This is a genomic window from Massilia sp. DD77, assembly GCF_036961685.1.
GTDB lineage: Bacteria > Pseudomonadota > Gammaproteobacteria > Burkholderiales > Burkholderiaceae_D > Telluria.
Window position 1 is genome coordinate 1 of record NZ_JBAMDH010000035.1, and the last position, 55,851, is coordinate 55,851.

At 66.7% G+C, this 55,851-nt stretch carries 53 protein-coding genes, 1 tRNA gene, 1 pseudogene and 1 riboswitch (1 of these 56 only partly in view); of the genes and pseudogenes, 22 read left to right on the top strand and 33 right to left on the bottom strand.

All coding sequences use genetic code 11. The features are described 5' to 3' along the window. Positions 1-290, bottom strand: a pseudogene (locus V7778_RS19640) (sensor histidine kinase); the annotation flags it as partial. A 312-nt stretch (positions 291-602) separates the two neighbouring features. On the opposite strand from V7778_RS19640, the gene V7778_RS19645 reads away from it, so the two are divergent. Next, entirely contained in the window at positions 603-1,541 is a 939-nt protein-coding gene (locus V7778_RS19645; protein WP_335558353.1) for an exopolyphosphatase, read from the top strand. A 129-nt stretch (positions 1,542-1,670) separates the two neighbouring features. Here V7778_RS19645 and V7778_RS19650 read toward each other — a convergent pair whose 3' ends face one another. The 4 genes from V7778_RS19650 to V7778_RS19665 form a co-directional block, all read right to left on the bottom strand. Further along, on the bottom strand, positions 1,671-4,049 hold the full coding sequence (locus tag V7778_RS19650) for a sensor domain-containing protein (RefSeq protein WP_335558355.1): 2,379 nt from the start codon (positions 4,047-4,049) through the stop codon (positions 1,671-1,673). 129 nt (positions 4,050-4,178) lie between these two features. Beyond that, entirely contained in the window at positions 4,179-4,478 is a 300-nt protein-coding gene (locus V7778_RS19655; RefSeq protein ID WP_335558357.1) for a hypothetical protein, read from the bottom strand. A gap of 255 nt (positions 4,479-4,733) precedes the next feature. Next, positions 4,734-6,002 (bottom strand): nitronate monooxygenase, encoded by a 1,269-nt coding sequence (locus V7778_RS19660; protein ID WP_335558359.1) that lies wholly within the window; start codon positions 6,000-6,002, stop codon positions 4,734-4,736. A gap of 156 nt (positions 6,003-6,158) precedes the next feature. Continuing rightward, positions 6,159-6,644, bottom strand: coding sequence for a YajQ family cyclic di-GMP-binding protein (locus V7778_RS19665; RefSeq protein WP_211522231.1), 486 nt, complete (start codon positions 6,642-6,644; stop codon positions 6,159-6,161). Between the two features lie 143 nt (positions 6,645-6,787). Between V7778_RS19665 and murB the strand changes: the two genes are divergently transcribed. Both murB and V7778_RS19675 read left to right on the top strand, forming a co-directional pair. Further along, complete coding sequence (murB, locus tag V7778_RS19670; protein ID WP_335558362.1) at positions 6,788-7,816, top strand: UDP-N-acetylmuramate dehydrogenase; 1,029 nt, start codon at positions 6,788-6,790, stop codon at positions 7,814-7,816. A gap of 10 nt (positions 7,817-7,826) precedes the next feature. Continuing rightward, entirely contained in the window at positions 7,827-8,537 is a 711-nt protein-coding gene (locus V7778_RS19675) for an SDR family oxidoreductase (RefSeq protein ID WP_335558364.1), read from the top strand. Positions 8,538-8,543: 6 nt separating this feature from the next. Here the strand turns inward: V7778_RS19675 and V7778_RS19680 are convergent, their stop codons facing one another. From V7778_RS19680 to V7778_RS19715, 8 genes are all read right to left on the bottom strand, one after another. Continuing rightward, the gene (locus V7778_RS19680) at positions 8,544-8,834 is read right to left on the bottom strand and encodes a GIY-YIG nuclease family protein (RefSeq protein ID WP_335558366.1); all 291 of its coding nucleotides are present in this window, start codon (positions 8,832-8,834) and stop codon (positions 8,544-8,546) included. A gap of 157 nt (positions 8,835-8,991) precedes the next feature. Continuing rightward, the gene (locus tag V7778_RS19685) at positions 8,992-9,330 is read right to left on the bottom strand and encodes a YkgJ family cysteine cluster protein (RefSeq protein ID WP_335558368.1); all 339 of its coding nucleotides are present in this window, start codon (positions 9,328-9,330) and stop codon (positions 8,992-8,994) included. Positions 9,331-9,406: 76 nt separating this feature from the next. Further along, positions 9,407-10,639: an argininosuccinate synthase gene (locus V7778_RS19690; protein WP_335558369.1), complete on the bottom strand. Its 1,233-nt coding sequence runs from the start codon at positions 10,637-10,639 to the stop codon at positions 9,407-9,409. 143 nt (positions 10,640-10,782) lie between these two features. Then, positions 10,783-11,181 carry a VOC family protein gene (locus V7778_RS19695; RefSeq protein WP_335558371.1) on the bottom strand — a complete coding sequence of 133 codons (399 nt, stop codon included), beginning with the start codon at positions 11,179-11,181 and terminating at the stop codon, positions 10,783-10,785. After that, the gene (gene argF, locus V7778_RS19700) at positions 11,178-12,107 is read right to left on the bottom strand and encodes an ornithine carbamoyltransferase (RefSeq protein WP_335558373.1); all 930 of its coding nucleotides are present in this window, start codon (positions 12,105-12,107) and stop codon (positions 11,178-11,180) included. Before argF ends, V7778_RS19695 begins: the two co-directional genes overlap by 4 nt. 130 nt (positions 12,108-12,237) lie before the next feature. Then, complete coding sequence (gene rsgA / locus V7778_RS19705; RefSeq protein ID WP_335558375.1) at positions 12,238-13,137, bottom strand: ribosome small subunit-dependent GTPase A; 900 nt, start codon at positions 13,135-13,137, stop codon at positions 12,238-12,240. After that, on the bottom strand, positions 13,134-13,466 hold the full coding sequence (locus V7778_RS19710) for a 4a-hydroxytetrahydrobiopterin dehydratase (protein WP_335558376.1): 333 nt from the start codon (positions 13,464-13,466) through the stop codon (positions 13,134-13,136). Before V7778_RS19710 ends, rsgA begins: the two co-directional genes overlap by 4 nt. Continuing rightward, on the bottom strand, positions 13,463-14,725 hold the full coding sequence (locus tag V7778_RS19715; RefSeq protein WP_335558378.1) for a M48 family metallopeptidase: 1,263 nt from the start codon (positions 14,723-14,725) through the stop codon (positions 13,463-13,465). The genes V7778_RS19710 and V7778_RS19715 overlap by 4 nt, the downstream gene beginning before the upstream one ends. A 62-nt stretch (positions 14,726-14,787) precedes the next feature. Between V7778_RS19715 and orn the strand changes: the two genes are divergently transcribed. Both orn and V7778_RS19725 read left to right on the top strand, forming a co-directional pair. Beyond that, a complete protein-coding gene (gene orn / locus V7778_RS19720; protein ID WP_211522220.1) occupies positions 14,788-15,375 on the top strand; it encodes an oligoribonuclease in 588 nt (195 codons plus the stop codon). A 286-nt stretch (positions 15,376-15,661) separates the two neighbouring features. Beyond that, positions 15,662-18,136, top strand: coding sequence for a hybrid sensor histidine kinase/response regulator (locus V7778_RS19725; protein WP_335558381.1), 2,475 nt, complete (start codon positions 15,662-15,664; stop codon positions 18,134-18,136). Here V7778_RS19725 and V7778_RS19730 read toward each other — a convergent pair. Then, positions 18,120-19,082: an MBL fold metallo-hydrolase gene (locus V7778_RS19730; protein WP_335558382.1), complete on the bottom strand. Its 963-nt coding sequence runs from the start codon at positions 19,080-19,082 to the stop codon at positions 18,120-18,122. The two genes, V7778_RS19725 and V7778_RS19730, sit on opposite strands and share 17 nt — an antisense overlap. 200 nt (positions 19,083-19,282) lie before the next feature. Between V7778_RS19730 and V7778_RS19735 the strand changes: the two genes are divergently transcribed. After that, positions 19,283-20,410, top strand: coding sequence for an HPP family protein (locus V7778_RS19735; RefSeq protein WP_335558384.1), 1,128 nt, complete (start codon positions 19,283-19,285; stop codon positions 20,408-20,410). A gap of 93 nt (positions 20,411-20,503) precedes the next feature. Here the strand turns inward: V7778_RS19735 and V7778_RS19740 are convergent, their stop codons facing one another. Beyond that, positions 20,504-21,196: a UPF0149 family protein gene (locus V7778_RS19740; protein ID WP_335558386.1), complete on the bottom strand. Its 693-nt coding sequence runs from the start codon at positions 21,194-21,196 to the stop codon at positions 20,504-20,506. 132 nt (positions 21,197-21,328) lie between these two features. On the opposite strand from V7778_RS19740, the gene V7778_RS19745 reads away from it, so the two are divergent. Both V7778_RS19745 and V7778_RS19750 read left to right on the top strand, forming a co-directional pair. Further along, a complete protein-coding gene (locus V7778_RS19745; protein WP_442920740.1) occupies positions 21,329-22,318 on the top strand; it encodes a serine/threonine protein kinase in 990 nt (329 codons plus the stop codon). Positions 22,319-22,539: 221 nt separating this feature from the next. Next, positions 22,540-24,906, top strand: coding sequence for a hypothetical protein (locus tag V7778_RS19750; protein WP_335558390.1), 2,367 nt, complete (start codon positions 22,540-22,542; stop codon positions 24,904-24,906). A 211-nt stretch (positions 24,907-25,117) separates the two neighbouring features. On the opposite strand, the gene V7778_RS19755 is transcribed toward V7778_RS19750, so the two are convergent. Beyond that, positions 25,118-25,534, bottom strand: coding sequence for a hypothetical protein (locus V7778_RS19755; protein WP_335558391.1), 417 nt, complete (start codon positions 25,532-25,534; stop codon positions 25,118-25,120). Between the two features lie 104 nt (positions 25,535-25,638). Next, positions 25,639-26,700: a DUF475 domain-containing protein gene (locus tag V7778_RS19760; protein WP_335558393.1), complete on the bottom strand. Its 1,062-nt coding sequence runs from the start codon at positions 26,698-26,700 to the stop codon at positions 25,639-25,641. Positions 26,701-26,833: 133 nt separating this feature from the next. Between V7778_RS19760 and V7778_RS19765 the strand changes: the two genes are divergently transcribed. The 4 genes from V7778_RS19765 to V7778_RS19780 all read left to right on the top strand — a co-directional run bounded on the left by V7778_RS19765 (position 26,834) and on the right by V7778_RS19780 (position 32,365). Next, positions 26,834-27,271, top strand: a complete 438-nt coding sequence (locus tag V7778_RS19765) for a divergent PAP2 family protein (protein ID WP_335558395.1) — start codon at positions 26,834-26,836, stop codon at positions 27,269-27,271. Between the two features lie 260 nt (positions 27,272-27,531). Beyond that, on the top strand, positions 27,532-28,665 hold the full coding sequence (locus V7778_RS19770) for an efflux RND transporter periplasmic adaptor subunit (RefSeq protein WP_335558397.1): 1,134 nt from the start codon (positions 27,532-27,534) through the stop codon (positions 28,663-28,665). Between the two features lie 4 nt (positions 28,666-28,669). After that, positions 28,670-31,879 carry an efflux RND transporter permease subunit gene (locus V7778_RS19775; protein WP_335558399.1) on the top strand — a complete coding sequence of 1,070 codons (3,210 nt, stop codon included), beginning with the start codon at positions 28,670-28,672 and terminating at the stop codon, positions 31,877-31,879. A 177-nt stretch (positions 31,880-32,056) separates the two neighbouring features. Beyond that, positions 32,057-32,365 carry a DUF1272 domain-containing protein gene (locus tag V7778_RS19780; protein WP_335558400.1) on the top strand — a complete coding sequence of 103 codons (309 nt, stop codon included), beginning with the start codon at positions 32,057-32,059 and terminating at the stop codon, positions 32,363-32,365. Between the two features lie 435 nt (positions 32,366-32,800). Here the strand turns inward: V7778_RS19780 and V7778_RS19785 are convergent, their stop codons facing one another. From V7778_RS19785 to V7778_RS19800, 4 genes are all read right to left on the bottom strand, one after another. After that, the gene (locus V7778_RS19785; RefSeq protein ID WP_335558402.1) at positions 32,801-33,196 is read right to left on the bottom strand and encodes a hypothetical protein; all 396 of its coding nucleotides are present in this window, start codon (positions 33,194-33,196) and stop codon (positions 32,801-32,803) included. Positions 33,197-33,441: 245 nt separating this feature from the next. Next, positions 33,442-34,383, bottom strand: coding sequence for an NAD(P)H-hydrate dehydratase (locus V7778_RS19790; protein ID WP_335558404.1), 942 nt, complete (start codon positions 34,381-34,383; stop codon positions 33,442-33,444). Positions 34,384-34,393: 10 nt separating this feature from the next. Continuing rightward, positions 34,394-35,158: a histidine phosphatase family protein gene (locus V7778_RS19795; RefSeq protein ID WP_335558406.1), complete on the bottom strand. Its 765-nt coding sequence runs from the start codon at positions 35,156-35,158 to the stop codon at positions 34,394-34,396. A 133-nt stretch (positions 35,159-35,291) separates the two neighbouring features. Beyond that, positions 35,292-36,692, bottom strand: coding sequence for an L-cystine transporter (locus V7778_RS19800; protein ID WP_335558407.1), 1,401 nt, complete (start codon positions 36,690-36,692; stop codon positions 35,292-35,294). A gap of 262 nt (positions 36,693-36,954) precedes the next feature. On the opposite strand from V7778_RS19800, the gene V7778_RS19805 reads away from it, so the two are divergent. Beyond that, positions 36,955-38,697 (top strand): methyl-accepting chemotaxis protein, encoded by a 1,743-nt coding sequence (locus tag V7778_RS19805; RefSeq protein WP_335558409.1) that lies wholly within the window; start codon positions 36,955-36,957, stop codon positions 38,695-38,697. A 136-nt stretch (positions 38,698-38,833) separates the two neighbouring features. Here V7778_RS19805 and V7778_RS19810 read toward each other — a convergent pair whose 3' ends face one another. The 11 genes from V7778_RS19810 to V7778_RS19860 all read right to left on the bottom strand — a co-directional run bounded on the left by V7778_RS19810 (position 38,834) and on the right by V7778_RS19860 (position 46,549). Further along, positions 38,834-39,025: a hypothetical protein gene (locus V7778_RS19810; protein ID WP_335558411.1), complete on the bottom strand. Its 192-nt coding sequence runs from the start codon at positions 39,023-39,025 to the stop codon at positions 38,834-38,836. Positions 39,026-39,736: 711 nt separating this feature from the next. Beyond that, positions 39,737-39,976 carry a hypothetical protein gene (locus V7778_RS19815; RefSeq protein ID WP_335558413.1) on the bottom strand — a complete coding sequence of 80 codons (240 nt, stop codon included), beginning with the start codon at positions 39,974-39,976 and terminating at the stop codon, positions 39,737-39,739. Positions 39,977-40,091: 115 nt separating this feature from the next. Continuing rightward, positions 40,092-40,167 (bottom strand) — tRNA-Lys (locus V7778_RS19820). Positions 40,168-40,229: 62 nt separating this feature from the next. Further along, positions 40,230-40,985 carry a tol-pal system protein YbgF gene (gene ybgF / locus V7778_RS19825; RefSeq protein ID WP_335558415.1) on the bottom strand — a complete coding sequence of 252 codons (756 nt, stop codon included), beginning with the start codon at positions 40,983-40,985 and terminating at the stop codon, positions 40,230-40,232. A gap of 108 nt (positions 40,986-41,093) precedes the next feature. Beyond that, positions 41,094-41,618, bottom strand: coding sequence for a peptidoglycan-associated lipoprotein Pal (gene pal, locus V7778_RS19830; RefSeq protein WP_335558417.1), 525 nt, complete (start codon positions 41,616-41,618; stop codon positions 41,094-41,096). A gap of 49 nt (positions 41,619-41,667) precedes the next feature. Continuing rightward, positions 41,668-42,891: a Tol-Pal system beta propeller repeat protein TolB gene (gene tolB / locus V7778_RS19835; protein WP_335558453.1), complete on the bottom strand. Its 1,224-nt coding sequence runs from the start codon at positions 42,889-42,891 to the stop codon at positions 41,668-41,670. 69 nt (positions 42,892-42,960) lie between these two features. Then, positions 42,961-43,872, bottom strand: a complete 912-nt coding sequence (gene tolA, locus V7778_RS19840) for a cell envelope integrity protein TolA (RefSeq protein WP_335558418.1) — start codon at positions 43,870-43,872, stop codon at positions 42,961-42,963. 19 nt (positions 43,873-43,891) lie between these two features. Then, positions 43,892-44,323, bottom strand: a complete 432-nt coding sequence (locus V7778_RS19845; protein ID WP_335558421.1) for a biopolymer transporter ExbD — start codon at positions 44,321-44,323, stop codon at positions 43,892-43,894. A gap of 14 nt (positions 44,324-44,337) precedes the next feature. Next, positions 44,338-45,021, bottom strand: a complete 684-nt coding sequence (gene tolQ / locus V7778_RS19850) for a protein TolQ (RefSeq protein WP_335558422.1) — start codon at positions 45,019-45,021, stop codon at positions 44,338-44,340. Positions 45,022-45,057: 36 nt separating this feature from the next. Next, positions 45,058-45,462, bottom strand: a complete 405-nt coding sequence (ybgC, locus tag V7778_RS19855; protein ID WP_335558424.1) for a tol-pal system-associated acyl-CoA thioesterase — start codon at positions 45,460-45,462, stop codon at positions 45,058-45,060. A 337-nt stretch (positions 45,463-45,799) separates the two neighbouring features. Continuing rightward, complete coding sequence (locus tag V7778_RS19860) at positions 45,800-46,549, bottom strand: SDR family oxidoreductase (RefSeq protein WP_335558426.1); 750 nt, start codon at positions 46,547-46,549, stop codon at positions 45,800-45,802. 165 nt (positions 46,550-46,714) lie between these two features. Further along, positions 46,715-46,832: riboswitch (ZMP/ZTP riboswitch) on the top strand. 103 nt (positions 46,833-46,935) lie between these two features. Here V7778_RS19860 and glyA point away from each other — a divergent pair. The 9 genes from glyA (at position 46,936) to V7778_RS19905 (ending at position 53,908) form a co-directional block, all read left to right on the top strand. Next, complete coding sequence (glyA, locus tag V7778_RS19865; RefSeq protein WP_211520888.1) at positions 46,936-48,183, top strand: serine hydroxymethyltransferase; 1,248 nt, start codon at positions 46,936-46,938, stop codon at positions 48,181-48,183. Positions 48,184-48,249: 66 nt separating this feature from the next. Further along, positions 48,250-48,708: a transcriptional regulator NrdR gene (gene nrdR, locus V7778_RS19870; protein ID WP_335558429.1), complete on the top strand. Its 459-nt coding sequence runs from the start codon at positions 48,250-48,252 to the stop codon at positions 48,706-48,708. A 147-nt stretch (positions 48,709-48,855) separates the two neighbouring features. Beyond that, the gene (gene pilV, locus V7778_RS19875; protein WP_335558431.1) at positions 48,856-49,386 is read left to right on the top strand and encodes a type IV pilus modification protein PilV; all 531 of its coding nucleotides are present in this window, start codon (positions 48,856-48,858) and stop codon (positions 49,384-49,386) included. After that, complete coding sequence (locus V7778_RS19880; protein WP_335558432.1) at positions 49,383-50,309, top strand: PilW family protein; 927 nt, start codon at positions 49,383-49,385, stop codon at positions 50,307-50,309. The genes pilV and V7778_RS19880 overlap by 4 nt, the downstream gene beginning before the upstream one ends. Before the next feature lie 19 nt (positions 50,310-50,328). Continuing rightward, positions 50,329-50,970, top strand: coding sequence for a pilus assembly PilX family protein (locus tag V7778_RS19885; RefSeq protein WP_335558434.1), 642 nt, complete (start codon positions 50,329-50,331; stop codon positions 50,968-50,970). A gap of 23 nt (positions 50,971-50,993) precedes the next feature. Beyond that, positions 50,994-51,434: a type IV pilin protein gene (locus V7778_RS19890; protein ID WP_335558436.1), complete on the top strand. Its 441-nt coding sequence runs from the start codon at positions 50,994-50,996 to the stop codon at positions 51,432-51,434. After that, complete coding sequence (locus tag V7778_RS19895) at positions 51,431-52,093, top strand: GspH/FimT family pseudopilin (RefSeq protein WP_335558438.1); 663 nt, start codon at positions 51,431-51,433, stop codon at positions 52,091-52,093. The genes V7778_RS19890 and V7778_RS19895 overlap by 4 nt, the downstream gene beginning before the upstream one ends. Positions 52,094-52,133: 40 nt before the next feature. Further along, positions 52,134-53,249, top strand: coding sequence for a bifunctional diaminohydroxyphosphoribosylaminopyrimidine deaminase/5-amino-6-(5-phosphoribosylamino)uracil reductase RibD (gene ribD, locus V7778_RS19900; RefSeq protein ID WP_335558455.1), 1,116 nt, complete (start codon positions 52,134-52,136; stop codon positions 53,247-53,249). A 32-nt stretch (positions 53,250-53,281) separates the two neighbouring features. Next, entirely contained in the window at positions 53,282-53,908 is a 627-nt protein-coding gene (locus tag V7778_RS19905) for a riboflavin synthase (RefSeq protein WP_335558457.1), read from the top strand. A gap of 108 nt (positions 53,909-54,016) precedes the next feature. Here the strand turns inward: V7778_RS19905 and V7778_RS19910 are convergent, their stop codons facing one another. Then, positions 54,017-55,851: the 3' portion of a M16 family metallopeptidase gene (locus V7778_RS19910; protein ID WP_335558439.1), read on the bottom strand. Its footprint extends 1,039 nt past the window's final position; the window shows 1,835 of its 2,874 coding nt (coding positions 1,040-2,874); the start codon falls outside the window, past its right edge; it ends in the stop codon at positions 54,017-54,019.

Consider the following 55,851-nt stretch of genomic DNA (forward strand, 5'->3'; position numbering starts at 1 on the left):
GCGCCGGGGCGGTTCTTGCGCGGGTTGAAGTGGATGCCGCTTTCGTCGATCAGGATGCTGGCGTCGCTGCGGCGCGCGGCGTCGCGCTCGGCGCGGGCGATTTCTTCCTCGGCCGGGCCGTTGAACAATTCTTCCTGCAGGATGGCGCCGGCGGTCAGGGTCAGGATCGCGAACAGGAAGAATTTCCACCACGACAGCTGCGTCACCCAGGTCGCCACGGCGTCGAAGCAGCGGTACAGCCACGACAGGATGCTCGAAAAATAATGCTGGGTTGTGCTGCGTGCTTGCATGTCGATATCGTTTTCTGTCAGTAGACCACGAGCCAAAGCGGCGAGTGTAACGCCTGCCGTGCTCCCGGCGCCGGGAAACATCCTTTCCCGTGCAATCCGACTGTTGGGATGATGCAACTTTAACCCTTGGCCGCCGCGCTTGCCAGCCCCCTGCGACAGCCTGCAGGAATCGGGGAACAGGCTGCGCCTACCCGGTCCGAATGAGCTAGCGCAAGAGCTGTCAATTGGAAACATAGCAAGGTATGATAATTCTCCGCCTGGCCGGCAGCCACGCCGGCCGAGTCCTCAATCCGAAGATGAAAGGGTGTGCCGATGTCTGCAGTTCCCGGAAAATTCCGCCTTGTTACCCGCAGCGATTTCGACGGCCTGGTGTGCGCGGTGCTGCTCAAGCACCTCGACCTGATCGACGACATCCTGTTTGTCCATCCGAAGGACATGCAGGACGGCAAGATCGCCATCACCGCCCACGACATCACGACCAACCTGCCCTATGTGCCGGCGGCCCACCTGGCCTTCGACCACCACCTGTCGGAAACCCTGCGCAACACGGGGCGGCGCGAGAACCACATCATCCATCCGGAAGCGCCCTCGGCGGCGCGGGTGGTCTACGACCACTACGGCGGCGCGGCGACCTTCCCGGCGGCGTGGCAGGACATGATGGCCGCGGTCGACAAGGGCGACTCGGCGCGTTTCTCGCGCGAAGAGGTGCTCGACCCGCAGGGCTGGAACCTGCTCAACTTCCTGATGGATGCGCGCACCGGACTGGGGCGCTTCCATGCCTTCCGCATTTCCAACTACCAGCTGATGATGGCGCTGATCGACCACTGCGCCACCCACAGCATCGACGAGATCATGGCGCTGCCGGACGTGCGCGAGCGCACCGCCCTGTATGTCGAGCATAGCGAGCTGTGCAAGGAACAGATCCGCCGCTGCGCGCGCGTGCACCGCAACCTGGTGGTGCTCGACCTGCGCGAGGAGGAAGTGATCTATGCCGGCAACCGCTTCATCATCTATGCGCTCTTCCCGGAGACGAACATCTCGATCCATGTGCTGTGGGGCGTGAAGCAGCAGAACACCGTGTTCGCGACGGGCAAGTCGATCCTGAACCGCAGTTCGAAGACCAATATCGGGGCGCTGATGCTGGAGTACGGCGGCGGCGGGCATGAGAATGCGGGGACCTGCCAGGTGTCGAACGAGATGGCGGAGGAGGTGCTGGGGGCGCTGGTGAAGAGGATTACGGATGAAGGATGATGTGGTTTTCGTTCGCCTACCCGGGTCGTAACTCCTGTCATCGCCCCTCAAAACCGTCATCCCCGCCCGCGCGGGGATGACGGTCTCCAGGCTGGAGGGATAAGAGCGACGAGGATGCGCTCACTACGCTCACTGCGCCTGCTGCCCCTGCTGTCCCTGCGCCAGCATCCTGTGCGCCGCCTCGGCCGCCAGCGGCTCGCTGAACCACTGCCCCTGCAGCTGGTCGCAGCCATGCTGCCGCAGGAAGTCTACCTGCGCCTCGGTTTCCACCGCCTCGCCCACCACCGACATCTCGAGGTTGTGCCCGATATCGATCAGGGTCTTGGCGAGGGACGACCCCGCCCCCTGGCCGGCGATGCCGTGCACCGCCGCCTTGGACAGCTTCACCTGGCGTATCGACAGCTGCTGCAGGAAGGACAAGTCCGAAATGCCGCGCCCGAATTCGTCCACCGACAGCACCGCGCCGACTTCGCGCAGCTGGGTCGCCAGGTCGCGCCCGATGCCGGGGCTGCGGATCAGGTCGGCCTCGGGGATCTCGATTTCCAGGCTGCCCGGCGGCAGGCCGTATTCCTCCAGGCGCGCCGCGATGCCGGGGATGAAGCCGGGACGGCTGTACTCGCGGTGCGAGACGTTCACCGCCACCGGCAGCCCGGTGTAGCCGGCGTCGCGCAGCTGGCGCAGGAAGTTGCAGGCCTGGTCCAGCACCCAGTTGCCGATCTCGACGATCCGGCCGCTTTCCTCGGCCTCGGCCAGGAAGGCGGCCGGCAGCATCACCCCGTGCTCGGGATGGCGCCAGCGCAGCAGGGCCTCGAAGCCGCGCACCTTGCCGCTCTTGGCGTCCATGCGCGGCTGGAACAGCAGGAACAGCTCGTCGCGCGTCAGCACGTCGCGCATGCTGTCGGCCAGGGCGGCGCGCGCCTGGCTGGCCGAACGCATCTCGGCCGAGAAGAAGTGGACGCCGCCGCCGTTGTTCTTGGCGCGGTACATCGCCATGTCGGCCGCCCGTACCAGTTCGGCCGGGGTGAGGCCGTCGCCGGGGAAGGCCGCCACGCCCAGGCTGGCGCCGACCGGGATCTCGTTGCCGGCGAAGGCCACCGGCATCACCATGGCGCGGCGCAGGCGTTCGACCATGCGCAGGGTGAAGCGCAGCGAGGGCTGGTCGACCAGCACCAGCACGAATTCGTCGCCTGACAGGCGCGCCACCGTGTCGCTGTCGCGTACCGCCGACTGCAGGCGCCGCGCCACTACCTTGAGCACCACGTCGCCGGCCGCGTGGCCGAAGGTGTCGTTGATGGTCTTGAAGTTGTCCAGGTCCACCAGCACCGTCGCCACCATGGTCTGGTGGCGCTGCGCCAGGTGCACGGCATGGCCGAGGCGGTCCCACATCAGGTTGCGGTTGGCCAGGCCGGTCAGGCCATCGTGGTTGACCTCGTGCTCGAGGTTGGCGGTGCGCTGCTTGAGGGCGGTGACGTCGGTGATGATGCCGACGAAATGGGTGACCTGGCCGTGCTCGTCGTGCACCGGGGTGATGCTCAGGTCGTTCCAGAACAGCTCGCCGTTCTTGCGCTGGTTGCGCAGCACCACCTTGATGGGCCGCAGTTCGCGCAGGGCGACCCGCACCTGGGCGCGCTCGTCCAGGTCCATGCCGGGCGCGGCCATGAAGCGCGAATCGCGCCCGATCACTTCGTCGCTGCAGTAGCCGGTGATGCGCTCGAAGGCGGGATTCACGTACTCGATCGGGTGTTCGTCGCCGACGCAGCCGGTGATCACGATGCCGTTGCTGGCCGCGTGCAGCGCCCGTTCGTACAGGCGCATCCGGCGCTCCCGGTCGCGGCGCGCCGAGATGTCCAGGCCCATGCCGAACAGGTAGGTGTCGCCGTTGCAGGCGATCGGCGCCCCGCCCAGCAGCATCGGCGTCTCGCGTCCGCTGCGCGACACGTAGTCGGCCTCCATCGATACCTCGGCGCCGTCCTTGAACACGCGCCGGATGTTCGCCAGGGCCGCTGGACGGTCGCGGAAGTCGAACAGGTCGAGGGCATGCGTGGCGGCGACCTCGTCCGGCATCATCTCGCTCAGGCGCTCGAGGTTATGGTTCCACAGTACGAAGCGGCCGGCGCGGTTGATGACGTAGAAGGTGCCTGGCAGTAACTCGACAATCTTGGACAGGGGCGTGCGGCCGACGCGTTCGCTTTCGGATGCGTCGGCGGGAGGAGTGGCGAGGGTGACGATCCAGGCGCGCGGCGCGCCTTCCTGCCCATGCAGCGCGGCGAGCGCCAGCGTCGCCTCGTGCTGCTCGCCGTCCGCGGCATGGACCTGGACATGGGCGGACCCCGCCGCGCTGAGTTCGGGCCAGGCGGGACCCTCCGCCAGCAGGGTATCGAGCGTCTGTCCAACGGCCTGGGCCGTGCCGATGCCGAACAAGGCTTCGCATGCGGGATTCCAGGCGGTGATCCGGCCCGTATCGTCCGTCAGAAAGCTGACCTGCTCCGGTTCGTCGGTCGTCGGCATTGCTTGCCTCGCACAGAGGGTTCGCTGCAAACCAGCTTACACCCGTTTCGGTGCGCGTGGCGCGAACGACCCCCGATGGGCGCGGGCTGACGAAAAAAGCGGTTGGCGCCGGGGCGCCTGAGGAAAGCCTTAGTGGAAGATGCCGACGGCGAGCTCGGCCCAGGTCACGAGCAGCGCGCCCAGCAACACCAGGCCCAGCAGCGTGCGCTCGCGCGGCGCGCGCACCAGGCGCGACAGCAGCACCCAGGCGCTGCCGGTGCCGACCAGCAAGATGCCGGCGGCCACGAAATCGGAGCCGGTCCAGTCGACTTCGCGGGTGAACTGCATGGCGACCAGGGGCACCAGCAGCAGGCAGGCGGTCGCGAGGACGACGCGCAGCAGGCCGGTCGTGACGGGGCGCGGCGAGGGGTGGCCGATGGTGGGGGACATGGTCATCTCCGTTGGAGTGAAGGCGATGTTGAAATAGTATCGCAGGTTGGGGCGTTGCGGTAGGGTTGGCGGCCTTGCCCCCATCCGGTGATGGGCGACAGAAAGATCATCCGGCGCGAGAGCGGAGCCGGTAGCCATCAGGCCACTGGCCTGAACCGCCCCGCCCACCCTGCAGCGGGCGCCGCGTCAACCTCGTTTGTGAACGGCAATAAAAAAGCCACGGACGACCGTGGCTTCTCGCGGAACGAGGCACGCTTACGCCGCCACGATCTCCTGCTTCTCCGGCAGCGCGATCTCGTTGTTCACGCTGAACTGGTAATCCTTGAACACATGCTCGGCCGACAGGATCTGGTAGTTGCCATCCGCCAGCAGGTGGGTGGTGTCCTTCAGGCGGTAGGTATAGTGTCCGCAGGTCCAGCAATTAAAGTTGCGCATGTGGGTGCACAGGCAGGTCTTGTCCATGACCACGATGTTCTTCGGGTCCGGGCTGGCCTGCACCTCGCGGTTGTACGAATTGATGTAGGCGCAGTTGCCGGTGGCGTCCAGCAGGTAGCCATAGGATTCGCAGCCCGGGCGGATGCCGGAGCCGATCGCCGGGGTGTTCTTCAGCATGCGCATCGGATAGCCGGTCGGCGACAGGCCGTTGACTTCGATGTCGTCCTCGCCGGCGCGGAAGTATTCCTGCTTGACGCTGTCCGGCAGGCCGCATTCGTGGGTGACGGTGAAGCGGGTCGCCACCTGCACGCCGCCGGCGCCTTTTTCCAGGAAGCCGGCCGCATCGCTGCCGGTGAACACGCCGCCGGCGGCGATCAGCGGGATGTCCAGCTGCTCGGCGCGCATGTAGGCGTGGATCTCGTCCATGATGGTGTGCAGGTCGTACTGCTTCCAGTCATCGATGCCGAAACCCAGGTGGCCGCCGGCCAGCGGGCCTTCGACGATGATGTAGTCGGGCAGGCGGTCCAGGCGCGAGACCTTGCGCAGGAACAGCTGCAAGGCGCGCACGGAGGACACGATGATGCCCAGCTTGGCGTCGCGGAAGCGCGGATGGTCCTTGATCAGCTCGAAGGAGCCCAGGTGCAGGCCGGCCGACATGGTGATGCCGTCGATGCCGGCGTCCAGGGCCGACGCCAGGCGCGTGCGCAGGGTTTCCTTGGGCGCGTTCATGGTCAGCTTTTCCATGCAGTTCACGAAGACCAGGCCATTGCCTCGCTTCGCTTCCATGGTGGCGCCGACGTGCAGGCGGGTCGCTTCGGCCAGGCGGTCCAGGTCGAACTGGACCACCGCCTTGTTCATGTTGTTGATGTTGAATTTGTAGAGTTTCGTCTTGTCCTTGACGAAGGTAGTGTCGAACTTGCGGTCCGAGACGTCTTGCACCATGGCATCGGAAATATGGCCGATACCGCCCAGGCGCGCGGCTTCCAGCGCCAGCTCGGATGTCGAGATGTCCACACCCATTCCGCCGATCATGATGGGCACGTATTCCTTGTTGCCCAGCTTTAAGCGGAAATCATCAACACGTTTCATTGCTATCCTTAGACTACTGGTCTCTTCGGGTACAGCCGCGCACGACAAAAAAGACATGTACGCACGGCCTCATTCTACCCCAAGCGGGTTCCGGTCCCCGGGACGCTTGGTCCCGGGCAGGCTGTGGCGGGCCGGTGCGCCGGCCCTGGTATGCGCTTAGTCGCGGAAGTTATTGAACGCCAGCGGCAGTTCCTGGACATCCTTGCGCAGCAGGGCCATGGCGGCCTGCAGGTCGTCGCGCTTGGCGCCGGTGATGCGCACCGATTCGCCCTGGATGCTGGCCTGGACCTTCATCTTGCTTTCCTTGATCACCTTGGTGATCTTCTTGGCGTCCTCGGTCTCGATGCCGTTGCGCACCTTGATGACCTGCTTGACCTTGTCGCCGCCGATTTTCTCCACCTTGCCTTCGTCCAGGAAGCGCACGTCGACCTTGCGCTTCGACATCTTGTTGATGAGGACATCCTTGACCTGGCCCAGCTGGAAGTCGGCGTCGGCGAACAGGGTGAGTTCGCGTTCCTTCTGTTCGACCTTGGCCGAGCTGCCCTTGAAGTCGAAGCGGGTGGTGATTTCCTTGTTCGACTGTTCGACGGCGTTCTTCACTTCGACCATGTCTGCTTCGCAGACGACATCAAACGATGGCATGGTTCTTCCTTTTCTTATGTTGCATTTAGATGAATCCCTCTATTTTAACGGACAACCGTGCAGACCGGCGACCTGTTTTGCCAGACCGGCAAGGCGCGAGGGGGCCTTCCCACTATAATGGAACGAAAAACCCAGACCACGCCATGCATCCAGACCTGTCCCTCGTCCACGACCAGCCGCTCGCTTCCTTCAACACCTTCCGCATTCCGGCCCGCGCCCGCCATTACCTGCGGGTCACCGGCGCCGGACAGCTGTCGGCGCTGCGCGCGGACCCGGAGCTGGCCGCGCTGCCGCGCCTGGTGCTGGGCGGCGGCAGCAACCTCCTGTTCACGCGCGACTTCGACGGCATCGTGCTGCACATGAGCGGCCAGGGCCGCGAGATCCTCGGCGAGCAGGACGGCCGGGTGCTGGTGCGGGCCCAGGCCGGCGAAAACTGGCATGCCTTCGTGCGCTACACGCTGGAGCAGGGCCTGGGCGGCCTGGAAAACCTGTCGCTCATTCCCGGCACGGTGGGCGCCGCGCCGATCCAGAATGTGGGGGCATATGGCACGGAAACCAAGGATGTGTTTCATAGCCTGACCGTGTTCGATATGGCCACCGGCGAGGTGCGGACCCTAAACGCGCAAGACTGCCGTTTCGGCTACCGCGACAGCATCTTCAAGCATGCCGAGGGGCGCGAGCTGGTGGTGCTGGACGTGAGCTTCGCGCTGCCGAAGGACTGGACGCCGAACCTGCGCTATGCCGAGCTGGCCCAGGCGGCGCAGGACGCCGGCCTGGCATCGCCCACGCCGGCCCAGGTGGGCGCCCTGGTCGAGACGATCCGGCGCCGCAAGCTGCCCGACCCGGCCGAGATCGGCAACGCGGGCAGTTTCTTCAAGAACCCGGTGGTGTCCGGCGAACACTGTGCGCGCCTCCTGGCGCAGTTCCCGAACCTGGTGCACCACCCGCAGCCGGACGGGACCGAGAAGCTGGCCGCCGGCTGGCTGATCGACCAGTGCGGCTGGAAGGGCCGCAGCATGGGTGCGGCGGGCGTGTATCCGAAGCAGGCGCTGGTGCTGGTGAACCTGGGCGGCGCGAGCGGCGAGGAGGTGGTGCGCCTGGCGCGCGCCATCCAGGCCGACGTCGAGGCGCGCTACGGGGTGGCGCTGGAACCGGAGCCGGTATTCATCTAGGGGAGACGACATGATCAAGGCAATCGTGACCGGCCACACCCGTGGCCTGGGCGCCGCGGTGGCGGCGGAGCTGGTGGCGCGCGGCATCCCGGTACTGGGCGTGGCGCGCGGCCATGCCGAGATCGGCGAGGGCATGGAGCAGGCCGTGGTCGACCTGTCGGACGGCGCGGCTCTGGCGGCCTGGATCGCCGGCCATGCGCTGCGCAGTTTCCTGGCCGGCTGCGACCAGGCGCTGCTGGTGAACAATGCCGGCATGGTGACGCCGGTGGGGCCGCTGACGGACCAGGACCCCCTGGCCGCCCTGCGCGCCGTGACCCTGAACGTGGCCGCGCCGCTGGCGCTGTCCGGCGCCTTCGTGCAGGCGGCGCCCCAGGCCGAGCGCCGCATCCTGCATATCTCGAGCGGGGCGGGACGCAGCGCCTATCCCGGCTGGAGCGTGTACTGCGCCACCAAGGCGGCGCTCGACCAGCACGCGCGCGCGGTGGCCCTCGACGGCGATCCGCGCGTACGGGCCTGCAGCCTGGCGCCGGGGGTGATCGATACCGACATGCAGGCCGAGATCCGCGCCACGCCCGACGAGAAATTCCCGCTGCGGCAGCGCTTCGTGGACATGAAGGACAGCGGCGTGCTCTTGGCGCCGGCGGCGTGCGCGGTGCATGTGGTGGATTACCTGCTGGCGGGGGAATTCGGGGGCAGGGCGGTGGATGATTTGCGGGGCTAGCGTGAGCTAGCTTAGGGTAGGGTAGAGGTCGAGCCAGGTGGGGTTGGTGGATTGGATCAGGTTGATTTTCCAGTCGCGGTTCCAGTGCTTGAGTTGTTTTTCGCGGGTGATGGCGGCCATGATGTCGGTGTGGGGCTCGAACCAGACCAGGCGTTTGATCGTGTATTCCTTGGTAAAATCCTCTACCACACCGTTTTGATGTTCCCAGATGCGCCGCACGAGATCGGACGTCATGCCGACGTAGAGCGTGCCGTATGGCCGGCTGGCGAGGATGTAGACGTACGAGGATTTGTCCATGGCGGACAGTGTTGCGTTGTCCGCTACGGTTTGCGTTGTGGGCTCTCAAAGGAACTTGGGTCCCCGCCTTCGCGGGAATGACGGAATTGAAGCTGGCAACTTCGGCAGCTCTTTTGGCACGCACCCCTCAAACCGTCATTCCCGCGAAGGCGGGAACCTAAGTTTGCTCGCACGTCCCAACACCCGCAATCGCCGCCAACCCGTGCTTCTCCCGCGCCCGACAACACTTCTCATCCCCCACCTGCACCTCCCGGCACACCCCCGGCCTGTGCGCATACACCCCGCACGCCATCGCCCCCGCATCTCCCTTGCCCAGCGCCGCACAATACGGCGCCGACGCATTGGTCCCCTTCATGCACGACAAATGCGGCGTCACCTGCTCGGTCCACCCCTCGGGCAGCCCGCGCTCGAGCGCCTCGGCCCAGTAGAAGGACACACGAAACGACTTGCAGCAGGCGCCGCAATCGAGGCAGATGTTGTCATCGCGATCACTCATGGTCGCCGATTCTACCGCGGCCGCGGGACGAAAAAAAGCCGCCTACAAGGCGGCTTCTTCAATCCCGAAAAAGGGATTACTGCCCGCGCTTGGCGCGCGCCTTGGCGGCGATGCGCATGCGCAGGGCGTTCAGCTTGATGAAGCCGCCCGCGTCCGCCTGGTTGTAGGCGCCGCCGTCCTCGTCGAAGGTGGCGATGTTCATGTCGAACAGCGAATCGGTCTTCGAATCGCGCGACACCACGATCACGTTGCCCTTGTACAGCTTCAGGCGCACCCAGCCGTTGACGCTCTTCTGGGTGTGGTCGATCAGGGTCTGCAGCGCGACGCGCTCCGGGGCCCACCAGTAGCCGTTATAGATCAGGGAAGCGTAGCGCGGCATCAGGTCGTCCTTCAGGTGCGCCACTTCGCGGTCCAGGGTGATCGATTCGATCGCACGGTGGGCGCGCAGCATGATGGTGCCGCCCGGGGTTTCGTAGCAGCCGCGCGACTTCATGCCGACGTAGCGGTTTTCCACCAGGTCCAGGCGGCCGATGCCGTGCTTGCCGCCCAGGCGGTTCAGCTCGGTCAGGACGGCGGCCGGCGACAGGCGCTTGCCATTCAGGCCGACGATGTCGCCCTGTTCGTATTCGATGTCCAGGTACTCGGCTTCGTTCGGCGCCTGTTCCGGCGACACGGTCCAGCGCCACATCGATTCCTCGGCTTCCGCGCTCGGGTTTTCCAGGTGGCGGCCTTCGAAGGAGATGTGCAGCAGGTTGGCGTCCATCGAGTAGGGCGCGCCGCCGTTCTTGTGCTTCATGTCGATCTCGATGCCGGCGTCTTCCGCGTACTTCAGCAGCTTCTCGCGCGACAGCAGGTCCCACTCGCGCCACGGGGCGATGATCTTGACGTCCGGCTTGAGCGCGTAGGCGCCCAGCTCGAAGCGCACCTGGTCGTTGCCCTTGCCGGTCGCGCCGTGCGAGACGGCGTCGGCGCCGGTCTCGTTGGCGATCTCGATCAGGCGCTTGGCGATCAGGGGGCGGGCGATCGAGGTGCCCAGCAGGTATTCGCCTTCATACACGGTGTTGGCGCGGAACATCGGGAACACGAAGTCCCGCACGAATTCCTCGCGCACATCGTCGATGTAGATGTTTTCCGGCTTGATGCCGAACTTGATCGCCTTGGCGCGCGCCGGCTCCAGCTCTTCGCCCTGGCCGAGGTCGGCCGTGAAGGTGACGATTTCGCAGTTGTAATGGTCTTGCAGCCACTTCAGGATGACCGAAGTGTCGAGGCCGCCGGAGTAGGCGAGTACTACTTTTTTGATGTCGCTCATGGAATGTCCAGTGATGGAAGGATGGAGGGGACTAAATGGTCAGCCGGCCCATGGGAGTGCCGCCGGGCGGTGAGCAAGGCGACGGGCCAACGATCAAACATAGGCTTGTGGTGGGTAAAAAGGGTTAATCGTACAACGAAACACTAAACAGCTTCGTGGCAGCAGGCCTCGATGTTGTGGCCGTCCGGATCCAGCACGAAGGCGCCGTAATAGCTGGCATGATAATGCGGACGCGGGCCGGGCGCACCATTGTCGCGGCCACCTGCGGCCAAAGCCGCCTGGTGGAACGCGTCGACCAGCGCGCGGCGCTTCACGCGGAAGGCCACGTGGATGGGCGGATGGTTGACCGGCTTGTCGGCCGTGGCGCCGGTGATCCAGAAGTCGGGCTTGGGCGGCTCGCCGAAACCGGCGACGCCGACGCCGCCCGTGACCGCGGCCGGAATCTCGGCCAGCAGGGCATAGCCGATCGGCGCCAGCGCCTGCGTGTAGAAGGCGCGGCTGCGCGCGTAGTCGGCCACGATGACGCCGGTGTGGTCGATCATGCCCCGTCCTCGATGCGGCCCAGCAGCAGGTATTCGATCAGGGCCTTCTGCACGTGCAGGCGGTTCTCGGCCTCGTCCCAGACCACCGACTGCGGGCCGTCGATCACTTCGGCCGCGACTTCCTCGCCGCGGTGGGCCGGCAGGCAGTGCATGAACAGGGCATCGGGTGCGGCACGCGCCATCTTGGCGCCGTCCACGATGAAGCCGTCGAAGGCCTTCAGGCGCTCGGCGTTTTCCTTCTCGTAGCCCATGCTGGTCCAGACGTCGGTGTTCACCAGGTGGGCGCCTTCGCAGGCGTCCGAGGGGTTGTCGAACAGGGTGTAGCGCCTGGTCGAGACCAGCGCCGGGTCCAGCTCGTAGCCCTTGGGCGTGGCCACGTTCAGGTGGAAGCCGAAGACTTCGGCCGCCTGCAGCCAGGAGTACAGCATGTTGTTGGCGTCGCCGATCCAGGCCACGGTCTTGCCGGCGATCGAACCGCGGTGTTCGTAATACGTGAACACGTCGGCCAGCACCTGGCAGGGGTGGTGTTCGTTGGTCAGGCCGTTGATCACCGGTACGCGCGAGTGGGCGGCGAAACGCTCGATGATGTCCTGGCCGAAGGTACGCACCATGATGATGTCGCACATGCGGGACATGACCTGGCCGGCGTCTTCCACCGGCTCGCCGCGGCCCAGCTGGCTGTCGCGGGTGTTCAGGTAGATCGCCGCGCCGCCCAGCTGGTGCATGCCGGCTTCGAACGAGAGGCGGGTGCGGGTCGAGCTCTTCTCGAACACCATCACCAGGGTGCGGTCGACCAGCGGGTGGTAGACCTCGTAGGCCTTGAACTTGCGCTTGATGACGGCCGCGCGCTGGATCACGTATTCGAATTCGTCGCGCGTGAAGTCGGAGAACTGCAGGAAGTGCTTGATCGGAGTGGTGCCTGGCATAGTGGGATCTGCTGTCTAGTGTCCTTTCGATTATAAGGGGTTTTGCTTGCCGCTAGGGAAAGCACCCGAAAACCGGAAAGGCAGGTCATTATTTCCCGCGCAAATCATCATTGCGCGGGCATTCAACTCATCAATAAAGGGTTTGCGCGGACTCGTGCAGCAGCTGGGCGTAGAGCTCGTGGCGCATCTTGGCGATCTTGCCCTCCGCCACCGCGCCGAGCACGGCGCACTGGGGCTCGGCCAGGTGGCGGCAGTTGTAGTACTTGCAGCCGCCCAGGTAGGGTGTGAACTCGACGAAGGCGCGCTCCAGCATGCCCTCGGTCAGGTGATAAAGACCGAACTCCTGGAAGCCGGGCGAATCGATGATCGAAGATCCCGCGCTCGCCCCCTCCAGCCAGTACAGGCGGGTGAAGGTCGTGGTGTGCTTGCCGGTGTCCAGCGCTTCCGAGATCTCGCGCACGGCGATGTCGGCGTCCGGCACCAGCAGGTTGATCAGCGAGGACTTGCCCATGCCGGACTGGCCGATGAAGATCGAGGAGTGGCCCTCGAGCAGGGGCATCAAGGTGGCCACGGCTTCCTCGGGACGGGCCCTGGCGGACAGCTCGTGCACCGGATAGCCGAGGGCCGCGTAGACGGCGACCCGTTCGCGCGCGCGCGGCAGATTGTCTTCGACGTCGATCTTGTTGAGGATCAGGTGGGCCTCGATGCCGGCCGCCTCGCAGGCCACCAGGGCGCGCGAAACCAGGTCGTCGGCGAAACCCGGTTCGGTGGCGACGACGATGAAGAGGCGCGAGATGTTCGCCGCCAGCAGTTTCGATTTGTACTGGTCCGAGCGGTAGAGCAGGGTCTTGCGGTCGGCGATGCGCTCGATCACGGCCTGGTCTTCGGAGGTCTTCTTCAGGTGGACGACGTCGCCCACCGCCACATTGGTCTTCTTGCCGCGCGTGACGCACTGCAGCTTCACGCCGCCGGCATCGGCCAGGTAGTGGCGGCCATGGGCCGCGATGATGGTGCCTTTCAGTTCGCTCATGCCGCCGCCCCTTGCGCGAACAGCGCGTCGGTCTTGGCCGCGCACAGCACATCGTTCATGCTCAGCGCGTTGCCGGCCGAATGCGTGGTCCAGCCGACGGTGCAGCGGCCCCAGCGCACCAGCAGCTCGGGGTGGTGGTTTTCCTGTTCGGCCATGACGGCGACCGCGTTGACGAAAGCAATCGTGGCGGGGTAATCGGCGAACCTGAATTCGCGGCGCAGCATGCCGCCGTCGATCTGCCAGTCCGGCACCTTGCTGCGCAGGGCGGCGATGGAGGCCTCGTCGAGCGCCGGGGCGCCGTGGGTGCAGTGGCGGTGCAGGAGGCTCATGCGGCCGCCATGGTCAGCTGCTTCACCCGGATCGAGGCCGGCGGATGCGAATCGTAGAAGGCCGAATGCAGCGGGTCCGGGGTCAGGGTCGAGGCATTGTCCTCGTACATCTTGACCAGGGCCGAGACCAGGTGGCGGTAGTCGGTGTGCCTGGCGGCGAAGGCGTCGGCCTCGAATTCGTGCTTGCGCGAGGTGAGGGAGCTCAGCGGCGCCAGCACGAAGGTGAAGATCGGCAGCACCAGCGCGAACAGGATCAGGGCCATGCCGTCGTTCGAGGCGTTCATGAAGGGCAGCACGCCCAGGCCCGTGTAGAACCAGGCCTGGTTCTTGAGGTAGCCGAGCAGGGCCAGGAAGCCCAGCGACAGCGCGAACATCACCACGATGCGCTTGACGATGTGGCGCAGCTTGAAGTGGCCCAGTTCGTGCGCCAGCACGGCCTCGATCTCGTGCGGGTCGAGGCGCGCCAGCAGGGTGTCGAAGAAGACGATGCGCTTGTTGGCGCCGAAGCCCGAGAAGTAGGCATTGCCGTGGGCGCTGCGCTTGCTGCCGTCCATCACGAACAGGCCCTTCGAGGCGAAGCCGGTGCGCGCCATCAGGCCTTCGATGCGTTCCTTCAGGCTGGCGTCGGTGAGGGGGGTGAACTTGTTGAACAGGGGCGCGATGACGGTCGGGTAGAGCACCATCATGAGCAGCTGGAAGCCGCTCCACACCAGCCAGGTATAGAACCACCACAGCTCGCCGCTCTTGTCCATCAGGGTCAGCACCACCCACAGCAGAGGCAGGCCGATCGCGGCGCCTACCAGCACGCTCTTGAGCATGTCGGACCACCACAGGGCCTTGCTCATCTTGTTGAAGCCGAAGCGTTCTTCCAGCACGAACTGGCGGTACCAGTCGAAAGGCAGGTCGAGCAGGCCGGACAGCACCGCGAAGGCGGCCACCAGGGCCATCTGGTGCGCTAGTCCGGGGCCGGTCAGCGGCAGCAGGGAGAGCGACAGCCACTGCAGGCCGCCCAGCAGGGTGAAGCCCACCAGGGTGAGGGCGCCGAAGAGCAGGCCCACGATGCCGAAACCCGTCTTGGCGACGGTGTAGTCGGCCGCCTTCTGGTGCGCATGCAGGGGCACTTTGGCGGCAAACTCGGCCGGTACGCTGGCGCGGTGGCGCAGCACGTGGCGGAGTTGCCGGCTGGCTAGCCAAAAGCGCAGACCAAGCGTGAGCAGCAGAAAAACGACGAACAAGACCGAAAACCCGAGTGAAGACATGTGTGCCTGTGAGAAAATGCAGGATTGATTGATCAGACAATCTTTAGGAATAAGCGAGAATTATGTCACAAGCCACTGAAACGCAATTGCCGGGTATTGCCCAGGAACGTCCGAACGAATTCAACCTCGTCTGGGTGGACATGGAGATGACCGGCCTGGATCCGGACACCGACCGCATCATCGAAATCGCCGTGATCGTCACCGACGCCCAGCTGAACGTGGTCGCCGAAGGCCCGGTGTTCGCCATCCACCAGAGCGACGAGACCCTGGACAAGATGGACGCCTGGAACAAGGGCACCCACGGCAAGTCGGGCCTGATCGACCGCGTCAAGGCCTCGACCGTGGACGAGGCGCAGGCGGAAGAAGCCCTGATCGCCTTCCTCAAGCAGTACGTCCCGGCCAACAAGTCGCCGATGTGCGGCAACTCGATCTGCCAGGACCGCCGTTTCATGGCGCGCGGCATGCCGAAGCTGGAAGCCTTCTTCCACTACCGTAACCTGGACGTCTCCACCCTCAAGGAACTGTGCCGCCGCTGGAAGCCGGAGCTGGCGACCGGGTTCAAGAAGCACCAGAAGCATACGGCGCTTGCGGATATCACGGAGTCGATCGAGGAGCTCAAGTATTACCGCGAGCATTTCATCAAGCTCTGATTGTTCGGTTTTTCACGCAAACTTGGGTCCCCGCCTGCGCGGGGATGACGTGCATATGTGCGTAACCGAAGCGGCTGTCGCTGCTTGCTCGCATCGGCTGTCAAGGTCATCCCCGCGAAGGCCGGAACAATGCCAATGGCATTGTTCCGCCCAAGTTCCGCCGCCCACCCGCGCCTCCTTCCCCCGCGAACCACCCCAACAAAATGCCGCAGCCTTAACGAAAAGGTATGCGACAATCCCCTGCATGGTCCCGTTCACGCACACCGGTCCCGGGGGGGACAGCCAGATGCCGGCCCTGCTGCGCCGCCACGACTGGCCCGCCACCGCCCTCGGTCCCACCGCCACCTGGCCGCCGGCCCTGAAGACCGCGGTCGACATGATGCTGCACTCGTCCTTCCCCATGTTCGTGGCCTGGGGACCCGAGCTCGTCTTCCTGTACAACGACGCCAACATTCCGCTGCTGGGCGAGCGCCACCCGGCCGTGCTGGGCGCGCGCCTCTCCGACGTGTGGCCGGAAGTCTGGCCCTACCTGGTGCCGATGGTCGACCGCGCCCTGTCCGGCAAGCCGGTCTACCACGAGGACATGGAACTGACCCTGCGCCGCCACGGCTACGCCGAGCGCGCCACCTTTACCTTTTCCTTCGCGCCCCTGCACGGCGCCGGCGGCGAGATCGCGGGCCTGTTCTGCACCTGCATGGAAACCACCAGCCGCGTGATGGCCGAACGCCGCGCCGCCTTCGAGCTGCGCGTGTCGGACGCGCTGCGCCCGCTGCTCCACCCCGAGGAAGTGATCGAGACGGCCAGCGGCCTGCTGGGACGCGAGCTGCGCGCCGCGCGCGTGCTGTACGCCGAGATGGACGACGCGCTGGGGCATTTCAGCGTGCCCCACCTGTGGAGCCAGGACGGCCGCACCCTCTCCGCGCGCCCGCGCTTCCAGCTGGCCGACTTCGGCCCCGCGATGGCCGCCGAGCTGCGCGCCGGCAGCGTGGTGCGCATCGACGACAGCGCGCGCGACGTGCGCACGGCGGGCTTTCGCAGCACCTATGTGAACGAACGCATCGGCGCGCTGCTGGCGGTCCCGCTGGTCAAGCGCGGCCGCCTGACCGCCTGCCTCGCCATCCACACCCCGCACCCGCGCCACTGGAGCGACCACGACGCCCGCCTGGCGCGCGACGTGGCCGAACGCACCTGGTCGGCCGCCGAGGCGGTGCGCGCCCAGGCCGAGCTGCGCCAGGAGCGCGACCGCAGCCGCTACATCTTCGATGCCATCGCCGAGGGGTTCGCCCTGTTCGACCGCCACTGGACCATCCTGCAGATGAACGCCGAAGGCCTGCGCATCTGCGGCATGGAGGCGGACCAGGTCATCGGCCGCAATCACTGGGAAATCTTCCCCGAGTCGCTCGACACCGAGGGCGGGCGCATGTACCGCGACGTGATGCGCAGCCGCAGCGCCGGCAGCGCCGAGTACTGCCGCGTGTTCCCGGGCGGGCGCCGGGTGTGGTCCGAGATCCGCGCCTATCCGACCCAGGACGGCGGCATCGCCTCCTTCTTCCGCGACATCACCGACCGCAAGCTGGCCGAGGACAAGCTGATGGAGGCCGACCGCCGCAAGGACGAATTCCTGGCCATGCTGGCGCACGAGCTGCGCAACCCGCTGGCGCCGATCAGCGCCGCCGCCGAGCTGCTCAAGCTGGGCGGCATGGACGAGGCCCGGGTGCAGCAGAGCAGCACCATCATCGGGCGCCAGGTGCGCCACATGACGCGCCTGGTGGACGACCTGCTCGACGTCTCGCGCGTGACGCGCGGCCTGATCACGCTGGCGCGGGTGGCGGTCGACGCGCGCGTGGTGGTCGACGAAGCGGTGGAGCAGGTGCGGCCCATGATCGATGCGCGCCGCCAGCAGCTGGCGGTGCGCCTGCCGCCGCACGGCGCCGTGGTCCTGGGCGACAAGGCGCGCCTGGTGCAGGTGGTGGCCAATGTGCTGGGCAACGCCAGCAAGTACACGCCGGAAGGGCGCCAGATCGACCTGCGTGCGGAATGCCTCGGCCCGCGCCTGGTGCTGTCGGTGCGCGACGAAGGCATCGGCATGGACCGCGAGCTCACCGGACGCGTATTCGACCTGTTCACCCAGGCCGAGCGTTCCTCCGACCGCTCGCAGGGCGGCCTGGGACTGGGCCTGGCCCTGGTCAAGCACCTGGTGGAGCTGCACGGCGGCACCGTGGGCTGCACCAGTCCGGGACTGGGCAAGGGCAGCACCTTCGTGATCACCCTGCCGCTCGAGCACGAGGCCCTGCTGCCCGAGGACTTGCCGGCGCTGGAGGCGCCGGAGGCGGCGGCGGCGGCGCGGCTGAAGGTGCTGGTGGTGGACGACAATGCCGACGCGGCCGAGATGCTCGGCATGCTGCTGGCCTCGCACGGCCACGAGGTGGTGATCGAGCATGACCCGCTGCGGGCGCTGGAGCGGGCGCGCGGCGTGCGCCCGGATGTCTGCCTGCTCGACATCGGCCTGCCCGGGATGGACGGCAAGGAACTGGCGCGGCGCCTGCGCGCCCAGCCTGAAACACGGGAAGCGCTGCTGGTGGCCGTGACCGGCTACGGCCAGCAGCAGGACCGCGAGGAGGCCCTCGCGGCGGGTTTCCAGCACCACCTGGTCAAGCCGGTCAACTTCGACCACCTGCTGGCGGTGCTGGACGATGCGCGCGCCGCGCCGCCTGTAGCGACGGCGACGGCGACGGCGGCCGATTTCAGCGCATCTGCGTGAAGTTCACCGGAATGAAGCGGTAGCCCTTGCCCTCGGTGGCCAGGTGGCCCAGGCCGGGGAACTGCAAATGGGCGCCGCCGATCAGGTAGCCGCCCTTGGCCGCGGCGTCGAAGGCTTTTTTACGCGCGGCCGCGGCGGCCTTCTGGTCGCTGTCGAAGGAAATCGTCACCTTCGGCTCGGCCATCTGCACCGCGGCCACGTGGATCAGGTCGCCGATCACCATCAGCTTCTGGCCCTTGCTCTCGACCATGTAGGTGGTGTGGCCCGGCGTGTGGGCGCCGGTGCCGAGCGCGTGGATGCCCGGCACCAGCTCGGTGTCGCCCTCGAAGGGCTTGAACTTGCCGGCCTTGGCATAGGGCTGGACCGCGGCCATCGCGGCCTGGAAACCGCCCTTGTCCTTGGCCTTGTCCATGTTCTCCTGGCTCAGCCAGTGGTCGGCCTCGTGCTTGTGGGCGCGCAGCACGGCGTTCGGGAACACGATCTGCGCGTTGTTCACCAGGCCGCCGATGTGGTCGCCGTGGAAGTGGGTGATGTAGATCTCGTCGACCTGTTCCGGGCTGTAGCCGGCGGCCTTCATGTTGGCGACCAGCCTGCCCAGGGTCGGGCCGAAGAAGCTGCCGGCGCCGGTGTCGATGAGGACCAGCTTGCTGCCGGTATTGACCAGGTAGGCATTGTCCGAAGTCTCGAGCGGGGTGGCCAGGTGCTGCTTGGCCAGGGTGGCCTTGGTCTTTTCCGGCTTGTCGGCCAGCAGTTGCTCGACCGGCAGGTCGACGGTGCCGTCGGACAGCGGGGTGATTTCGAAGTCGCCCAGCATGACCCGGTAATAGCCGGGGGCCGGGGTCTTGGCCATCGGCGCGGCGGCCAGGGCAGGGGTGGCGAAGCAGGCCGCAGTAACAGCGGCGGCGGCAGCGAGGGCGGTCACGGCGTGGCGTTGGAAGCGCATCATTTTCAGGGTCCTTGTGATGGTGGTGCATTCGGCGGAGCGTTGCATATCTTACATCATTGCATTGTCGGATGCATGCCTCGGCCTGCCTTTGCTTCAACCCAGGCGCACCACGGCGGAGCAGGGTGCACCGGCCTGGACAATCGTGCACTGTGATCGTGCGTGTGGTCTAATAGGAGTATTTTCCGTCCACCTTTTGCGCAATGCTGATCCACGTCGCTTCCCGCCTACGCCGTCGCCTGCCGCAACCGGTTTCCCTTCCGCCCACCGCGCAAGCCCGCGCCGCCTTTGGCGCCGTGGTCGGCCTGATGCTGTCGGGCCTGCTCAGCCAGATCGCGCTGGGCTGGGCCGCGCCGGGCGCCCACATCGCCTGGCTGGTGGCGCCTATGGCGGCCTCGGCCGTCCTCCTGTTCTGCGTGCCGGCCAGCCCGCTGGCCCAGCCCTGGTCTGTCATCGGCGGCAACGTGGTGTCGGCCCTGACCGGCGTCGCCTGCGCCCAGCTGGTGCCGGAGCCGATGGTGGCCGCGCCGCTGGCCGGCGGCCTGGCGATCGCGATGATGTTCCTGCTGCGCTGCCTGCATCCGCCCGGCGGCGCGGCGGCGATGACGGCCGTGCTGGGCGGGGACGCCGTGCGCGAGGCCGGCTTCGCTTTCGCGCTGGCGCCGGTGGGCTTGAACGCGGTGCTGCTGGTGGCGGCGGCCCTGGTCTACAACCGCCTGACCGGCGCCCACCATGCGCATGCGGCGGTCAAGCCGTCGGTGGTGGACGACGAAGACATCGACGCGGCGCTGGAACACTTCGGCGAGCCGCTCGACGTCAGCCGCGAAGACCTGGCGACCATCGTCCACGATGCCGAGCAGCACGCGGCCGAGCGCCGCGCGCGCGGCCTGCGCGCCGGCGACGTGAGCGTGGCGCCGGTGGCGCGCCTGGCCCCGGACCAGCCGCTGGCCAGCGCGCGCGAACAGCTGCTGCGGCACGGCGTGGCTGCGCTGCCGGTGGTGGATGGGGAAGGGCGGCTGCTCGGACTGCTGACCCAGGCCCAGCTGCTGCGCGCCGCGTCGGAAGCGGAAATGCGTTCGCTCGGTTCGCGCGCCAGGCTGGCGCTGGTGAGCCTGGCGGGCAGGCGCGAGGCGCAGCGGGTGGGCGACCTGATGACGGCGGGCGTGGCGATCGATGCCGCGCAGCCGGCCACCGAGGCGGCCGCGCTGGCGACCCGCCACGGGCTGGCGCGGGTGCCGGTGGTGGATGCGATGGGCAGGCTGGCGGGGATGACCGGGCCGGCGGAAGTGCTGGCGGCCCTGCATGGGGCGGTGATGGCAAGGGCCGCGTAGGCCGGGTCGTCGTTTACGACGACTCGAGCGGTAACGATCACCGGAGCGCCGGCCGCCGCGTCGGCGCGTGAATCAACACGCCGCCTTCGGACATCACGCGCTCTCGGCCCCGCAGCACTTCTTGTACTTCTTCCCGCTGCCGCAAGGGCAATCGTCGTTGCGTCCGACTTTCGGCTCCTCGCGGCGCACGGTTTCCACGCCCGGCTTGCGGCGCGGCGCCCACCAGCGGTGGATGGCCGGCAGGTTGGCCTCGATCTCCAGCGCCAGCTGGTGCGCCTTGGCGGGATCCTCGACTTCCGCCAGTTCCTCTTCCTCGATCTCGTCCGCGCCCAGCAGGTAGATTGGACGCATCAGCTCGCCCACCTCGGAATCCCAGATCTCGTTCCAGGAGCCGGGACGCAGTTCCATCCCTTCCCAGAAGCCCCAGCACCAGGCCTCGGCGTCGATCAGGGTCTTGCCCAGGTGTTCGTGTTCGCAGAACAGCGGCTCGAATTCCTTGGGCGCCACTTCGAAAGTGACCAGCACTTCGTTCATGAAGCGCATGATCAGGTTGACGATGCGTTCTTCCTCGCGGCCGTTCTTCCATTTCGGCGTGCTGGCGCCGTCCTCGCCCCAGACGCGCGGCAGCCACTCGGCCGGCATGATGGACTCGGGCCCGATCGCGATGGCGGTCAGGTAGCCGTGCAGGGTGTCCATCGTCATCGCGTCGTCGGAGCAACGGTCGGACAGGAGGAACTGGTCGAGTTCGTCGAATTCTTTTTCGGAGAGGGGCTGGTCGAGGTGCATGGAAAGACTCTTGTTGCGTTGAAGGCGCCAGTGTAACGCCTATGCCGCGCGCCGGCAGAAAAATCGTCGCGTGGACGCACGCCGGATTGTTGCACGCGATCCAGGGCGCCGCCTTACAATGCGGGCATGACCATGCCTCCTCCTGCAACCCATCCGTTCTCCCGTCTCGATCCCCAGCTTGTGCTGGAGGCGCTCGAGAGCGTCGGCCTGTACGGCGACGGCCGCCTGCTGGCGCTCAACAGCTACGAAAACCGCGTCTACCAGGTCGGGATGGAAGAGGGGCCGCCGGTGGTGGTGAAGTTCTACCGTCCGGAGCGCTGGAGCGACGCCGCGATCCTGGAAGAGCATGCTTTCGTGAGCGAGCTGGAAGCGCAGGAGGTGCCGGTGGTGCCGGCGCAGGCGATCGACGGGCGCAGCCTGCACGCATTCGCGGGCTTCCGCTTCGCCGTCTTCCCGCGCCGCGGCGGCCGCGCGCCCGAGCTGGACGACCCCGCGACCCTCGAATGGATCGGGCGCTTCATCGGCCGCATCCATGCGGTCGGCGCCGCCAGGCCCTTCGTGGAGCGGCCGGCGCTGGACCCGCAGACCTTCGGCCGTGCCCCCTACGATTATCTGCGCAGCCACGATTTCCTGCCGCCCGAGCTGCTGAAAACCTGGTCGAGCGTGGTCGAGCAGGCGCTCGAGGGCGTGGCGCGCTGCTACGAGCGGGCCGGGGAGCTGCCCCTGCTGCGTCTGCACGGGGACTGCCACGGCGGCAACGTGCTGTGGACCCCGGACGGCCCGCATTTCGTCGACTTCGACGACAGCCGCATGGGGCCGGCGGTGCAGGACCTGTGGATGCTCCTGTCGGGCGACCGCCAGGAAATGGTGCGCCAGATGAGCGACGTGCTGGCCGGCTACGAGGACTTCTGCGAATTCCACCCGCGCCAGCTCTACCTGGTGGAGGCGCTGCGCACCCTGCGCCTGATCCATTATTCGGCCTGGCTGGCCTCGCGCTGGGACGACCCGGCCTTCCCGGCGGCTTTCCCCTGGTTTAACACCCAGCGCTACTGGCAGGACCGCATCCTGGAGCTGCGCGAGCAGGTGGCGTTGATGGATGAGCCGCCGCTGTGGCCGGTGTAGCGCGCCTGACAAACCTCCATGGCTGCGTTGCACCGTCTTGGCGTACAGACGTACTGTCTTCGACGATGCGCCTTGCCCTGAAGCTTTGTCAGACGCGCTTGGTGTGATCTGAACAACGAGCTGAGCAGTAAACACCGTTCAGTTCCGCGTGGCACGCCGGCGCGATTTCCCGGATAATCGGCTGGAACCGTCCCGCTCCCGGGACCGCATCGAGAACGGCCATGGAACCCAAGCAACCCACCCCGTCGAAACCAGACGACACCGATTTCATGATCGACCTGTCGCACGCCGGCAGCGTGCTGCCGCCGGGCGACGAGCCTGCGGGCCAGCCGGCAGCGAAGCAGGGCGGACGCGCTCCACTGGAAATGCGCGAGATCCAGGAAGCCATCGCCCGCGTGGAGGCCGAGGCCAAGGCCAACGTCGCCGCCGAGAGCCGCGCCCACGCCGAGAACCGCGCCCGCTCGCTGGCCGAGGAGCGCGCCGCGATGGATGCGGCCGCCGCGTCCGCGGCCCTGGCCAATGCCCAGGCTTCCGAGGACGCGATCGCCGCCAACCGCGACCGCCTGGAGTCCTTGCGCGCCGCCGCCCAGGCGTCCGCCGAACGGCTGGAAGCCATCCGCAACGAGACCGCCGAGCTGCGCGCGCGGGTCAAGACCGAAACCGACATCCGCATCGCGGCCGAGGCGCGCGCCCGTTCCGAAGAGGAAGTGCGGCGCCGCGCCACCGCGCAAATCGAAGCCCAGACCGAAATGGCGGCCAAGGCGGCGCGCGCCGCCGACGAGTTGCTGGTCCAGACCGAACAGGCGCGTCTGCAGGCGGCCGAGCGCATGGCGGCGGTCGAGGCGGCCAAGGAAGAAGTCCTGCACAACGCCAGCGCCGACGCGCGCGTGGCGATCCTGGCGCGCGAGCGCGAGCGGGCCGAGAAGGCGGCGCGCGCTACTTCCGAGAAGCTGGCCGAAGCCGAGGCCGAGGCCCTGGAGCTGGCCCTGCAGCGCGAGCGCGCCGACCAGGTGGCGCTGGCCTCCGCCTTCCAGCGCGCCGCGGCCGAAGCGCGCGCCCTGGAAGAGGCGCGCGCACTCGCCCACATCGAACAGGAACGCGAGGCGATCGCGCTGGCCCAGGCCGAGTCCGAGCGCGTGGCGGCGCAGTCGCTGCGCATGCGCCTGGAGACCGAGAAGGAATTGCGCGACGCCGCTACCCACCGCGAGCGGCTGGAGCAGCGCGCCGCGGCCGGCGCCGAAGCGCGGCGCGAGGCCGAGACCCGCATCCTGGCGGCGACCGAGGCGCGCATCGAGGCCGACCGCAAGCTGCGCGAGGTGGCGGCGGAACGCGCCCGCGCCGAGGAGGAAGCGAGCCAGCAGGTGCAGGCGCGCCTGGAGGCCGAGGCGGTGGCGGCCCAGCACGCGCGCGAACGTGCGGCTGCCGACGAAGCGGCGGCGCAGGCGGCGCAGCGCCAGGTGGAGGAAGAACAGCGCCAGCGTGTGCTGGCCGAGCAACGCGCCGCCCAGGCGAATGCCGAGGCCGAGGCGAAGGCGGCGGAGAACGCGGCCGAGCAGGCGGTGCTGAATGCCGCGGCCGCCCAGGTCGAGGCCCAGCGCCAGGTGGCCCAGGCCGCCGTGCGCCGCGCCGAGGAAGCGGAGCGCCTGGCCGAGGCCGAGCGCGAGCGCGCCCTGGCCGAGGAAGCGGCCCTGGCCCGCACACAAGAGAAACTGGCCGCAGAACGCGAACTGGCCGCGGCCGCCCAGGCCCGCATGCAGGCCGAGGAAAGCGCCGCGGCCCAGCTGCGCGCCCAGCTCGAGGCCGAGCAGCGCTTGGCGGCCACCCAGCGCGCATCGTGGGACGCTCAGCAGGAACAGGCGCGCGCGGCGATCGAGGAAGCGGAACAGGCCGAGGCCGCTGCCGCCGCCCAGCAAGCCCATGCGCGCCGCGCCGTGGAGCTGGCCCAGGTGCAGGCCGAGCGCGCCGAGGTGGAACGCCGCCAGCTGGCGGTCACCGAAGAGGCGATCGCGGCCGAACGCGCCGCCACCCAGGCCGCGCGCGAGTCGCTGGCCCTGGTCGAGCGCAAGCTGGCCGCCCAGCGCCAGCAGGCGGCCGCCGACACCCGCGCCAACGAGGCGGCGGCAGCGCGGCTGGCCTCCGAACATGCCGCGGCCCAGGCCGCGCAAGCGCGCGCGGCGGCCGAGGAAGAGCAGGCCCGCCTGGCGCGCGAGCGCGAGCTGGCCGAACAGGCGGCTGTCCAGGCGGCGGTCGAGAAGCGCGAAGCCCAGCGCGCCCTGCTGGAGCACGCCCAGGCGCACGCCGAGATGCAGCGCAAGGCGGCCCAGGCGACCCGTCAGATGGCTGACGCGCGCAAGCATTTGCTGAATCTGGAAAGCAGGCACCAGGAAGAACAGGCGGCCGAACTGGCCGCGACCCAGCGCACGATCGGCGAGCACAAGCAGGAGGCGTCCTACCGCTCGGTGTCGGCCGACCTGACGCGCGAGGTACTGGGCAGGCTGAAGCAGCCGTCGGCGGGTTCGTCGGCGGCGGAAGCGGCGACGCGGCTGGCGGAGGCGATTCTGCAGCAGCGGAGCAAGGATGATCGGTAGGCCAAGGCGCTAGCCGAAAGACTGTCGAGCGCCTGTTTCAGCCGATAGCTCAAAGACCGTCATTCCGGCGTAGGCCGGAACCCAGGTTTGCTTGAGCAGCGGCTACGCTTGAAGTCAGTGGTGGGCGTACAACTTGAATTCCGACCTTCGCCGGAATGGCGGTTTTAAGGTTAGCAGCAATGTGTCATGCAGGCTGTCTGCATGCAGGTATTCACATCCCCGCCGGCGCATCGCTCGGCGCCACCGGATTCACCGGCCCCGTCGCCACCTTCTCCACGTAGTACTCGGTCTCGCCAAAGCAGCTGGTCGGCACGCCCTTGTGCTGCTCGTAGGTGATCTGCACACGCTGTCCCATGCTCGATTGCAGTTGCTTGACCAGGCTCTCGTCGCGCACCGTGAAGGCGAAGCGTTCCGGAATCGCGCCCGGCATGCTCGACAGCAGGATCTCGCCTTCCCAGGTCTTGCACAGCCAGCCCTTCTTCGAGAATTTCTGCAGGTAGCCCGCCCGTTCGCCCTCCGAATACGACCAGCTCAGGGTGAACCAGGTATACACCGCGAACAGCACCAGCACGGTGGCGATGGCGGACAGCAGGAGGGCGAGGGCGCGCTTGGGCATGGTTGTGGGCATTGAGTATCGAACGTTGTCAGGATGGCAGCGCCATTCTGCCACGGCTCGGCCGCCAAGCCAAATCGGCTATGTATCAGCCGCTGTATTAGCCTCGCTGTATTAGTCTATGTATCGGCAAGTTCGGGCTGCTTGTGTTGCTTCGCCTCCAACCGCCGCCGGTAGCGCACCGACGACCAGACCGACACCAGGATGAAGGCCAGCCCGGACAGGCCCGTGAACCACTCGGGGATGTGATAGTGGACGCTGGCGAACATGATCAGGGCCAGGATGCCGATCGCATAGTGCGCGCCATGCTCCAGGAACACGAATTCCTGCAGGGTGCCCTTGTAGACCAGGAACACCGTCATCGAGCGCACGAACATGGCGCCGATCGCCAGGCCCAGCATGATGATGACCACGTCGTTGGTGATGGCGAAGGCGCCGATCACGCCGTCGAAGCTGAACGAGGCGTCCAGCACTTCCAGGTAAAGGAAACCGCCGATGCTGCCCTGGGAAATCATGGCGCCGACGGTCGGGTCTTCTTCCTCGTGCTCGAGCAGGCCGCTGAGCCACTGGACGCCGATGTAGATCAGGACCCCGACCACCCCCGCGATCAGCACCGACAGCTTGCGTGCGGGCGGCATCAGGCTCATGGCGAAGAACACCCCCAGCAGGGTGATCATCACCGCCAGTCCCTCGGTGCCGTATTTACCGACCTTTTCCTCGATCCAGCCGAGCCAATGCAGCTCCTTTTCCTCGTCGAACAGGAAGTTCAGGAAGACCAGGGCCAGGAAGGCGCCGCCGAAGGCCGCCACTTCGGCGTGGCGCTCGGTCAGGTGGCGCGAATACTCGAGCGGGGTGTTGATCGCCATGTGCCAGACGTCCACCAGCCCCAGGCCGGTCGCCACCGCCACGATCACCAGGGGGAAGAGCAGGCGCATGCCGAACACGGCCACCAGGATGCCGACAGTCAGGAACAGCTTGCGCCAGAACTCGTTCCAGTGGCGCAGGACGGAGGCGTTGACCACGGCGTTGTCGAAAGAAAGCGACACTTCCAGCACGCCCAGCACCGCGGTGATCCACAAGGCCTGGAACATGCCCGCCACGCCCCTGTGCTCATAGCCCCACCAGCCCGCCAGGGCCATCAGGACCACGGTAACCGCGATGGACAACCGGAAATGCCGCATACCGCCCCCTTGCTTGTCTTGGTCGAGTGGAGGAATATTACCGCTCTGGACACAGCGGGGGCGCATCGGAAGGTCCCCGGAGAGGCATGCTTCTGAGATAATTCCGCCCGGCATTTCTCTTATTAGGCACTCTATGGAATTTATCTACCTCGTGACCCCGGTCCTGACCTGGATGATGGTCGGCCCGATCAAGTTTCTCATTACCAGCGTGCGCCAGCGCCGCTGGGCATTCAATCTGGTCGGCAACGGGGGCTTTCCAAGCAACCACAGTGCCGTCGTGACCAGCATGGCCACCCTGATCGCCCTGCGCGAGGGGATGGGCCATCCTGCGTTCGGGGTCGCCGTGACCCTGGCCTTCATCGTGATGATCGATGCGAACAGCCTGCGCCAGCACGTCGGGCGCCATGCGGTCACCCTGAACCGCCTGCATGACGGCAAGGACGACTACGTCATCCTGCGCGAGCGCATGGGCCATACCCTGGTCGAGATCGCCGGCGGCATCGTGACCGGCATCGGCATGGGCTTCCTGATCAATGCGGTCCTGGGTGGACCGGCCGCCGGGGCCTTCTAAGGACCCTTCCTGAGGAGACAGGGGCGGGGAGGGTGGCCGGCGGACGTCCGGCCGTCCGCAATCCGTCCGCAAAAGGGGACGCTTCAGCCGGGTTGGAATGCAGCTCATCGCCAAAAAACGCATTTCATCCCACGAATTCCGCAAGTCGCAGATTCGTCTATTGAGTTCGGGCGGCCCCTACTGAATACTGCGCACTGGCCGTATCTATTCGTATTTTTAAAAAAACAAGCTTACCGAGTCCATTTCCGGAGAACACCAACATGCTGCGCAAACCACTACTCGTTCTAGCCATCGCCTCGGCCCTCGTCGCCTGCGGCAAGGAACCCGCCAAGGGCCCCGGCGCCGAGGCGAAGGACAACAAGCCCACGCAGCTGACCGTGGCCCCGGAAGACGTGCTGACCGTGCAGACCGACTCGATTTCCTCGGGACCGGTCGTCACCGGTTCGATCCAGCCGGAACGCCGCGCCGACCTGCGCGCCGAAGTCTCGGCCATCGTGCTGCAGGTCCTGAAAGAGAACGGCGAGCCGGTCAAGCGCGGCGACGTGCTGGTGCGCCTGGACGAGACCTCGATCCGCGACACCCTGATGTCGGCCGAGGAAGCCCAGCGCGCCGCCAACCTGTCGCTGGAACAGGCCAACCGCCAGCTCGAGCGCCTCAAGACCCTGCGCGCCTCGGGCATGACCTCGGTGAAGGCCCTGGACGACGCCGAGATGGCGCGCAACAACGCCCTGAGCGAGCTGTCGGCCGCCAAGAGCCGCGTCGCCACCGCGCGCCAGCAGCTGGGCCGCACCGTGGTGCGCGCCCCGTTCGACGGTATCGTGTCCGACCGCAAGGTATCGAACGGCGACACCGCGAACATCGGCAAGGAACTGGTCAAGGTCATCGACCCGAACAGCATGCGTTTCGAGGCCCGTGTCTCGGCCGATTCGATCGCCACCGTCAAGGTCGGCCAGAAGGTCAACTTCCGCGTCAACGGCTATGGCGACCAGCAGTTCGCCGGCATCGTCAAGCGCATCGATCCGGCCGCCAACGCAGTGACCCGCCAGGTCGAGGTGCTGGTCGAGTTCGCCGACAAGGTCCAGCCGAAAGTGGCCGGCCTGTACGCCGAAGGCCGTGTCGATGCCGTCTCGAGCAACGCCCTGATGCTGCCGGAAGCCGCGCTGGTGAAAGCGGGCGACAAGGCCTACACCTGGCGCGTCAAAGGCAAGACCTTGAACAAGATCGACGTCGTGCTCGGCGCGCGCGACCAGCGTAGCGGCAACATCGAAGTCAAGCAGGGCCTGGCCGCCGGCGACGTCGTGCTGCGCGCACCGACCTCGAACCTGAAGGACGGCCAGAAAGTCGACATGCCAGCCGCGCGCGTCGCCAGCGCCGCCCCGGTACAAGGAAAATAACAACATGTTCCTCTCCAACTTCAGCGTCAAGAACCCCGTTGCCACGGTCGTCCTGATCGTGACAATGATGGCCTTCGGCCTGCTCGCCATGTCGAAGCTCAAGGTCAACCAGAACCCGGACGTCGAAATCCCGGTCATCGTGGTCGATATCCCGTATCCGGGCGCGTCGCCGGAAACCTCCGAGCGCGAGATCACCAACCGCCTGGAAAAGCAGATGCTGGCGATCCAGGGCGTGACCGAAGTCAATTCCAACTCGTATGAGGGTGGCGCCACCATCTGGATGGAATTCGACTTCGACCGCAACCTGATCGAAGCCTCGGACGACGTGCGCAATGCCATCGCGGCGGTGCGCTACAAGCTGCCGGTCGAAATGCGCGAGCCGATCCTGCGCCGCGTCGATCCGGCGTCCGAGCCGGTGATGTCGCTGGCCCTGTCTTCCAGCATCCAGAGCCACGCCGAGATCTCGCGCTATGCCGAGGACGTCCTGGCCGACAAGTTCCGCGCCATCGATGGCGTCTCGACCGTCAACGTGAACGGCGCCTTGCGCCGCGAGCTGTCGGTCCTGCTGCGCGCCGAAAAGCTGCGCGAGTTCAACGTCTCGGTCTCGGACGTGACCAATGCCTTGCGCACCCAGAATACCAATGCGCCGGTGGGCAAGCTGCGCAGCGAGCTGGACGAGAAGGGCATCCGCCTGGTCGGCCGCATCGAGCGTCCGGAAGACTTCTCGCAAGTCGTGGTCAAGCGCAACGGCGACCAGATCGTGCGCCTGAACCAGGTGGCCGAGATCCGCGACGGCTTTGCCGACATCAACAGCCTGTCCATGCGCAGCGGCAAGCCGAACGTCGGCCTGCAGGTCTCGCGTTCGCGTGACGCCTCGACCGTGTCGCTGGCCAAGAAAGTGCACGAAGTCGTCAAGGAAGCTAACAAGGAACTGCCTGAAGGCACCAAGCTGGAAGTGGTGCGCGATGGCGGCGACGATGCCCAGAGCAGCCTGAACAACGTCATCGAAGCCCTCGTGCTGGGAGCGATGCTGACCATCTTCGTGGTCTACGCTTTCCTGAACTCCTGGCGTTCGACCCTGATCACCGCGCTGTCGCTGCCGACCTCGGTGCTGGCGGCCTTCATCGCCGTGTGGCTGTGCGGCTTCACCCTGAACTTCATGACCCTGCTCGGCCTGTCGCTGGCGATCGGCGTGCTGATCGACGATGCGATCGTGGTGCGGGAAAACATCGTACGCCACATGGAGCTCGGCTCCGACCGCCGTACCGCGGCCCTCGAAGGCACCGCCGAGATCGGCATGGCCGTGGCCGCGACCACCTTCTCGATCATGGCCGTGTTCATCCCGGTGGCCTTCATGCCGGGCATCTCGGGCGAATGGTTCGCTCCCTTCGCGCTGACCGTGACCTGCTCGGTGATCGTGTCGCTGTTCATCTCCTTCACCCTCGACCCCATGCTGTCGGCCTACTGGGGCGACCCGGTCGGCCACCACGCCGCGCCCAAGAAGGGCATCGGCAAGGCGCTGGACCGCTTCAACCACTGGTTCGACCACCAGGCCGACCGCTACGGCAACGTGATTGCCTGGGCCCTGCACCACCGCAAGTGGATGGCCGCCATTGCCGTCGCCAGCTTCGTCGGCGCGATCGGCCTGCACATGGCATTCGGCGGCTCGAGCTTCCTGCCGAAGTCGGACCACGGCACCATCATGGTCGAGATCCGTACCCCGGCCTCGTCGAGTGTGGAGTACTCGCGCCGCAAGGTCGAAGCGGCGGCCGAGCTGGCCCGTTCGATCCCGGAAACCAAGGACACCAACAGCAACGTCAACCTGAACGGCGGCCGCATCTACGTCGACATCGGCAAGCGCAGCACCCGCAAGCGTGGCGCCTCCGAGATCGCCGCCGAACTGCGCCAGAAAGTCAGCCGCCTGGTGGGCGCCGAATACGTCGTCATCGACGACCTGAACGGCGGCGGCAAGCCGGTCCAGATCGAGTTCACCGGCCCGGATTCGCGCAAGCTGATGGAGCTGACCAACGCCTACATGGACCGCCTGCGCGCCGAGGTGCCGGGCGCGGTCGACGTGACCCTGTCGGAGCAGGATCCGAAGAACGAGCTGCAGATCGTGCTCGACCGCGGCCTGGCCAACGCCATGGGCATCTCGATCAACGACGCCGCCCAGTCGCTGCGCGTGGCCTTTGCCGGTATCGAAGTCGGCGACTGGGTCGACCCGAGCAGCGAGACCCGCGACGTGGCCGTGCGCCTGCATCCGGAAGACCGTGTCAACACCGAGAACATCGAGCGCCTGCCGATCGCCGTCAACGGCACCGGCATGATGGTCCCGCTGGAGCAGATCGCCACCATCACCATGGGCAAGGGCCCGTCGGGCATCCGCCACAAGGACGGCGAGCGCATGATTACCGTGTCCGCCAACGCCCAGGGCCGTTCGGCCGGCGAAGTGACCTCGGACGCCATGAAACTGGCGAAGAGCTTCGACTTCCCGCCGGGCTATGGCCTGTCGCTGGGCGGCGCCGGTGAAGACCAGCAGGAAGTGTTCACCGAAATGGGCATCGCCCTGATCTCGGGTATTGGCCTGATGTACCTGATCCTGGTGATGCAGTTCGGCTCCTTCACCGCACCGATGGGCGTGATGCTGTCCCTGCCGCTGTCCCTGATCGGCGTGGTGCTGGCGCTGCTGCTGACCAAGAACACCCTCAACCTGATGAGCCTGATCGGCGTCATCATGCTGATGGGCCTGGTCGCCAAGAACGCGATCCTGCTGCTGGACGCCGCCCGTGCCCTGGAACGCGAAGGCATGGACCGCGAGGATGCGCTGATGGCCGCCGGCCGCAAGCGCCTGCGTCCGATCCTGATGACGACCTTCGCGCTGATCGCAGGCATGCTGCCGGTGGCGCTGGCCCTGGGCGACGCCGGCCAGTTCTACCAGCCGCTGGCCATCGCGATCATCGGCGGCACCATCACTTCGACCTTCCTGACCCTGCTGGTCGTGCCGACCTTCTATGACAGCATCGAGATCGCCCGCGACCGCATGCTGGCCAAGTTCGGTCGCCGCGCCGAGAAGATGAACCCGGCGCTGGCGTTCCTGATGACCTTTGTCGAAGCGATCCTGGCGCTGACCATGGTGCGTTTCGTATTCCGCCTGATCATGCGCGGCGTCGGCCTGCTGACGGGCCGCGGCCGCGGCACGCCGCAGCCGGTATAAGGACGGGGTGGGCGCCGCATGCGCCCGCCGCCAGGAAGCACGACGGCCGGCATGTCGCCGGCCGTTTTTTTTTGCCTGTCGACCACGACAGATCAACGAAGCCTAGGGCAGGCGGCGCGGCCGCCCGCTCCACGGACATGGCCGCTTGTCGCGCGCCGCCTTGAAAGGACGGATCACATGCTCGAGCTGCGACCCAATTGCGAACACTGCAACCAATCCCTCCCTCCCGATGCGCTCGATGCCCGCATCTGCTCCTTCGAATGCACGTTCTGCGCTGGCTGTGCCGAAGGACTGCTGGGCGGCGTCTGTCCGAACTGCGGCGGCGGCTTCGTGCCGCGCCCGGTACGCCCCAGCCGCGACTGGAAGAACGGAAATTACCTCGGTAAATATCCGGCCCGGACCGAACCAAAGCTGCGTCCGGTCGACCTGGCGGCGCATGCCGCGCTGGTCGAAGCGGTTCGCGGCATTCCGCCGGAAGAGCGCTGACCCTGTCCCGGCAGGGTCTTGACGCGGCCAGGCGCCACGAGGCCCGCGTGGCGGCAGAAAGCGAGGTGCGCGGATGAGTGGGAAGTCGGTGATGTGCCGTGAGGGGAGCTTGCTGAAACGGGATATGCCGAGGCGGGATGTACCGGGGCGGGATGTACCGAGGCGGGATGTACTGAGGCGGGATGTACTAAGGCGGAATCTACCGAGGCGGAATGGATTAGGGCAGGGAGCCAGGCGCAGGACGCAGCGGGATAGCGCTGCCCGTGCGACGGGTTGCGACCGAACGCGAGCACGGAATACCGCGCAAGACGGCTCAAGGCCAGCCCTGCCGGGCTGGCGATCACCCTCTCGCGAGGCTCAGACTACAAGCAACTGAACGCGACGCTGCACAGGGCCCGCGATTGCGGGCCCTGCTCCTTGTCGGCGTCCAGCGGCTTAGCCGCCGGTGGTCGGCGGCGGGGTGGTGCCGGTGCCGGTGGTGCCGGTGGTGCCCGAGGTGCCCGACGTGCCGGTACCGGTGCCGGTGGCCGGTGGTGTCGTCATGTCGGCTGGCGGGTTGGTGGTGGTGCCGGTTGCCGGATCGGTCGTGGTCGGCGGCGTGGTGGTGGTGCCGGTGCCCATGTCGCCGGTGGTGCCGGTGGTGCCGGTGCCGGTTGCGCCCGTGCCGGTGTCACCCGTGGTGCCGGCGGTGCCCGAGGTCGAGCTCGGAGCGGTGGCCGAGGTATCGCCAGTGGTGGTGGTGGCCGGTTCATCCTTCTTGCAAGCACCCAGCATGGTTGCCAGGATGGCCGCAGTCAGAAGGATTTTTGGTGCCTTGGTCATTGCTTTCATTGTTTATACTCCTCGTTCACGTCTATCGTGTGCCGAAGCCTCCAGGTGAGGCGCTGGAGGGTCAACGGCGCCAGTTCAGTTCCTCCATGGGTCCAGGACCCCGTGGAACCATCAGGGAACCGACGCAATACGCGGCCCCGACAAGTGCCCGAATCCGACGGTGAGAATTAGACTGGCAGCCTGGCCGCCAGTTCGTCGGATCGCGCACCTGTGTTCTTTCCGCGGTGAGGCATGCGGAAATCCTGTCAAGCCGGCGCCTGTGCGCCAAGCTGTTCCAATAAGCCGGGAATTTCCTGAGAAATTTCCCGCGCTAAATAACCTAAGGTGCCCAGCCGCTCGGCCAGGCGGTCGCCGGCGCGGGCATGCAGCGCCACAGCCCAGCAGGTGGCCTGGGCCAGCGGCGCGCCGCGCGCCGCCAGGCCGGCGACAATGCCGGCCAGCACGTCGCCGGAACCCGATATGGCCAGCCCGATATTGCCCGCTCCCTCGTGCTGCCACAGCACGCCGTCGGGCGCGGCGATGACGGTGCGCGCGCCCTTGAGCGCCACCACGGCATTCCATTCGCGCGCGCAGGCCAGCGCCAGCGGATCGGGCTGGGCCACGATGTCGGCCTTGCCGACGCCGGTCAGGTGCGCCATCTCGCCCGCATGCGGCGTCAGCGCGACCGGCCGCTCGAAGCGGAAGGGCATGCCGGCCGGCCAGTTGCGCGGCGGATGGCGCAGCGCCCCCATGGCGCAGGCGTCGAGCACCACGCTGGTTCCCGTCGCGTCCAGGCGCGGCAGCAGCGCATGCACCAGCGCGGCCGTGGCCGCTTCGTCGCGCATGCCGGGGCCGATCAGGACGGCGTCGACGCGCTCGGCCAGCGGATCGAGGCTGTCCAGAGCGTCCAGACTGAAGCCGTCGCTCGCGTGCTCGAGCAGGCCGATCACGCGCGCCTCGGGCATGGCCAGGGCCACCAGCTGGGCCACGCTGGCGCCGGTGGCGACGGTGAGCTTGCCGGCGCCGGCGCGCAGGGCGGCGGTGGCCGCCAGGATGATGGCGCCCGGCATTTCGCTCGAGCCGCCGACGATCAGCACATGGCCGCGCAATTCCTTGTCGCCGTCGGCGGACGGCCAGGGCAGGGGCCAGCCCGCCAGCAAGGCAGCGTCGACGTCGTGCACGGCAGTGGCGCGGATGCTCGATTCCATGGCGGTGGCCTTATGCCTTCGGTGCGGCCGGCAGGTCCTTGCCCGCGGTGACCGGCGTCCCGGTGGCCTCCAGCGGGGCGATGAAGTTGAGCAGGTTCAGCGCGAGGTCGCCGCGCTTGCCCAGCGTAGGATCGAAGCGGTAGGAAGTGACCGAGCAGTTCGGCACGTCGCCGGCACGGTCGAATTCCAGGATGGTGGCTTCGTCGAGGTGTTCGAACAGGTAACGGAAGCAATTGACCGTGACCTGGTGAGCGACGATCAGGACGCGTTCGCGGCAGAACTCTCGCTCGAGCGTGTCCATCACGCTGCGCAGCCGCAGGATGACGTCGCACCAGCTCTCGCCGCCCGGCGGGCGGAAGTAGAACTTGCCGACGTGGCGGCGCTGTTCGTAGAGCTCGGGATGGTGGTGGGCGATGCCGTGCGTGGTCAGGCGGTCGAGGATGCCGAATTCCTTTTCACGCAGGCGCTCGTCGGCCTGCACCGCGAGCAGTTCGCTGCGGTCGAGGCGCTGCATGAGGATATCGGCGGTTTCGCGCGCGCGCCGATAGGGCGAATGCAGCACCGCGTTGGGCCGCTCGCCTTCGGGCAGCGCGGCGAACCACGAGGCCAGCGCTTCGGATTGGCGCATGCCGAGCTCGGACAGGGGCACGTCGACGTCGCGGTCGGCGATGTCGATATGATGACCGGCAGCCGCTTCCGCGATATCACGCGCGACGTTGCCGGCGCTCTGCCCATGCCTGACAAGCCAGATTTCCTGCGGCCACTTCTGCTCCATTACCCGCCCGTCGTTGATATTGACATGGCGTCATCATAGACGGATTCTGCGGCGGTTTAGCGCACGATTGCACCCCTTCCGGACTGGCTCTTCGCCCTGTCGGCAGGCTCTTACAAGGCCTTTCCGCGGAGCTTCAGACCGCTTGTTCTTCGCTGTCCAGATTGATTTCCGCGTCGCTATGAAACACCCGCATGTCGGTCTCGCCGAGCACGCGGCTGGTGACCGTGCCGGCCGCGATCGAGCCGCTCACGTTGAGCGCGGTGCGGCCCATGTCGATCAGCGGTTCGACCGAGATCAGGAGGCCCGCGAGGGCCACCGGCAGGTCCATCGCCGACAGCACGATCAGGGCCGCGAAGGTGGCGCCGCCGCCCACGCCGGCCACGCCGATCGAGCCGAAGGCCACGATGGCCAGCAGCGGCAGCAGGAAGCTGGCGCTCATCGGGTCGATGCCGACCGTGGGCGCGATCATCACCGCCAGCATGGCCGGGTAGATGCCGGCGCAGCCGTTCTGGCCGATGGTGGCGCCGAAGGAAGCCGCGAAGTTGGCGATGCCTTCCGGGGTGCCCAGGCGCGCGGTCTGGGTCGCCACGCTCATCGGGATCGAGCCGGCGCTGGTGCGCGAGGTGAAGGCAAAGGCCAGCACCGGAAAGATCTTGCCGGCGTAGCGCACCGGATTCAGCCCGGCCGCGCCCACCATCAGCAGATGCACGCAGAACATCAGCGCCAGCGCGCAGTAGGAGGCGGCGACAAAGCCCAGCAGGTTGAGGATGTCCTGCAGGCTGGAGCCGGCCACCACCTTGGCCATCAGGGCGAACACGCCGAACGGGGTCAGGCGCAGCACCAGGGTCACCATGCGCATCACGATCACATGGGCCACGTGCACGAAGTGGCTGAAGGATTCGAATACCTCCGGCTTCTTGCCGGCGATGCCGGTGGCCGAGATGCCGATGAAGATCGAGAACACGACCACGGCGATAGTCGAGGTCTTGCGCGCGCCTGTCATGTCAAGGAAGGGATTGGCGGGAATGAACGACAGGATCATGCTCGGCAGCGAGATGTCCTTGGCGGCCGCCAGGTTGCCCTGCAGGTATTCGCCGCGCGCCACTTCGGCCGCGGAAGTGGTCAAGCCCACCGCGCTCAGGCCGAACAGCTTGGCCATCAGGATGCCGATCACGGCCGCGATGACGGTCGTCGCGAGCAGGATGCCGATGGTGAGCGTACTGATGCTGCCGAGCGAGGCCGTGGTGCGCAGTTTCATGATGGCTTGCACGATCGAGACCATGATCAGGGGGATCACGATCATCTGCAGCAGCTTGACGTAGCCGCTGCCCAGCACGTCCAGCCAGGCGTTGGTGGCCGCCACCTCGGGCGAGCCCGCACCATAGACCGCCTGAAGGCCCGCGCCCAGCACCACGCCCAGGCCGAGGCCCGCCAGTACCCGTTTGGTAAAGGACACGTGGCCGCTCTGCATGCGCCACAGCAGGACGCAGACGGCGAGGGCGATGGCCAGGTTCAGGATCAGCGGAAGGTTCATGGGGCCTCAGGAGAAAGTTACTGCATTGCTACAAATCGATCGCAGCATTCTATAGGCAAACTGGCATCGACGCTCCTCACCCGGCCGATATTTGCACCGCCCTGGTGCAAGACTGCTTGAAGCCTAAAGCCTGTGTTGCAGTGCAGCGACGGCGGCGCATGGTATGGCGCAAACGATATCGCCAGGCAGAGCAAACATGCGCAGATGTTTCTATAATCCAAGAAGTCTTTCCTCAAAAACGCCCAAGCTTGTCAGCGCTCCCATGTTCAAACACCTCAGCATCAAGTCTCGCCTCATCTTCGTCATCGCCTTCCTGGCGGTGGAATTGATTGCCGGCGCCGTCATCGGCCTGGTCAACCTCGGCGTCGCGAATGCCGAACTCAAGCAAATGTACGACCAGCGCCTGCTGGCGCTCGGCCGGGTCGGCCAGGTCGTGCAGCTGGTCACGACGAACCAGCTGAATGTCGCCAAGGCGATCAGCATCGAAGACGCCGCCGTGCGCGGCGCCCTGATGACCGAGGTCGACGCCAACGCGGCCCAGATCACGGCCTTGTGGGACGAGTACAAGGGTAGCGAGCTGGGTGAGCAGGAACGCGCCCTGGCCGAGGCCTTCGCCGAAGCGCGCAAGTCCTTCCTGGCGCAAGGCCTGCGTCCGGCCCAGGCCGCGATCCGCGGCGGCGACAATGCGCAAGCGGTGCAGCTGCTGAACGGCCCGATGCAGGCGCTGTTCAAGCCGATGCAGGACCAGGGCTTCAAGCTGATCGGCATGATGCAGGCCGAGGCGAAGGCCGACTACGACCGTTCGCAGTCGACCTTCGAACTGGTGCGCCTGGTGTGCCTGGCCGGCCTGCTGTTCGGCCTGGCGATGGCGGCGGTGATCGGCTGGATGCTGGTGCGCGCCATCGTGCGTCCCCTGGAACAGGCGGTGGCCATCGCCGGCGCCGTGGCGGCGGGCGACCTGACCCAGCACATCGAAGCCGACGCGCAGAACGAGACCGGCCGCCTGCTGCAGGCGCTCAAGGAGATGAACGATTCGCTGGTCAGGATCGTCAGCCGGGTACGCGCGGGCACCGACACGATCGCCATCGCATCGGGCGAGATCGCCTCCGGCAACCTGGATCTGTCGGCGCGCACCGAGCAGCAGGCCGGTTCGCTGGAAGAAACCGCATCCTCGATGGAAGAGCTGACCTCGACCGTCAAGCAGAACGCCGACAACGCGCGCCAGGCCAACGCCCTGGCCGCCTCGGCCTCGGAAGTGGCGGGCAAGGGCGGGGCGGTGGTCGAGCAGGTGGTGCAGACCATGGGGGCGATCAACGCCTCGGCGACCCGCATCGTCGATATCATCGGCGTCATCGACGGCATCGCTTTCCAGACCAACATCCTGGCGCTGAACGCGGCGGTGGAAGCGGCGCGCGCCGGCGAGCAGGGCCGCGGCTTCGCGGTGGTGGCGGGCGAAGTGCGCAGCCTGGCCCAGCGCAGCGCGGCGGCGGCCAAGGAAATCAAGGCCCTGATCGACGACTCGGTCGAGAAGGTGCACCACGGCGCCGAACTGGTCGACCAGGCCGGCGCGACAATGGCGGACATCGTGCAGAGCGTCAACCGCGTAACCGACATCATGGCCGAGATCACGGCCGCCAGCCAGGAGCAGACCGCCGGCATCGAGCAGATCAACAGCGCGGTCAGCCAGATGGACCAGGTGACGCAGCAGAACGCGGCCCTGGTCGAGCAGGCCACCGCGGCCGCCCAATCCCTGCAGGAAGAAGCCTCGGTGCTGGCGCAGACCGTGGGCGCCTTCAAGCTGAACGGTTCGGCAATGACGGCGCCGGTGGCGAGCCCGGAGCGCACCGCGGTCGCGCTACCGGCTGCGCGTCCGGGCAGGGCGCCGGCGGCGCCGGCGCGTCCGAAGCCCGTCAAGGGGGCGGACCGGCAGCCGGCCGCGCAGGCGGCGCGTCCGGCACGACAGGCCGAGGCGGCCCAGGCGGCGGACGGCTGGGAAGAGTTCTGAATCCAGGCGCCGCAAGCTGCCTTCCGGAACGAAAAAGCCAACCCCCAGGGTTGGCTTTTTCATTGGCGCGCCCGGTTCCGCCGGCGGCCCGGGTAAAGGACCCGCCGCCGGGAATGGGCGCGTGCGTCCGCGGCGCTTATTCGAACGCGATCACCAGCGCGAGCAGGCCGATTCCCAGGCCCACGCTCACGGCGACCCGCTGGCGCAGGCGGCGGCTGCTCGAGACGATGTCCTTGGCGATGTTACGGCGCGGCGCGCGCGGATCGGTGTTGTCGACAGTGGCGGTATGGATGGCGCGGTGAGCGCGTTCGGTGTGTTCGGTTTCCATGATGTCTCCATGCGCCGTCTCCACGGGAAACGGCAGGTTAGGCCGGCAAGGGCCAAATATTCGGTCAGTACGTCGTGTGGACGCGTCGGTCTGGTGCGGCCCGGCGAAGCGATTTCGCCGGGCTCAGGCAAGCCGGGCAGCGGCCAGGCAGCCCTGGCGGGCACGCGGCGCGGGGAAGCGGTGTCGTTGGCGGTCATGCCGCGCGGCCGCGGCGCAGCGGGTGCGCGGGCCAGGGTGGTGCAGGTAGGTGCGCGACATGCAGTGCCAGTACGTTGCTTCTTGTTCGACAATCCGTGAGCGCAGCGGTTCCATGCGCAGAAGATGTGAGCGCGCGTCCCGGGACGTTATTCATTTTACATCTCGCTATCCTAAAGGCAAGAGGCGCACGATAGCTGCACCAGTATCCACTCACCTTCGATATAACGAAGTTCATCCTATCATGGTTGACCAGTTGTGAAAGCTCTCAGAAGCAGAGGCCGGCATTCTGTCGCCTTTTCGCCAAGTTTCTTTGAAAAAGATGGTTACAAATCAAGGGTGATTTATATTTCCTTGTGGAAATGAATGCCGGTGGGGCGCGGATAGGGGATCAGCTTGGCCGCCAAATGCACAAAAGCCCACGAATCGGCATTCTAGGGCTTTCTGGATAGGTGGCAGGCCGTACGGCAGTCGACCGGGCGAGTAGTCGTGTTGCTTGCTACCCTGGTCGGAATGTTACTGCCCGACGCAAATGATTTTGGTCACGTATTCGTGGGCGCTGCGCTTCTTCTTTGTCGCCCACTGGATGGCTTCCTGTGCTGCGGCGATCGTCATCACGGTCGCCTTTTCCTTGTTCTTGATGAAGGAAACGCCTTCGAACTTGCCTTCCTTGCTACGCATCACTTTGGCGAACACGGACGCCTTGTTGTCCTCGTCGGCGATTTTGTTTTGCTGGACGAGGTAACGCTGGTTCATGGTTTCCATGCGGACGTGCAGTAGGTGAGCGTTGAAGATCGGATTTTACGGTGTGCGAACCGCGGCACGAAGCAAAAAGCCCACGAACCGTAGTTGTGGGCTTCCTGTGTATTCGTGGTAGGCCGTGCGGGATTCGAACCTGCGACCAACGGATTAAAAGTCCGCTGCTCTACCAGCTGAGCTAACGACCCGAAAGAAGCAAGATTATAGGATGGGTGAACGAAGCTGTCAAATACCCAGCCTGCCTAGGCGCTTACCTCAGCGCCGCCAGCCGGTCGCGCGCGGTCTGCGCCGCGCTCGAGGACGGGTACTTCGAGACCAGCTGCTGCAAGGCCTTCTTGGCGTTCTTGTTGTCCTTCAAGAGGGCGTAGCTGCTGGCGATGTTCAGCATCGCGTCCGGCACCTTCGGCGAGCTGTTGTAGGTGCTGGTCACGACTTCCTGGGCCGCGATGGCCTTCTTGTAGTCGCCCAGCGCATAGTAGGCGTTGCCCAGCCAGTACTGCGCGTTCGAGGCATAGGCCGAATCCGGATAGCGCTTGACAAAGTCCTGAAGCGCGGTCGCGGCGGCCTTGTAGTCGCCCGACTGAAAGGTGGCGGTGGCGGCGTCGTAGGCGGTTTTTTCGGCCGGCAGCACCTCGGCGGTCTGGCCGTCGATGGTTTCCTGGCGCGGTTCGAGCTTCTTGATGCGCGCGTCGAGGTCGGCGTACAGCTGCTTCTGGCCGTTCTGGGCCTTGGAAATCTCGTTGGCGAGCACCTCGACCTGGCCGCGCAGGCGCGCCAGTTCCTGCATGGTCTGCTCGTGCTGGTTCAGCATTTCGATGGTCGAGCTCTTGTCCGCCTTGCTGTCCATGCGGGCGGTCAGGTCGCGCGCGATGTTGTCGACCTTGGCACGCAGGTCGAGGATCGCTTTGCGCGCTTCGTCGTCGTCGAGCAGGCCGGCGGACGCCTGCAGCGGCATCCAGGCCGCCAGGAACAGGCAGGCGAGACGGGACGGGGTCAGTTTCATCATGGCGTTGCTCTTTCTACTAAACCAGTTGCAGAGATAAAAAACGGGGCGGCTAGCAGTCTGCACCGCTAGCCGCCCCGCTGTCAATCTACCGTGCTAAACGGCAATTGATTACTGATAAACGATGTCGGCGCGACGGTTCTCGGCCCAGGCGGCTTCGTTGCTGCCGGTTGCCTTCGGCTTTTCTTCGCCCAGCGACACGGCTTCCATCTGGCCTTCGGCCACGCCCAGCGAGCCCATGGCGCGGCGGACGGCTTCGGCACGCTTCTGGCCCAGGGCCAGGTTGTACTCGGTACCGCCGCGTTCGTCGGTGTTACCCTGGATCAGGACCTTGCGCTGCTTGTTCTTGTTCAGGTAGCCCGAGTGGTTTTCCACGACCGGACGGCCATCGTCACGCACCACGAAGCTGTCGTAGTCGAAGTAGACGCTGCGGTTGGCCAGCACGCCCTTCGGGTCGTTCAGCGGATCCACGGTGCCGGTTTCGACCGGCTTGATGTCACGGGTGTCGGCTTGTGCCGGCGCCGGTTCCGGCGACTTCTCGACGACCGGGGTTTCGTTCAGCTTGGTAGGCGACGAGCAAGCGGCGAGCAGTGCTGCTGCCGAGACGATGAAGGCGACGCTCTTGAGGTTGCGCATGTTTTTCTCCTGTTCTGGTAAAGGTTTTACTTCTCACTACGATGCTGCATTACTTCATGAAAGGACCCCAGCTGGGTTCCCGAATGTTTCCCGCTTGGGTGGTCAAGCGTTGCTTGACCCGTCCATCCACCGACACCACGGCCAGCGAGGTTCGCCCGCCGCCCTTGGTCGCATACATGATGTACTTGCCGTTAGGCGAAAAACTCGGTTCGGTGGCCCCATCGGCCAGGCGCAGTTCCTGGCCGCTGGCCAGGTCCATCGCATATAAGGAGAAACCGCCGTCGCGCTGGGAGATCCATGCCAGGGTCTTCCCATCAGGAGACACGCGCGGGCTGATGTTGTAGCTTCCGTTGAAGGTCACGCGGCTGGCGTTGCCGCCCGACGCGCTCATCTTGTAGACCTGCGGACCGCCGCTGCGGTCGCTGGTGAAATAAATCGTCTGGCCGTCGGCCGAGAACTGCGGCTCGGTATCGATGGCGTTGTTGGTGGTCAGGCGGCGCAGGGCACTGCCGTCCGAGCGCACCGTATAGATCTCGGTATTGCCGTCCTTCGACAGGGCCACGGCCAGGGTGGAGCCGTCCGGCGACCACGACGGCGCGGAATTGTTGCCCTTCTGGTTGGACACCTTGCTGCGGCGGCCGGTCATCAGGTCCTGCAGGTAGACCACCGGCTTGCGGTCTTCCAGCGAGACGTAGGCGACCTTGCTGCCGTCCGGCGACCAGGCCGGCGAAATGATCGGCTCGCGGCCGTGCACGGCCACGATTTCGTTCTCGCCGTCGGCGTCGGCCACGGCCAGGCTGTAGTCGCGGCCGGCGCGGTTTTCCTTCACGTAGGCGATGCGGGTCGAGAAGATGCCCTTCACGCCGGTCAGCTTTTCGTAGACGTCGTCGGCGATGCGGTGCGCCTGCAGGCGGGTGTACTTGGGCTGGACTTCCCCGCCCATCTGCGAGATCTGGCCGCCCTTGACGGTGTCGAGCAGCTTGTAGCGCACGGCCAGGCGGCCGTCCGGCTGGCGCGCCACGCTGCCGACCACCAGGGCGTCGGCGCCGCTGGCCTTGAAGGCGGCCAGGTCGACGCTGGCGCTATCGCTGATCACTTGCCCGGCGTTGATCACCTTGAACACGCCAGAGCGCTCGAGGTCGGCGCGGATCACGGCCGAAATCTGCGCCGGGGCGATGCCTTCATCGGCAAAGGCGGCCACGGCGACCGGGATCTGGTTGCTGCCGACACCGGCGATCTCGACCTTCAGCTGGGCCTGGGTCGCAGTTCCCATCAGCATGGTCGCACTAAACAGCAGTAAATGAAGTTTTTTCATAGTCTAATCAGAGTAAGTCGGGACCGGTCAGTCGAGGTCTTTCATCGAGAAATTGACTTCGAGGTTACGCTCTACCGTACCATCTTTCTTCTTGGGTAGTGGGGACGCTTTGCGGATGCCATTCTCCACCGCGCGGTCGAACTCGGGCACGCCGCTGCTCTTGCTCAGGCGGACCGACATGATCTCGCCGGTCGGCAACTGGTCCACCTTGAATACGGCTTTCGGATTGCCCGGCACATCGGTGCCGCCCGCATAGGTCGTGTTGCTCTTGATCTTGGCCGTGATCGCGGCGACATAGCCGCTGTCGATCTTCGGCGCGGTCGATTTCTCGGCCGAGCCGCCGCTGCCCATGGCGCCTGCCATGCGCTTGAGGTCTTCCTGGCGGATCTTGTCCAGGCGCGCTTTCTCGGCGGCCGCTTTCTTCGCATCAGCCACTTTCTTGGCGTCGTCTTTCTTTTTCTTCTCGTCCGCTTCCTTCTTGGCCAGCTCCTTGCCCTCGGCCTCTTCTTTTTTCTTCTTCTCGAGCTCGTCCTTCTTCTTCTGCTCGGCGATTTCCTTCTCGCGCTCGCGTTTCTCGGCCAGTTCCTTCTTCTTCAGTTCCTCGGCCTTGCGTTCCTTCTCGCGCTCGAGGGCGATGTCGGGCGGGGTCGGCGCAGGGCGCTCGACGGGCGGCGGCGGCTCGGCGCGCTGGACGGGCTGGGGTTCCGGTTCGGGCGGCGGCGGCGGCGGCTCGGCCGGCAGGGGCGGCGCGGCGGCGGTCTGGACCGACATGTCCCAGACTTCGGCCTCGACCGCGACCGGTTCGTTGCTCTGCCAGCTGATGCCGAACCACAGGAAGGACAGCAGCACGGCGTGCACCACCACCGCCAGCACGAAGGAGGGCAGGCGTTTCGGCTCGGGCGGCACGTAGTACGGGGTGCCGGCGCTGGCAGGCTTCATGGCTGACATGGTTGCGACATCACTTGGTAGCGAGTCCCACGCGGTCGATGCCCATCTTCTTGGCTTCGGAAATCAGCTGGATGACATCGTCGTACTTGCTGTCCCTGTCGCCCGCGATCATGACCGGATAGTCCGGATTTTCCTCGTGCAGGGCGCGCAGGCGCTGGAGCAGGGCGGAGCGGTCGGCCACGTCTTCGGCGGCGACCTTCTGCTTGCCGTTCACGCCGATCGACAGCTTGCCTTCCGGGTGCACCTGGATCTGGATGTAGGTATCCGGCGGCAGCGCCGATTTTTCCGCGCGCGGCAGGTTGACCACGCTCGGCGCCTCGTTGGCCGGTACCGCCATGAAGATGATGAGCAGCACCAGCATCACGTCGATGTAGGGCACGACGTTGATCTCGGACTTGAACTTGCGGCGGCGTCCGCCGCGCATGCTGCTGGAAAAGGCCATTCCGCTCCCCCGTCTCAGCGCGCCTGGCGCTGCAGGATGTTCGAGAATTCCTCGACGAAGCTCTCGAAGCGGTTGGCCAGGCGGTCGATGTCGTGCGTGAAGCGGTTGTAGGCGACGACGGCCGGGATCGCGGCGAACAGGCCGATCGCGGTGGCGATCAGGGCTTCGGCGATACCGGGCGCGACCACCGCCAGGGTGGCTTGCTGCACGTTGGCCAGGCCGCGGAAGGCGTTCATGATGCCCCACACGGTGCCGAGCAGGCCGATGTAGGGCGACACGGAACCGACCGAGGCCAGGAAGTTCAGGTGGGTGTCCAGCATGTCGAGTTCGCGCTGGAAGGAAGCGCGCATGGCGCGGCGTGCGCCGTCGAGCACGGCGCCCATGTCGAGGTCGTCGCGCGATGCCTGCTTGCCCTTGATGAACTCGCCCATGCCCGCTTCGAAGATGCGGGCCAGGGGGCCGCTCTGGTCACGCTGGCTGCTGGCGCTCTGGTGCAGGGTGTGCAGGTTGCCGCCGGCCCAGAAGCTGCGCTCGAACTGCTCGGTCTGGCCACGGGCGGCGCGGATCGCGAACAGCTTGCGGAAAATATAGGTCCAGCTGATGATCGACAAGGCCAGCAGCAAGGCCATGATCAACTGCACGAGCAGGTGGGCGTTGCTGATCAGGGCGATAAACGAAAGGTCTTGGGTCGCGGTCATCGGTAGCAATAGTTGTATAAATGGTCAGGCAGGGCGCTATGCGCCGCGCATTTTATCAGCCACGTCATCGGGCAGGGAACGGGGACGCATGGTAGCCAGGTCGACGCAGCCGACTTTCACGCTGGCGCTGGTCAGCAGCGTGTCGCCGCGCCAGGCCTGCTGCGCGAACTGGACCGAGGCGCGGCCAAGCTTTTCGACGCTGGTGCGGATGGTCAGTTCGTCGTCGAGACGGGCGGGCGCGTGATAATCCAGACTGGCGCTCTTGACCACGAAGGCGGTGCCCTCGGCGTCGAGCAGCGCCTGCTGCTGAACGCCGGTCGCACGCAGCCATTCGGTGCGCGCGCGTTCGAAGAATTTGAGGTAGTTAGCGTAAAACACGATACCACCGGCGTCGGTGTCTTCGTAATAGACCCGGACTGGCCAGTCAAAAGCTGAAGGCATTTCCCCTGCCATTAAGTGTAAATAGGAAACATTTTACGCGATTTTCGACCGTCCTATGTACGGTGCCGTACATTAAACGGCAAAAAACCGCCTGCCTTTTCCCATCAGGCATGCGTAGCGCCGCTAAGTAGACGTGAAATAGTGCAAGAAGGCCAATTACTGTAACACTTTCTCACAATTGTCCAGCGCCCGTTACAAACGGTATCTCCATAGGGGTAGGGTTGGCGGCTGTGCCGCCGACGCGTTCGAGCGCGGTGTGCGGGCTGGCGGGTAATAGGCCGCAGCCGGGTATCGCCGCGCCGGCAGCGGAGCTGCCGACCCTACGATGCCGGGCGCTTCAGGCGCTGCGCCTGATGGCGAAGGGCGAGAAACCCTGGCAGGTCGGCATCAGCTCGATCAGGTTGACGTTGATGTGCGGCGGCAGGGTCGCGATCCAGTACGCGGTCTCGGCGATGTCCTGGGCCGTCAGCGGGGTGGTGCCTTCGTAGACCTTGGCCGCGGCCGCGTCGTCGCCCTTGAAGCGTACGTTCGAGAATTCGGTGCCGCCGCACAGGCCCGGCGCCAGGTTGGTGGCGCGCACGCCCGTGCCGACCAGGTCGGCGCGCAGGTTGAGCGTGAACTGCTCGACGAAGGCCTTGGTGGCGCCATAGACATTGCCGCCTGGGTAGGGGTAATGCCCGGCGACCGAACCGAGGTTGATCACCAGGCCGCGGCCGCGCTCGACCATGCCCGGCAGCACGGCGCGGGTCATGGTCACCAGGCCCTGGCAATTGGTGGCGATCATGGTTTCCCAGTCTTCCAGCGGCACCTCGTGCGCGGGCAGGGTGTTCAGGGCCAGGCCGGCGTTGTTGACCAGGACGTCGATGGCGCGCCAGTCTTCCGGCAGCGAGGCGAGCGCGGCCTCGATCGAGGCGCGGCTGGTGACGTCGAGGGTCAGGGGCAGGGCGGCGTCGCCCAGTTCGCCGGCCAGTTCGGCGATCCGCTCGGCGCGGCGGGCGGCGAGCACGACGCGGTGGCCGTTGCGGGCGAAGGTGCGCGCCATCTCGGCGCCGAAGCCGGCCGAGGCGCCGGTGATGAATACGATCATGGTGGATCCCGAAGCGAAGTTTGTCCAAGGTGACCGGGACATTGTAGACGAAACGACCATGGTTCCGCTGGCGCTCCCCTTTTGCTCCCCCTCTGCTCCGGCTTGCCAGGACGACAGCAGTTTCCTTGCCCTAAGGGGGGCAGATCACATACAATCTGGAGTCCCTACGTCTCACGTAACTGGCGAAACACCGCGCGCCGCAGCCTCGGGCTCTGCGCACGGCAAGGTGGAGTCCCACCGGGGAACCTGAGACGTCATTTCGCCGTTCGCCTGGGCAGCCATTTAATGGACCGCGTATCGCGTCGCGGATGCCCGTTCGCTTTTCTTCGGCGCCCGCCCACGCTCAACGCTGCCGTTGCCTGGTTTACTATCGATTGGAGTTTTACATGTTTGCAAAAGACCATACGCTCGCCAACATCGACCCGGAACTGTGGGATGCCATCAAGAAGGAAAACGTTCGCCAGCAAGACCACATCGAACTGATCGCGTCCGAAAACTATACCTCGCCGGCCGTGATGGAGGCGCAGGGCTCGCAGCTGACCAATAAGTACGCCGAAGGCTACCCGGGCAAGCGCTACTACGGCGGCTGCGAATACGTCGACGTCGTCGAGCAGCTGGCCATCGACCGCCTGAAGCAGATCTTCGGCGCCGAAGCCGCCAACGTGCAGCCGAACTCGGGCTCGCAGGCCAACCAGGGCGTGTTCTTCGCCATGCTCAAGCCGGGCGACACCATCATGGGCATGTCGCTGGCCGAAGGCGGCCACCTGACCCACGGCATGGCCCTGAACATGTCGGGCAAGTGGTTCAACGTCGTCTCCTACGGCCTGACCGCGGAAGAAGACATCGACTACGAACAAATGGAGCGCCTGGCGCGCGAGCACAAGCCGAAGATGATCATCGCGGGCGCCTCGGCGTTCTCGCTGCGCATCGACTTCGAGCGCTTCGCACGCATCGCCAAGGAAATCGGCGCCTACTTCATGGTCGACATGGCCCACTACGCCGGCCTGATCGCCGCCGGCGAATACCCGAATCCGGTGCCGCACGCCGACTTCGTCACCTCGACCACCCACAAGTCGCTGCGCGGTCCGCGCGGCGGCATCATCCTGATGAAGGCCGAGCACGAGAAGGCCATCAACTCGGCGATCTTCCCGGGCATCCAGGGCGGTCCGCTGATGCACGTCATCGCCGGCAAGGCCGTCGCCTTCAAGGAAGCGCAGTCGCCCGAGTTCAAGGCCTACCAGCAGCAGGTGGTCAAGAACGCCAAGGCGCTGGCCGATACCCTGACCGCGCGCGGCCTGCGCATCGTGTCGGGCACCACCCAGTCGCACGTGATGCTGGTGGACCTGCGCGCCAAGGGCCTGACCGGCAAGGAAGCGGAAGCCATCCTGGGCCAGGCACACATGACCTGCAACAAGAACGGCATCCCGAACGACCCGCAGAAGCCTTTCGTCACCTCGGGCATCCGCCTGGGCAGCCCAGCCTTCACCACCCGCGGCTTCAAGGAAGAAGACGCGGTCAAGGTGGGCAACCTGATCGCCGACGTGCTGGACAACCCGCACGACGCCGCGACCATCGAGCGCGTCAAGGGCGAAGTCAAGCAGCTGACCGACAAGTACCCGGTCTACGCGGCCTGACGCGGCCCGGCCTGACAGCCTGACAGGGGCCGGCACCGCCGGTCCCGTTGAACCCACCCCGGCGCCATGAAATGTCCCTTCTGCCAGCATGAAGACACCCAGGTCCTCGATACCCGCGTATCGGAGGAGGGGGATTCCATCCGGCGCCGGCGCCGCTGCACCAAGTGCGACAAGCGCTTCACGACCTACGAGCGGATCGAACTGTCGATGCCGATCATCGTCAAGAAGAACGGCAGCCGCACCGAGTTCGAATCGAGCAAGCTGCGCGGCAGCCTGATGCTGGCGCTGCGCAAGCGTCCGGTCGCGGCAGAGGCCATCGACACCGCCGTTTCCACGATCGAGGAAAAACTGCTCACCAGCGGCCGGCGCGAAGTCGACACCGGCTACGTGGGCGAACTGGTGATGCAGGAGCTCAAGCGCCTGGACAAAATCGCCTATATCCGCTTCGCCTCCGTCTACAAGAACTTCGAAGACCTGGACGAATTCCAGGAAGCGCTGGACGAAGTGGGCCACCCCCGCAAATAAGCTGCTTCACTTCTTCGCCGTTTAGTTCCCCAAAATCCGCCGCATCGGCTTAGGCCAGCTCATGGCCGGCCTGTTCACGGCTGCTACCTTTACACCTCGCCGTATCACGCGCCGCGTGATCGCGTATCGTCAAGGGAGAGGGCCGGCATGCGGGAGCATCCAGGAAGCGGTTTCACGCTCATCGAAGTGCTGGTGGCGCTGTTCGTGCTGGCCGTCGGCGTGGTCGGCGCGGGCGCGGCCCAGCTGGCGGCCCAGCGCACGCGCCAGCAATCGGCCCTGATGTCCGAAGCGGCGCAGCTGGCAGCATCGCTGGCCGCGCGCATGCGCGCCAATGCCGCTGTCGCCGGCTTGCCGCTGGCGTCGAACCCCTACCTCGCGCTCGACTACGACGCCATGCGTGATGGCGCGCCCGGCGCCGCGCCGGCATCCTGCTACGGCGCCTCCCATTGCGCTCCGCTGCGCTTGGCCGCCTTCGACCTGCATGAAACGAAGCAGGCCGTGTACGCATCCTTCCCGGGCGGACGGATCGCTGTCTGCCGCGACGGCGCGCCTTGGGACGCGAGGACGGGCCGCTACCGCTGGACCTGCGACGAGGCGGCGGATGCGCCGGTCCTCATCAAGCTCGGCTGGATCGGCTTCGACGACGCGCCCGGCCTGGTGGCGGTGGTGCCGCAATGAGCCTCCAGTGCAGCCGGCAGCGCGGCCTGACCGTGATCGAACTGATGGTGGCGATGACGCTCGGCCTGGCGGTGCTGCTCGCCGCCGGCAAGCTGCTGATCGGCGCCACCCGCGCCCACGCCATGCAGGTCGAAACGGCGGACATGGACGAAGCCGGGCGTTATGCGCTGGACGCCGTGGCGCGCGCCGTGCGGCAGGCCGCGCACGTCGACTGGGCGGCGTCGCCGACGCGCGAGCCGAGCTTGCCGGCCCGCGTGGCTGGCCTGGACGCGCGCTCGCTGTCGCGTAACGGCGCCGGCATTTCCTCGCCGTTGACGGATGCGGTGAACGGCAGCGACGTGCTGGCGCTGCGCTTTCCAGGTACCGGCAATCCCCCCAACGGCGACGGCGGCACCGTCGATTGCGCCGGCTTCCCGGTCCACGCCGGCGAGGAGGGCTGGAGCATCTTCTATGTGGCCCGCAACGCGCAGGGCGACGCGGAGCTGCGCTGCAAGTACCGCGGCAAGAGCAACTGGTCGTCGGATGCCGTGGCCGGCAAGGTGGATGGCTTCCAGGTGCTGTATGGGCTCGATGGCGATGGCGACGGAACGCCCGAGCGCTACGTGAATGCTTCCACGCTCGCCGCGCTCGACGCGGGACTCGCCCTGAACGGCGCCACACCCGTGCAGCGGGCCCAGGACCTGAACCGGCGCACGCACTGGAAGCGGGTGGCGGCAGTGAAGCTGGCGCTGCTCTTGCACGGCCCACGCATCGATGGCGGAGCGGACGCCAGCTACGCGCTGTTCGGGCCCGGCCACGCGCTGACGCAGGCGGGCGGCGACGCCGGGACGCTGCTGAGCGAACGGACCCTGGCCGGCAGGCAGGCCACGCGCATGCGCAAGGTCTACAGCGCCACGGTGGCGCTGCCGGTGGCGCCGGAGTGAGGACGCGATGCGAACGGGCATGCATCCTCCCACAGTGCGCAAGCGCAAGCACGAGCGCGGCGCCGCCCTGCTGACGGCCATGGTGCTGATGCTGGCCGTGCTGATGACGGGCCTGGCCGGCGCCCGCACGGCCCTGTACGGCGCGCGCGCCGCCGCCCACGAGCGCGACCGGCTGCTGGCCCTGCAGATGGCCGAGGCCGCGCTGGCCGACGCCGAGCGCGACATCGAAGGCGGCGACAACCCGGCATCGGCGCGCGCGGCGGCCTTCGCGGCCGGCCTGGCGTCCGCCTTTGCGCAAGACTGCACCGAAGGCAGGCCCTACGACGGCCTGTGCCAGGCCGAGGAGGATGTCGAAGAACACGCGCAGCGGCTGGCCGACGACGACGGGCCGGCCGTGCGTTTCGGCGCATTCACGGGCCGGCGGATGCCGGAGGGCGAGGGCGGCCTGCCGTCCGAGGCGCCGCGCTACCTGATCGAACGCATGCCGGCGGCCGGCACGGACCACCTGTACCGCATCACCGCGCTCGGCACCGGGTCCATGCCCACGACCCGGGCGGCCGTGCAAGCCTATTACCGCAAGCCCGCCACGGCGGGAACGCGCGGCCGCCGGGTCGGCTGGCGCGAGATCGGCAACTGGGCCGGGATGGCCGCAAGCGAATAAAGGGGATGAGGATGAGGCGACGCATGACAGGCTTTACCTTGATCGAATTGATGCTGGTGCTGGCGATCGTCGCCCTGCTGGGCGCGGTGGCCTATCCCTCGTATGCGCGCCAGATGGCCAAGGCCAAACGTATCGAAGCCCAGCTGGCGCTGGTGGACCTGATGCAGCGCCAGGAACAGTACCGCGCCCAGCACCACAGCTACCTGGCCTTCTCGTCGGAAGCCGACTCCGGGGACGCGGGCCGCTTCAAGTGGTGGCTCGGCCGCGAGGCCGCAGCCAGCGCCTATGAGCTCGACGGTGTCGCCTGTCCCGGCCGCGCCATCCAGGAATGCATCCGGCTGCGCGCCCGGCCCGGGACCGAAAACGTCGACAGCGGCTTCGCCGACCCCGAATGCGGCGCGCTGACCTATGACAGCACGGGCGCCCAGGCCTCGAACGGTACTTCGGACAGGTGCTGGCCATGAGCTACTTCCGTGACCGCACCGATGCCGCGCATGCCGAATTGATGGCCAACACAACCCGTAGGGTGGACGGCTCCGCCGCCCACCCTACGGCACGCGCCCCAGGATCCCCCCGGCGCCACCGCGGCTTCTCCCTCTCCGAACTCAGCGTCGTCCTCGGCATCGCCGCCATCGCCGCCGGCATGGCCGCCCCCAACCTGCACAGCCTGTTGCTGGCCCAGCAACTGCGCTCCGCTACCGGTGACTTGTCGGGCGCCATCGCCTTCGCGCGGGCCCAGGCCATCGCCCGCAACGAGACGGTCAAGCTGGTGCCGAACGACGCCGCCGGCGAGGACTGGACACGCGGCTGGACCGTCTTCGTCGACCGCGACGGCGATCGCGCGCCCGGCCCGGACGACGAGGTGCTGGCCGTCCACCCGGCGCTGCCGCAGGGCATGCAGGCCGACTATGCCTTCACCAGCCCAGCGCCGCCCCAGTACATCGCCTACAATGGCGCCGGACGCAGCTGCAGCGACACCAACAGCGCGGCATCACGGCTGGGTACGCTGTCGCTGTTTCACGGCGACGGTGTCCGGCGTATTAAAATCAACATGCTGGGCCGTGCGCGCAGCTGCAATCCGGCGCGCGAGCGCGGCTGCGAAGGCGCGCCGGCGCCGCCCTGAAGGAAAGATCGACGTGAGCAAGGACACCGCGAAAGACAGCATGCAGATACGCAGCGATGCCGACGGCATGGCGCTCGCCCTCGAATGGGCCGCCAAGGGCATGTACATCACCGCGCCCAACCCGCGCATCGGTTGCGTGATCGTGCGCGAGGGCATGGTGATCGCGGCCGGGCATACCCAGCGCGCCGGCGGCCCGCACGCCGAGATCGTCGCACTGCGCGACGCCGCCTCGCGCGGCGTCGACGTGCGCGGCGCCACCGCCTACGTGACCCTGGAACCCTGCAGCCACTACGGCCGCACGCCGCCGTGCGCGAACGCCCTGGTCGAGGCCGGCCTGGGCCGGGTGGTCGCGGCCATGGTCGACCCGAACCCGCTGGTGGCCGGGCGCGGCCTGGCCCAGCTCGAGGCGGCCGGCATTGCCGTCAGTTCCGGCGTCCTGGCCGACGAGGCGAACGAACTCAACATCGGATTCTTCTCGCGCATGCGCCGCGGCCTGCCCTGGGTGCGCTTGAAGTCGGCCGCCAGCCTGGACGGGGCCACGGCGCTGGCGGGCGGCGAAAGCCAGTGGATCACGGGGCCAGAGGCGCGCGCGGACGGCCATGCCTGGCGCGCCCGGGCCCAGGTAATCCTGACCGGGATTGGCACCGTCAGGGCGGACAATCCCCAGCTCACGGTGCGCGGCGTCGAGACGCCGCTGCCGCCGCGCCGCGTGATCGTCGACAGCCGGCTTGACATCGCGCTCGACGCCCGCATCTTGCAAGGGGAGCCGTGCTGGATAGTGGCCGCCGTCCCCCACCCGGAAAAAGAAGCCGCGTTGCGCGCCGCCGGCCACGAGGTGATCCAGCTGCCGAACGCATCGGGCAAGGTCGATTTACCGGCCCTGATGCGCGAGCTGGGACGGCGCGAGATCAACGAAGTGCACGTCGAAGCGGGCTCCAGGCTGAACGCCTCGCTGGTACGCGAAGGCTGCGTCGACGAGCTGCTGGTCTACCTGGCGCCGAGCCTGATCGGCCCGGGGCAGGGCATGTTCGACCTGCCGCCGCTGGCGCGCCTGGCCGACAAGCGCGGCTTGCGCTTCCACGATGTGGCGCGAGTCGGCGACGACCTGCGCATTCTTGCAAGATTCGCTGGCCAGGTTGGCCGGCCAGGCGAATGAACAATGACACCAACCTGAAGGAAGAAGGCCGTATGTTTACTGGAATCGTCGCCGCAGTCGGCAACATCACTACCGTCGCGCCGCTGGCGGGCGGCCTGGACGCGGGCGTGCGCCTGGCGATCGATGCCGGTCCGCTGCCGCTGGCCGACGTCGCCCTGGGCGACTCGATCGCCATCAACGGCGCCTGCATGACCGTGGTCGAAAAGACCGCCAACAGCTTCACCGTCGACGTCTCGCGCGAAAGCCTGAGCAAGACCGTGGGCCTGGACGCGCCGGGCGAGGTCAACCTGGAAAAGGCGCTGACCCTGGCCGAGCGCCTGGGCGGCCACCTGGTATCCGGCCACGTGGACGGCCTCGGCACCGTGCACAGCTTCGAGCCGGTGGGCGAATCGCGCGAGCTGGTCATCGACGCGCCGCACGAGCTGGCCAAGTTCCTGGCGTACAAAGGCTCGGTGGTGGTGAACGGCGTGTCGCTGACCGTCAATCGTGTGGAAGATCTCGAGGCCGGGGCAGGGAAGGTGTGCCGCTTCTCGATCAACCTGATCCCGCACACGATCGAGGTCACCACGCTCAAGCACCTGCGCGCGGGGTCGAAGGTGAACCTGGAGATCGACCTGATCGCGCGTTATGTGGAGCGCATGTTGTCGGCCAAGGGCTGAGTGTCGTTTTGACCACGCTCGCCGAATCACCGTAGGGCTGGCGGCAAAGCCGCCAACCCTACGGTCGGCGAAGCTTCACGTGAACCATCACCCGGGCTCACCGAAAATTCATTCTCCCGCCGCGGACGCCGCCACGTGCGCCGCCGCCGGCCGCTCGGGATTGAGCACCACCTGCACGTAATTCTCCGTATCGAAGTAGCGCCGCGCCGCCGCCTGCACGTCCTGCGCGCTGAGCGCCTGCACCTGCCGTTCCACGTCCAGGATCGAGGCCGGGTCGGTGCCTTCGGTCAGCGCCGCCTGCAGGTTGGCCACCCAGTAGCCATTCTCGCGCAGCGAGCGCCGGTGGTTCTGGATCCAGTTGCTCTTGACCTTGTCCAGGTCGGCCGCGCCCGGTCCTTGTTCCTGCAGGCGCTTGATCTCGGCGAAGGTCGCCGCCAGCACCTTGTCCACATGTTCCGGCCCGGTCGGCAGGCTGATGCCGATCGAGTAGTTCCCGTAGGGGATCTTGCTCAGCGCGCCGCTGGCGCCGCCGCCATAGATCAGGGCCATCTGCTCGCGCAGCACCTCGATGAGGCGCAGGTTGATCACCTCGATCACCGCCGCCAGGCGCAGTTGCTCGGTTTCCGAGAATTCGGCCGCGCCGGTGAAGCTCAGCGAAATCGTGCTCTTTGGTTCGGTCCCGCTGCGCACCTCGCGCTTGATCACGCCTTTCGCCGGCCGCAGTCCCACGTCGCGGTAAGCGACCGGGATGTCTTGTGTCGGCAGGCTGCCGAGATAAGTCGCCAGCAGGGGGCGGATCGCGGCCGCGTCGAAACTGCCGACCATGATGAAGCTCAGGTCCTTGGCGCTGGAGAAGCGCTGGCGGAAGATATCGATGCTGCGGTCCAGGTCGATCTTGGCGTAGTCGTCCGCCTCCAGCGAACGCGGCGCGCGCGGGTGGCCGTTATACAGCGCCGACACCACCGCGTCGCCGAAGCGCTTGCCCGGCTGGCCGCTCTGGTTGCGCGCCAGTTCGGCCTGCTTGCCGACATAGGCGCGGAACAGGTCCTCGTCGCGCCGCACGCTGGAAAATTTCAGCCACAGCAGCTGCAGCATGGTCTCGACGTCCGAGGCGCCCGATGCGCCTGCGACCAGGTCGGTGTAGCTGCCCAGGCCGACCGTCACGCCGGCCGCCTTGCCGGCCAGGATCTTGCGCATGTCGAGCGGGGTGAAGTCCTTCACGCCCATGCTGGCCACGATGGCGTTGGCGAAGCGTGCATTCAGGATGTCCTGGTCGCCGAACAGGCTCTGTCCGCCGAAGCGCGCCGCGCTCAGCATCACCTGGTCGTTGAGGAAATCCGTGGGCTTGAGGATCACCTTGACACCGTTCGACAAGGTCAGATGGGTCAGCCCGAGCGCCTTGTCCTGGCGCTCGGCCACGATGGTCCCCGGGCTGGGCGGCTTGTCCATCAGGCGCGCCGCCACGGCCTTGTCGTCGTAGGGCTGGACCGGCTGCTGCGCGGCCTCGCTGACCGCCGCCAGCAGCTGGGCGCCGTTGGGTGCCCCCGGCTTGTCCATGCCCGTGTACAGCACCAGCTTGCCCGAATCGGCGGGAATGGTGCGGCGCGCGTAGGCGTTCATCTCGTCGAGCGAGATGCCGGGCACCAGTTCGCGCACGTAGCGGTACTCGGTGTCGATGCCGGGAATCGCCTCGTGCTGCAGGAAGTTGCGGATGTATTCGGCGGCGTAGGTGGCGGAATCGCTCTTGGCGCGCTCGTTCCAGGCCTGCTCGTAGTTGCGCATCAGGTTCTTCTTGGCCCGCTCCAGTTCCTGGGCGCCGAAGCCATGCCGGCGCGCGCGTTCGTTTTCCTGCACCAGGGCGGCCAGCGCCGGCGCCGCGCCGCGCGGTCCGAGGGCGGCGCTGGCGTTAAACGAGTGGTAGCGCGGCGTGAGCTTGCCCAGCG

Coding starts and splice junctions, on each gene's coding strand:
- V7778_RS19645 (WP_335558353.1), top strand. CDS start 603: ATGTCTGCAGTTCCCGGAAAATTCCGCCTTGTTACCCGCAGCGATTTC.
- V7778_RS19650 (WP_335558355.1), bottom strand. CDS start 4,049: ATGCCGACGACCGACGAACCGGAGCAGGTCAGCTTTCTGACGGACGAT.
- V7778_RS19655 (WP_335558357.1), bottom strand. CDS start 4,478: ATGTCCCCCACCATCGGCCACCCCTCGCCGCGCCCCGTCACGACCGGC.
- V7778_RS19660 (WP_335558359.1), bottom strand. CDS start 6,002: ATGAAACGTGTTGATGATTTCCGCTTAAAGCTGGGCAACAAGGAATAC.
- V7778_RS19665 (WP_211522231.1), bottom strand. CDS start 6,644: ATGCCATCGTTTGATGTCGTCTGCGAAGCAGACATGGTCGAAGTGAAG.
- murB (WP_335558362.1), top strand. CDS start 6,788: ATGCATCCAGACCTGTCCCTCGTCCACGACCAGCCGCTCGCTTCCTTC.
- V7778_RS19675 (WP_335558364.1), top strand. CDS start 7,827: ATGATCAAGGCAATCGTGACCGGCCACACCCGTGGCCTGGGCGCCGCG.
- V7778_RS19680 (WP_335558366.1), bottom strand. CDS start 8,834: ATGGACAAATCCTCGTACGTCTACATCCTCGCCAGCCGGCCATACGGC.
- V7778_RS19685 (WP_335558368.1), bottom strand. CDS start 9,330: ATGAGTGATCGCGATGACAACATCTGCCTCGATTGCGGCGCCTGCTGC.
- V7778_RS19690 (WP_335558369.1), bottom strand. CDS start 10,639: ATGAGCGACATCAAAAAAGTAGTACTCGCCTACTCCGGCGGCCTCGAC.
- V7778_RS19695 (WP_335558371.1), bottom strand. CDS start 11,181: ATGATCGACCACACCGGCGTCATCGTGGCCGACTACGCGCGCAGCCGC.
- argF (WP_335558373.1), bottom strand. CDS start 12,107: ATGCCAGGCACCACTCCGATCAAGCACTTCCTGCAGTTCTCCGACTTC.
- rsgA (WP_335558375.1), bottom strand. CDS start 13,137: ATGAGCGAACTGAAAGGCACCATCATCGCGGCCCATGGCCGCCACTAC.
- V7778_RS19710 (WP_335558376.1), bottom strand. CDS start 13,466: ATGAGCCTCCTGCACCGCCACTGCACCCACGGCGCCCCGGCGCTCGAC.
- V7778_RS19715 (WP_335558378.1), bottom strand. CDS start 14,725: ATGTCTTCACTCGGGTTTTCGGTCTTGTTCGTCGTTTTTCTGCTGCTC.
- orn (WP_211522220.1), top strand. CDS start 14,788: ATGTCACAAGCCACTGAAACGCAATTGCCGGGTATTGCCCAGGAACGT.
- V7778_RS19725 (WP_335558381.1), top strand. CDS start 15,662: ATGCCGGCCCTGCTGCGCCGCCACGACTGGCCCGCCACCGCCCTCGGT.
- V7778_RS19730 (WP_335558382.1), bottom strand. CDS start 19,082: ATGATGCGCTTCCAACGCCACGCCGTGACCGCCCTCGCTGCCGCCGCC.
- V7778_RS19735 (WP_335558384.1), top strand. CDS start 19,283: ATGCTGATCCACGTCGCTTCCCGCCTACGCCGTCGCCTGCCGCAACCG.
- V7778_RS19740 (WP_335558386.1), bottom strand. CDS start 21,196: ATGCACCTCGACCAGCCCCTCTCCGAAAAAGAATTCGACGAACTCGAC.
- V7778_RS19745 (WP_442920740.1), top strand. CDS start 21,329: ATGCCTCCTCCTGCAACCCATCCGTTCTCCCGTCTCGATCCCCAGCTT.
- V7778_RS19750 (WP_335558390.1), top strand. CDS start 22,540: ATGGAACCCAAGCAACCCACCCCGTCGAAACCAGACGACACCGATTTC.
- V7778_RS19755 (WP_335558391.1), bottom strand. CDS start 25,534: ATGCCCACAACCATGCCCAAGCGCGCCCTCGCCCTCCTGCTGTCCGCC.
- V7778_RS19760 (WP_335558393.1), bottom strand. CDS start 26,700: ATGCGGCATTTCCGGTTGTCCATCGCGGTTACCGTGGTCCTGATGGCC.
- V7778_RS19765 (WP_335558395.1), top strand. CDS start 26,834: ATGGAATTTATCTACCTCGTGACCCCGGTCCTGACCTGGATGATGGTC.
- V7778_RS19770 (WP_335558397.1), top strand. CDS start 27,532: ATGCTGCGCAAACCACTACTCGTTCTAGCCATCGCCTCGGCCCTCGTC.
- V7778_RS19775 (WP_335558399.1), top strand. CDS start 28,670: ATGTTCCTCTCCAACTTCAGCGTCAAGAACCCCGTTGCCACGGTCGTC.
- V7778_RS19780 (WP_335558400.1), top strand. CDS start 32,057: ATGCTCGAGCTGCGACCCAATTGCGAACACTGCAACCAATCCCTCCCT.
- V7778_RS19785 (WP_335558402.1), bottom strand. CDS start 33,196: ATGAAAGCAATGACCAAGGCACCAAAAATCCTTCTGACTGCGGCCATC.
- V7778_RS19790 (WP_335558404.1), bottom strand. CDS start 34,383: ATGGAATCGAGCATCCGCGCCACTGCCGTGCACGACGTCGACGCTGCC.
- V7778_RS19795 (WP_335558406.1), bottom strand. CDS start 35,158: ATGGAGCAGAAGTGGCCGCAGGAAATCTGGCTTGTCAGGCATGGGCAG.
- V7778_RS19800 (WP_335558407.1), bottom strand. CDS start 36,692: ATGAACCTTCCGCTGATCCTGAACCTGGCCATCGCCCTCGCCGTCTGC.
- V7778_RS19805 (WP_335558409.1), top strand. CDS start 36,955: ATGTTCAAACACCTCAGCATCAAGTCTCGCCTCATCTTCGTCATCGCC.
- V7778_RS19810 (WP_335558411.1), bottom strand. CDS start 39,025: ATGGAAACCGAACACACCGAACGCGCTCACCGCGCCATCCATACCGCC.
- V7778_RS19815 (WP_335558413.1), bottom strand. CDS start 39,976: ATGAACCAGCGTTACCTCGTCCAGCAAAACAAAATCGCCGACGAGGAC.
- ybgF (WP_335558415.1), bottom strand. CDS start 40,985: ATGATGAAACTGACCCCGTCCCGTCTCGCCTGCCTGTTCCTGGCGGCC.
- pal (WP_335558417.1), bottom strand. CDS start 41,618: ATGCGCAACCTCAAGAGCGTCGCCTTCATCGTCTCGGCAGCAGCACTG.
- tolB (WP_335558453.1), bottom strand. CDS start 42,891: ATGGGAACTGCGACCCAGGCCCAGCTGAAGGTCGAGATCGCCGGTGTC.
- tolA (WP_335558418.1), bottom strand. CDS start 43,872: ATGAAGCCTGCCAGCGCCGGCACCCCGTACTACGTGCCGCCCGAGCCG.
- V7778_RS19845 (WP_335558421.1), bottom strand. CDS start 44,323: ATGGCCTTTTCCAGCAGCATGCGCGGCGGACGCCGCCGCAAGTTCAAG.
- tolQ (WP_335558422.1), bottom strand. CDS start 45,021: ATGACCGCGACCCAAGACCTTTCGTTTATCGCCCTGATCAGCAACGCC.
- ybgC (WP_335558424.1), bottom strand. CDS start 45,462: ATGCCTTCAGCTTTTGACTGGCCAGTCCGGGTCTATTACGAAGACACC.
- V7778_RS19860 (WP_335558426.1), bottom strand. CDS start 46,549: ATGATCGTATTCATCACCGGCGCCTCGGCCGGCTTCGGCGCCGAGATG.
- glyA (WP_211520888.1), top strand. CDS start 46,936: ATGTTTGCAAAAGACCATACGCTCGCCAACATCGACCCGGAACTGTGG.
- nrdR (WP_335558429.1), top strand. CDS start 48,250: ATGAAATGTCCCTTCTGCCAGCATGAAGACACCCAGGTCCTCGATACC.
- pilV (WP_335558431.1), top strand. CDS start 48,856: ATGCGGGAGCATCCAGGAAGCGGTTTCACGCTCATCGAAGTGCTGGTG.
- V7778_RS19880 (WP_335558432.1), top strand. CDS start 49,383: ATGAGCCTCCAGTGCAGCCGGCAGCGCGGCCTGACCGTGATCGAACTG.
- V7778_RS19885 (WP_335558434.1), top strand. CDS start 50,329: ATGCATCCTCCCACAGTGCGCAAGCGCAAGCACGAGCGCGGCGCCGCC.
- V7778_RS19890 (WP_335558436.1), top strand. CDS start 50,994: ATGACAGGCTTTACCTTGATCGAATTGATGCTGGTGCTGGCGATCGTC.
- V7778_RS19895 (WP_335558438.1), top strand. CDS start 51,431: ATGAGCTACTTCCGTGACCGCACCGATGCCGCGCATGCCGAATTGATG.
- ribD (WP_335558455.1), top strand. CDS start 52,134: ATGCAGATACGCAGCGATGCCGACGGCATGGCGCTCGCCCTCGAATGG.
- V7778_RS19905 (WP_335558457.1), top strand. CDS start 53,282: ATGTTTACTGGAATCGTCGCCGCAGTCGGCAACATCACTACCGTCGCG.